This window comes from Streptomyces sp. SID14515 (assembly GCF_010548505.1).
GTDB classification, from domain to species: domain Bacteria; phylum Actinomycetota; class Actinomycetes; order Streptomycetales; family Streptomycetaceae; genus Streptomyces; species Streptomyces caviscabies.
Genome location: NZ_JAAGMH010000101.1, coordinates 55916 through 107232 on the forward strand (window position 1 = coordinate 55916; position 51317 = coordinate 107232).

Genomic DNA, 51317 nt, shown 5'->3' on the forward strand with positions numbered 1-51317 from the left:
CTCCGACGCGGTCAGCAGCCGCATCCGGTCCGGGTGCTCCGCCGCGTCATGGCGGCGCACCTGGTCCGCGTAGACCCGCAGCAGCCCTTCGAACGGCACCCCGGTCCCCGACGACGGCTCGAACAGGGAGGACTGCGCGCCCGGTTCGGCGGACCGGGCGGGCGGGTCCGGGGGCACCGGGCCGTTGTCCAGCCGGGCCAGCGCGGCGGCCGCCGACCGGGGCTCGCCCAGCCGCCCGGCGTGCCCGAGCAGCAGCAGTTCGGCGCACTCGATGTCGTAGCACCGCTCGACCCGGACCCCGGCGGCCAGCAGCCGAGGGTAGATCCCGGCGGTCGACCGCCACACCCAGCGCACCACATCGGGGCGGGAGCGGACCGCCTCGACGAGATCGGGCTCGGCGACGACCGGACCGGCGGGCGTGCCGTCCCGCCCCAGCGGCGCGAGCAGCGCCCCGCCCCCGTCCGCGGCCGCCACCGCCCACCGTTCGGTCATGGACGCGAGTCTGGCACCCGCCACTGACAGTGCCCCGGAAGCGGGCCGCCGACTGGCCGCCCGCCCACGCAGCCGTGAGGATCACCCCATGGAAGCGATCGTGTACGAGGAGTTCGGCGGCCCCGACGTCCTGCATCTGGCCCGGCTCGACCGGCCGCGCCCCGGCCCCGGCCAGGTCCGGGTCGCGGTGCGGGCGGCCGGGGTGAACCCGCTCGACCACAAGATCCGGAACGGCTGGATGGAGGGCGCCTTCCCCACCCCGCTGCCCGCCACGCCGGGCGCCGAGTTCGCCGGGGTGGTCCAGGAGGCGGGGGAGGGCGTCACCGCGTTCGCCCCCGGCGACGAGGTCCTCGGCTGGAGCGCCACCGGCTCCTACGCCACCGAGGCGCTGGCCGAGGCCGTCTCCCTCGCCCGTAAGCCCGAGGGGCTGTCCTGGGAACAGGCCGCGGCGCTGCCCGTCGCCACCGACACCGCCTCCCGGGTCCTGGACGAACTGGCGCTGGCCGAGGGCGAGACGCTGCTCCTGCACGGCGCGGGCGGCGGCGTCGGCTCCGCCGCCGTACAGCTCGCGACGGCCCGCGGCGCGACCGTCATCGGCACCGCCTCGCCGGCCAACCACGACTATCTGCGGGTGCTGGGCGCGATTCCGGTGGCGTACGGGGACGGGCTGGTCGAGCGGGTGCGGGAGCTGGCCCCGGAGGGCGTGGACGCGGTGTTCGACGCGTCGGGGCGCGGCGCGCTGCCCGCCTCCATCGAGCTGCGCGGCGGCACGACCGACCGGATCGTCACCATCGCCGACGGGGACGCCGCCGAGCTGGGCGTCGCCTTCTCCGCCGGCGGCGGGCCCTCGGCCGAACGCCTCGCGGAGAACGCCCGGCTGGCGGAGGCCGGCGAGCTGCGGGTGGAGATCGCCCAGGTCTTCCCGCTCGCCGACGCCGCGAGCGCCCACGCCCTGAGCGAGGGCGGCCACGTCCGGGGCAAGCTGGTGCTGCTGCCGTAGACGGTGGCGCCGGGCGGTGCGCCTACCCTTGGCCGGATGGAATCGGTGATCGACCGGGCGTGCGCGGCGGCCCTCTATACGGAGGGCGACGCCGCCCTGGACACCGGCGCGTCCCTGCTCGCCGCCGCCCCGGACGCCGACGACCAGGCGCACCTGCGCGGCGAGGAGTTCGTACGCCGGGCGTGGGACCGGGGCTGGCATCCGGCCGACCTGCTCCGGTTCGTGCGCCGGGAGCTGGACGAGCGGCGGGCGGCGCTGGCCGCGACCCTGATCGCCGCCGAGACCGCCCGGTACGCGGAGCTGCCGCCCCGCTGGCGGCAGCAGCTCGCCGAGCTTCCGCCGCCCGTGCCCCGGAACCGCCCCGACCGGTTCTCCTACGCCGCCGATCTGCTGGAGCTGTACCGGCTGCTGCTGCGGCTGCCCGCCATCGAGCCCGTAGGACCGCCGCCCGGCACGGTCGCCGACGACCTGCACCGGCCGCCCGCCGCCGACGAGCCCCGCATGCTCACCCGGATCCGGGCGCTGCTGGCGAAGGCCGAGGCGACCGGATTCCCGGAGGAGGCCGAGGCGCTGACCACCAAGGCGCAGGAGCTGATGGCCCGGCACAGCATCGACGAGGCCCTGCTCGCCGCCCGGACGGGGAGCAGCGGGAGCCCGGGCGCCTGCCGGATCGGGGTGGAGCCCCCGTACGAGAGCGCCAAGGCGATCCTGCTCGACGCCGTCGCCTCCGCGAACCGCTGCCAGGCCGTGTGGAACGACGATCTCGGCTTCACCACGGTCGTCGGCTTCGAGCCGGACCTGGAGGCCGTGGAGCTGCTGTTCACCTCGCTGCTCGTCCAGGGGACGGCCGCGATGACCCGGGCGGAGGCCGGACAGCGGGCCGGCGGGCGCAAGCGGACCAAGACCTTCCGGCAGGCGTTCCTGATGGGGTACGCGCAGCGGCTCGGCCGCCGGCTCGCCGACGGGGCCGAGCGGGTCACGGCAGCGGCCGAATCCGACACGGACCAGGGCGGCGGGCTGCTTCCCGTCCTCGCCGCCCGGGACGTCGCGGTCACCGACACCGCCGGGCGGATGTTCCCGAGGACCACGACCGCCCGGGTCCGCGGCGTGAGCGACCTGGACGGCTGGACGCACGGCACCGAGGCCGCCGACCGGGCCCGCGTGGGCGGCTCGCGGGGCGGCGCACCTCACCGACCCGAAGGCGAAATCAGGGCATAAGTCGAGCTTGTCCGAGATTGCACGGTTAGGCTCGGCCCATGAGCTGGCTCCGGGCGCTGAAGGAGACCGCCCGCTCGGGGCTGGAGATCGAGCGGCAGAGGCTGGAACCCCTCATCGCCTTCCGCGGTGCGGCCGGCCTCGCCCTCGTCGTCGGCACCAGCCTCGTGCTGTTCGGGCCGGAGATCGCGGCGAGTTCCGCGTTCGGCGCGTTCCAGGCGGCCATCGCCACCTTCCAGCGCAGCTGGCGCCCGCGCCCGGTCCTCGCCCTGGTCTCCGGCGCCAGCCTCGCCGTCTCGACGTTCGTCGGCTATGTCAGCGGCGCGCACGTCGTGCTCTTCCTCTGCCTGCTCGGCGCCTGGACCTTCCTCGCCGGACTCGCCTGGGCGGCGGGGCCCACGGGCGGCATCATCGCCTCGTCCAACGTCGCGATCATGCTGGTGACGATCACCCTGCCCACCTCGGTCGTGGACGCCGCCGCCCACGCCGGGATGATCGCCGTCGGCGGCTTCGTACAGGCGGCGCTGATCGTCCTCTTCCCGGTCCGCAGATGGGGCGCCCAGCGCGACGCGCTCGCCGACGCGCTCGCCGCCGAGGCCGACTACGCCCGGCGGCTGCGCCACGACCCGGTCGCCCCGTTCGATCCGCTGCCCCTGATGACCGCCCGCAGCGCCGCCGCCGTCACCCCGCGCCAGGCCCGCCGCCGCCCCGCCGAACTGCACGGGGCGCGCGGTGTCGCCGAGCGGCTGCGCCCGGTGCTCGCCTCGCTCGCGGATCCGGCGATGGGAGTGCCCGGCGACGGTCTGGAGCGGCTCTGGGTGAACGAGCTGCTGGGCGCGGCGGGCTCGGTGCTGGACGCCGCCGCGCGGGCCGTCCGGCACGGCGAACCCGTCCATCTCTCCGCCACCGACCTGGGCGTCCTGAAGACTCCTGACAACGACGTGATCCTCGTCGGGCCCGCCCGCCGCGCCGCCGACCGGCTCGCGGCCCTGCTCGACGACGTCCTGGAGATCGCGGAGGGCACCGGCACCGACAGCGGGATCCCCACGGACCTCGCCCCGGACACCCGGCACCGGCCCACGCTGCTGAAGCTGGTCCCGGTGGTGCTGGCCTCGATGCGCCGCGAGCTGCACCACGGCTCGCCGATCATGCGGCACGCCATCCGGGTCGCGGTGGTCGCCGTCTCCGGGTACTTCGTGGGCGAGGCGGTGCCGCTCGGGCACGGCTACTGGGCGCCGATGACCGCGGTCATGGTGATGCGGCCCGAGTTCTCGCAGACGTACGCCCGTTCCGTGGCCCGCTTCGGCGGCACCCTGGTCGGCGTCGGGCTTGCCACCGCCGTCGTGCAGACCGCCCATCCCGACGCGCGGCTCTCCGCGCTCCTCGCGGTGATCTGCGCCGGGCTGATGTACCTGCTGATGCGCACCGGCTACGCGGTCGGCCAGGTCTGCGTCGCCGCGTACGTCGTCTTCCTGCTCGGCATGGCCGGCGACGACTGGTCCCAGACCGTCACGGAGCGCATCGTGCTGACGCTCGTCGGCGGGCTCCTCGCGATGATCTCGTACGCCGTCTACCCGGCCTGGGAGACCCCGAGGCTGCGCAACCGGCTGGCCGAGTGGCTGGTCGCGGACGGGCGGTACGCGGCCGCGGTCGTCGACCGGTACGCGGACCCCGCCGACCGCGACGACGAGGAGGTCCGGGACGCCCTGATCGCCACCCGCGAGGCCCGTGTGGCGTGGCAGGAGGCGCTGGCGACCGCCCAGCACGAACCCGTACGCCACCGGGGCATCTCCCGGGCCGCCGCCACCGACGCCCAGCACGCGCTGGCCCAGCTGGGCCGGTCCGCGATGGTCCTGGAGGCCCATCTGCCGGCCCGGTCGGCCGATCCGGTGCCCGGCGCCGCCCAGTTGGCCGAGGCGTTGCGCCGGGCCACCGAGAAGGGCGCCAAGGCGGTACGGGAGCGGCGGCTGCCCGACTGGCAGCCGGTGGTGGACGCGGTGGCCCACTGGGACATGCCCACACCGACGGAGGACGGCACGAGTCCGGCCGGCGACCCGGTCGTGCGCCGGGGCGCGGCGCTGCTGCTGGACGCGCTGGAGGAGTTCACCCGCGCCCTGGACGAGCGGGGCGGCTCCACCCGGGTCAGCAGCACGCTCGCCGAGAACTGAGCGCGCGGCCCCCGGCGGCCACGGTCCTTACGGCGCGGGCAGGTCCGGGATGCTGGGGAGCGAGGGCATACCGCTCGGCAGCTTGCCCGGGTCGGCCTTGGTGAGGGTGTCCTTGGTGCCGCCGTCCCACGAGACGACCAGCTTCGAGCCGTCGACGGAGTCGATCGCGCCCATCGTGCGGTCGGTGGAGCCGCCGGTGCACTTCAGCGCCAGCATCGGCTCGCCGCCCATGTCCTTCACATCGCCCTGGCACACGGACTGGTCGGCGACGAGGGCGACCTTGCGGGCGGCGACGGACACGGTGACGTTCTTGCCGTCCGTGAGCCCGACCCAGGTGCCCTCCAGCGCCGCGGCGTCCGTGCCGCCGCTCCCGGACTCCCCGGCGCTGTCGTCACCGCCGCCGCCGCCGGGCGTCGCGCTCGCCGCGGAGTCCGCGCCGGAATCCTTGCCCGCGTCGTCGTCGCTGCCGCAGGCGGTGAGCGCCAGTGAGGCGGCCAGAGCGGCGACCACGACGGCGCCGGTGCGTAGAGAGCTGGTCACGTGGAGTTCCCCCTTGCTGTTTTCCGGTCGAAAGACCGCGCCACGTTACCAAGGTCCGCAACGATCAACTCCGGTAAGCGGGAGCGAAATAGGCGTGCCGTTCGTCTCTCTTCCGGGAGGGCGCGGCCGGGTGCGGAAAGCCTGTAATCAAAGGAACACCCCGCGTGCACGTGCATCTGCTCATGCATTGGCATATGAACACAGCTATGATCCGAGCTAGTTGACACTTGCACCTTGCAACTCGGGGAGCGTCCTGTGCACCACGTGTACAACGGCATGGCGGCCACAGAGCTTCGCGGAGTCGTCTGGCAGAAGAGCAGGCACAGCAACTCCCAGGGATCCTGCGTGGAGTTCGCCCGGCTGCCCGGAGGGAATGTGGCGATGCGGAACTCCCGTCACCCCGACGGGCCCGCCCTCGTCTATACGCCCGCGGAGATCGAGGCGCTGCTGCTGGGCGTCAAGGACGGCGAGTTCGACCACCTCGCCACCGGCGCCTGACGCCGGGCCCGGCCCGTGACGGGCCGGACCGGGGTTCCTACGAACCCGACTTCGTGTTTTCCGGGAGCCGGAAAAGGGCCCAGACCACCTTGCCGTACAGCGGTCCCGAAGGCAGTTCCCCGAGCGGTACGGGGGAGGGGTGCCAGCCCCAGCTGTCGCTGACGCATTCCACCAGGAACAGACCGCGGCCCGATTCGGCGGAATCCGCCGCCTCGCCGGCCACCGGGCTCTCCCGGCTGGGATCGCGCACCGCGCACACCAGTCGTGAGGTCCAGCGCATCAGATGCAGGCGCACCGGCGGGTCCTGGAATTCCCGCGGCGGATCGCCGGGCAGCGCGTGGCGCAGGGCGTTGGTGACGAGTTCGGACACCACCAGGGCGACATCGTCGAAACGGTCGCCCAGCTCCCATCGCTCCAGCGTGGCCCGGGTGAACTTCCGTGCGCCGCCGACCGCTTCGTAGCGTGCGGGCAGAGCGCAGGACGCCGATCCGGCAACCCCTGAGGGGTCGGTGGGGGGAAGCCCCTGCCGTAACGGCTCGAGCATCGTCGATCCATTCGTCCCCATACGAGGCACTCCCGGGATTCGCGGCTGTAGCGGCACTGCCTGTAGCGGTACTGCGGGGGGTACAGCGGCACAACACGAGCACGCAGGTGCGCGAGGACCATGGTTCCGAATGCGCAGAGCAGATGCAAGGGCAGATGCACGTGCACGCGCCGGACCTGCCCGATACCGTGGTGGTTCTGGGGCATTTCTTCCCGGGGTCAGTTTCGGAGCTTTCTGGACGTCTTCTCATTTCCGTAATCGAATGAGTACGGGCTGAAGCGTTTTGGTGGCAGAATCCGGCACTCGGGGTTCCGGGGGGCTCCGGTGCCAGGTAGGCGATGGGGAGGGTCGGGCCAGTGTCGGCAGGCGAGTCGAGTGGATCGGTGGTGCGGCGCATCCTCCTGGGCTCACAGCTCAGGAGACTGCGGGAGTCGCGCGGTATCACCCGTGAGGCGGCCGGCTACTCGATCCGGGCCTCCGAATCGAAGATCAGCCGCATGGAGTTGGGACGGGTGAGCTTCAAGGCCAGGGACGTCGAGGACCTGCTCACGCTCTACGGAGTCGCGGACGAGGCGGAGCGGGACTCGCTTCTCGGGCTGGCCCGCGAGGCCAACGTGGCGGGCTGGTGGCACAGTTACGGAGATGTGCTGCCCGGCTGGTTCCAGACGTACATCGGCCTGGAAGGTGCGGCCTCCCTCATCCGTATCTACGAAGTCCAGTTCGTGCACGGCCTGTTGCAGACCGAGGCGTACGCCCACGCCGTCGTCTCGCGCGGGATGCGCGGCGCCTCGCCCGCCGAGATCGACCGCCGGGTGGCCCTGCGGCTGGAGCGCCAGAAGGCCCTCGTCTCGGAGCGCGCCCCGACGTTCCACGCCGTGCTCGACGAGGCGGCGCTGCGCCGCCCGTACGGCGAACGCGACGTCATGCGCGCCCAATTGCGGCATCTGATCGATATGTCGGAGCAGCCGAACATCACGCTTCAGGTCATGCCCTTCAGTCATGGCGGTCATGCGGGCGAGAGTGGCTCATTCACGATGCTGCGATTCCCGGAATCCGATCTGTCGGACATTGTCTATTTGGAGCAGCTGACGAGTGCGCTCTATCTGGACAAGCCCGAGGAAGTCGCGCAGTACGAAAAGGCCATGGCGGGCCTCGCCCAGGAGAGTCCCGCACCGGAAGAGAGCCGGGATCTTCTGCGCGGTCTACTCCAACTGACGTGAATTCTCAGTACGATGACGTCGCATCAGGAGTCTGCGAACGCCTGCAGTAAGGGATTGCATGTCCTTCTTCCATGAACTGGCCCACCAGTACATCGACGGCGAGTGGCTGACCGGCAGCGGCTCATGGGACATCATCGATTTCAATCCCTACAACGGTGAGAAACTCGCCGCCGTCACCGTGGCCACCGCACTGGAGGTCGACCGGGCCTACCGGGCGGCCGAGCGGGCGCAGCGGGAATGGGCAGGCGTCAACCCGTACGAGCGGCGCGCCGTCATCGAACGCGCGCTCCGGATCACCGAGGAGCGCGCCGAGGAGATCGCCGAGGCGATCATCGACGAACTGGGCGGCACCCGGCTGCGCGCGCGGTACGAGGTCCGCAGCGCCACCGAGTTCCTGCGCGAGGCGATCCGCCAGGCGCTGCGGCCCACCGGACGGCTGTTGCCCGCCGTGGGCGACGGCCGGGAGAACCGGCTCTACCGGCTGCCCGTCGGCGTCGTGGGCGTCATCAGCGCCTTCAACTTCCCGTTCCTGGTGACGATGAAGTCCGTCGCGCCCGCCCTGGCGCTCGGCAACGCGGTCGTCGTGAAACCCCATCAGAACGCGCCCGTCGTCGGCGGCGGACTGATAGCGAAGATATTCGAGGACGCGGGGCTGCCCGCCGGACTGCTCAACGTCGTCATCACCGACAGCGCCGAGATCGGCGACGCGTTCATCGAGCACCCCGTGCCCAAGGTGATCTCGTTCACCGGATCCGACCGGGTCGGCCGGCACATCGCCGCCACCGCGGCCGGCGCGTTCAAGCGGACCATCCTCGAACTGAGCGGCAACAGCGCCCTGGTGGTCCTGGAGGACGCCGACGTCGACTACGCGGTCCAGGCGGCCGTCTTCAGCCGCTTCCTGCACCAGGGCCAGGTCAGCATGGCGGCCAACCGGATCCTGGTGGACCGGTCGGTGGCGGCGGAGTTCACCGAGCGGTTCACCGCCGAGGTGGCCGCCCTCAGGACCGGCGACCCGAAGGATCCGGAGACCAGGATCGGGCCGGTCATCAACGCCTTCCAGGCCGACGCGCTGGACGCCCTCGTCGACCGCGCGGTCGCGGACGGCGCGACGGCCCTCGTCCGGGGCCGGACCGTCGGCAACGTCGTCGGCCCGACCGTCCTCACCGGCCTCGCGGAGGACTCCCCGCTGCTTCACCAGGAGATCCTCGGCCCGGTGGCCCTGCTGATGACGTTCGACGGCGAGGAGGAGGCCGCGCGGATCGTCAACGAGGGCCCGTACGGCCTCAGCGGCGCGGTGCACACGCGGGACGCGGAGCGCGGGGTGAAGTTCGCCGAGCGCATCGTCAGCGGGATGTTCCACGTCAACGACTCCACCGTGCAGGACGATCCGCTGGTCGCGTTCGGCGGCGAGAAGACGTCCGGGGTGGGGCGGCTGAACGGCGAGGCCGTGGTGGAGGCGTTCACCACCCAGAGGTGGATGTCGATCCAGCACGGCCGCTCGGTCTTCCCGTTCTGACGGGGGCTGCCGCTTTCCTCAGCCCCCCGGCCCCCGGAACGTGGTGCGGTAGGCGCTCGGCGAGACGCCCAGCGCCGCGTGGAAGTGCCGGCGCAGATTGGCCGCCGTACCGAGCCCGGCGCGGGCGGCCACCTGCTCGACGGGCACGTCCGACTCCTCCAGCAACTCCCGGGCCAGTTCAATACGTTGCCGGGTCAGCCAGTCCATCGGCGTCATGCCGACCTCGTCCCGGAACCGCCGGGTGAAGTGCCGTACGCTCAGCGCCTCCCGGGCCGCCAACTGCCCCAGCGTGATCGGGTCCTGGAGCCGACGCAGCGCCCAGTCCCGGGCGGCCGAGGTCCCCGGCGCCGACCGTTCGGGCACCGGCCGCCGGATGAACTGCGCCTGGCCGCCCTCGCGATGGGGCGGCACCACCGTGCGCCGGGCCACGTCGCCCGCGACGGCCGTCCCGTGGTCGCGCCGGATCATGTGCAGGCACAGGTCGATCCCGGAGGCGCAGCCCGCCGAGGTCAGCACCGGCCCGCCGTCGGTGTAGAGCACGTCCGGGTCCAGGGTCACCTGCGGGAAGAGCCGGGCGAACAGCTCGGTGTACCGCCAGTGGGTGGTCGCCGTGTGCCCGTCGAGCAGCCCGGCCGAGGCCAGCACGAACGCGCCGGTGCAGATCGAGGCCACCCGCGCGCCGGGCCGGATCAGCGCGAAGGCCTCCGCCAGCGGGGCCGGGAGGCGCGGCGTCTCCTGGACGTAGTCCTCGTACGACGACAGGACGATCACCGTGTCGGCCTCGGCCAGCGCCTCGGGCCCGTGCCGGACGGCCACGGTGAAGTCGCCGTCCGTGCGGACGTCCCCGGGGCTCGGGGCGCAGGTGACGACCTCGTACAGCGGCTCGCCGTCCGCCGAGGCCCCGTGTCGGGCCTGGCCGAAGAGCTGGTGCACGATGCCCAGCTCGATGGGGAGCAGGACCTCGCGGGCGAGCACGGCGACGCGGTGCCGCCCGGGGTGGGTGAAAACCGTCATGGCCATATCCTTGCGCACCTGGTCCATCAGGACACTCGTGGCGGCGGCCCCCGCTCGCGACGCTGACTTCATGGCCACCTCGACCTCGACGTACACCCGGTCCACCCGTATCCACCGCGCCTGGCTGATGGCCGCCGTCGCGGGCGCGGCCATCGTCACGGCCGGGGCGTTCACCACCGTGCCGGGCCTGCTGGTGACGCCCCTGCACGAGGAGTACGCCTGGGAGCGCGGGCAGATCGCGCTCGCCGCCTCGGTGAACATGGTGCTCTTCGGCCTCACCGCCCCGTTCGCGGCGGCGCTGATGGACCGGATCGGGGCCCGCCGGGTCGTCATGGGCGCGCTGCTGCTGGTCTCGGCGGGGGCGCTGCTCACCGGGGTGATGACGCGGCCGTGGCAGCTGGTCGCGTACTGGGGGGTGCTGATCGGCCTCGGCAGCGGCTGTCTGACCATGACCTTCGCCGCCGGGGTGACCGCCCGCTGGTTCGACCGGCGGCGCGGTCTGGTGACCGGGGCGCTCAGCTCCTCCAGCCATCTGGGCCAGTTGCTCTTCCTGCCGCCGCTGGCCTGGTCCGTCGGCCGCTTCGGCTGGCGTCCGCCGGTGGTGACGCTGGCGCTGGTGGCCCTGGCGGTCGCCGCCCTGGTGTTCCTGCTGCTGCGCGACCACCCGGCCGACCTGGGCGCGAAGCCGTACGGGGCGCCGGAGTTCGTGCCTCGCCCGCCCCCGGCCCCCGGAGCGGCGGCGCGCACGCTGAAGGTCCTGCTGAGCGCGGCGCGCACCGGACCGTTCTGGCTGCTGGCCGGGATGTTCGCGCTCTGCGGGGCGTCCACCAACGGCATCATGTGGTCCAACTGGGCGCCCGCCGCGCACGATCACGGCATGCGGGCCACGGCGGCGGCCTCGCTGCTGTCGCTCGTCGGGATCTTCTCCGCCCTCGGCGCGCTCCTGGCCGGCTGGCTGACCGACCGCTTCGACCCGCGCCGCCTGCTGACCGTCTGCTTCGCCGTCCGCGCGCTCACCCTCCTCGCGCTGCCGCTGGTGTTCACCTCCGTGGTCACGGCCCCGATGCTCCTGTTCGTGGCGGTCTACGGCCTCGTCGACGTCGCGACCGTGCCGCCCGTCATCGAGCTGGCCCGCCGGGTGTACGGGGCGGACGGCCCGGTCGTCTTCGGCTGGACGAACGCGGCCCACCAACTGGGCGCGGGCGCCTCGGCCTTCCTCGGCGCCACCGCCCGCGACGCGTTCGGCACGTACGACGTGGTGTGGGCGGCGCTGGCGGCCGGATGCCTGGTCGCGGCGCTGCTGGCCCCGGCCGTACGCGCCGGGGCACACCGGCCCGCCGTGCGCAAGCCCGGCGGGCTACCCTAGTCAAAGTTGAATAGGAAAGATGGGTGTCATGTCCGCGATCCGGCTGCTGGTCCTCGGCGCCGTGCGTATGCACGGCCGCGCACACGGCTATCAGGTCCGCAACGACCTGGAGTACTGGGGCGCGCACGAGTGGTCCAACGCCAAGCCCGGGTCGATCTACCACGCCCTGAAGCAGATGGCGAAGCAGGGACTGCTCCTCGCGCACGAGACGGCCCCCTCCACGGCCGGCGGTCCGCCGCGCACGGAGTACGAGGTCACGGAGGCGGGGCTGGCGGAGTACCGCACCCTGCTGCGTGACGCCATCCGCTCCTACGACCAGGACATGGACGTCCTCTCGGCGGCGATCGGGTTCATCGTGGACCTGCCTCGCGAGGAGGCGGTCGCGCTGCTCAAGGAGCGGATCGAGGCCATGAAGGGGTGGCGGGACTCGGTCACCGAGTACTACACGCCCGAGGAGGGCCCCGAGTCCCTCGGCCACATCGGCGAGATCATGAACCTGTGGGTGCACTCCGCCGACACCGGCGCGGAGTGGACCCGGGGCCTGATCGCCCGTATCGAGGGCGGCGCGTACACCTTCGCGGGCGAGGGTGACCCGTTCGTCGGGGTGCTCGCCGAGGGCGAGGAGAACCCGTACGCCACGGGTGTTCCCGACCCTGGGGACCAAGGCTAGTCAAGCTTGACGAATGCTGGGTCGGGGCTTACCTTCGAGCTGCTAGTCAAGTTTGACTAGGGAGCTGTGGAAGGGTGGCGGGGAACGTGACCGACGCGATCGTCATGGACGGCGTGCACAAGCGGTACGGGGAGAAGCGCGCCCTGGACGGACTGGACCTGGCCGTCGGCGGCGGCACCGTGCACGGAGTGCTCGGACCCAACGGGGCGGGCAAGACCACCGCCGTACGGATCATGTCGACGCTGCTGCGCCACGACGCGGGCCGGGTCACCGTGGCCGGCCTCGACGTCCGGGAGCGGGCGGGCGAGGTGCGGCGCAGGATCGGGCTGCTCGGGCAGCACGCGGCGGTGGACGAGCAGCTCGGCGGGCGGCAGAACCTGGAGATGTTCGGGCGGCTGTACCACCTGGGCGCACGCCGGGCGGGCAGCCGGGCGGACGAGCTGCTGGAGCGGTTCGGCCTCGCGGACACCGGGCGCAAGGCCGTCAAGCAGTACAGCGGCGGCATGCGCAGGCGGCTGGACCTGGCGGCGTCGCTGATCACCGATCCGGACGTGCTGTTCCTGGACGAGCCGACGACCGGCCTCGACCCGCGCGGCCGGACCGAGGTGTGGGACGCGGTGCGGTCCCTGGTCGGCGGCGGCACCACGGTGCTGCTGACCACGCAGTATCTGGACGAGGCGGACCAGCTGGCCGACCGGATCTCGCTGATCGACGGCGGCCGGGCGGTCGCCGAGGGCACCCCCGACGAGCTGAAGGCCCTCGTCGGCGGCGACCGGATCGACATCGTCCTGCGCGACGCCTCCCGGCTGGTGGAGGCGACAGCGCTGCTCGGCGGCGAGGACCTGACGCTCGACCCCGACCGGCGGCGGATCGGCGCGCCCGCCCCGGACCGGATGGCGGCCCTGACCCGGACGGTGCGGCTGCTGGAGGAGGCGGGCATCGAGGCGGAGGACATCGCGGTGCGCCGCCCGACCCTGGACGAGGTGTTCCTGTCCCTCACCGGACAGCCCGACGGCGACCGGGCCGCACCGAACACGGAGCAGAGGACGGCGACTACGGAGAAGACGACGACGGAGAAGACGACGACGGAGAAGACGGAGGTGTCGGCATGAGCGCGGCGAGCACGACGGCGGTTCCCGTACCGGGCGGCGGCGAACGCGGCGGCCCCGGACCGGACGGCGCCGGGGCGTCCTCCCGGCTCGGCTGGGCGCTGGCCGATTCCTGGACGATGACCCGCCGCGAACTGGCGCACTGGGCCCGGCAGCCCGTTGAGGTGCTCGTGGGCCTGGTCTTCCCGGTGATGCTGCTCCTGATGTTCACGTACCTGGTCGGCGGCGGCCGGGGCGTGGAGGGCGACCCCACCGAGTTCCTGGTCCCCGGAATGCTCGCGCTGACCATGGCCTTCGGCCTGGAGAGCACGATGCTCGCGGTCACCCAGGACCTCGGCAAGGGCGTCATCGACCGCTTCCGCTCGATGCCGATGGTCCCGGGGGCCGTTCTGGTCGGCCGCAGCGCCGCGGACATGCTCCAGTCGACGGTCGCGCTCGCGGTGATGACCGGGACCGGGTACGCGGTCGGCTGGCGCTGGCACAACGGGGCGGCCGCCGCCCTGGGCGCGGTGGGGCTGCTGCTCCTGCTGCGGTTCGCGATGCTCTGGGTCGGCATCCAGCTGGCCATGGTGGCGGGGCGGCCGGAGATGGTCACGGCGGTCCAGATCCTGGTCTGGCCGGTCGGCTTCCTCTCCAACGTGTTCGCCACCCCGGAGTCGATGCCGGGGTGGCTGGGCGCGGTGGTCGAGTGGAACCCGATGTCGGCGACGGCCACCGCCGTACGGGAGTTGTTCGGCAACCCGGGCGGCGCGACCGGATCCTGGGCCGCCGAACACGCTCAACTGCTGGCGGTCCTCTGGCCGGTGGCCATCATCGCGGTGTTCTTCCCGCTGGCGGTGGGGAAGTTCGCGCGGCTGAGCCGGTAGCGGACTCGCGGGCGGGGACGGTAACGGCCGGACCGGGCCTAGGGGGTGTCTTGTCGATCACGGCCGGGTCCACGACGCCTGGCACGGCACCCCCTAGTACTTGCCCTTGCCGGTCTTGGAGGCCACGATCCAGCCCTTGCGGTCGTAGATCGCGTCCTTGCCGTAGTACCAGACGTTCCCGGCGGCGCTCTTGGCCTGGCACACGGCCCAGAAGTGGCCGGCGAAGTCGAGGCCGTACCGCTTCTTGTACTTCTGGCCGGGGCCGGTGCGGACCGCGGCCCCGGCCAGATCGTCCACGGTGCGCCACTGGTTGGTGATGTTCTTGGTGCAGGACCGGCTGTCCAGGGCCGATGCCGTGGGCGCGGTGGCGAGCGTGGTGCCGAGCACGGCGACGGCGACCGCGGCCGAGGTGGCGGCGGTACGGCCGAGGCGGCGCGTGGTGCGACGGGCCTTGAGGTGCATGGACAAAGAAGCCTCCCGGGCAAGCGTGGTGGGGGGACCCCTGGAGCGTGGGCGCAGGGGTTCATGCTGCGAGGGAGAGCTTAGTTGTCCCGCACCGACGCCTTTCGATCACCCTCCACGGGCGCCGCCCGGCCGCGGGCCCTAGTGGTGGAAGGCCGTCGCGGCCTTCCGGTCGTGGCTCAACGGATGCTTCTGAGACCGCAGTTCGGGCAGCAGCAGCTTCAGGTCCTCGACCAGCAGCTCGGCCAGGTCGGAGGAGAACCCGTTGCGGCACACCACCCGCAGCACCGACAGGTCCTGCCGGTTGGCGGGGAAGGTGTACGCGGGCACCAGCCAGCCGTGCTCGCGCAGCCGGCGCGACACGTCGAACACGTCGTACGCGTGGACGTCACCGGTCGTCGTGAAGGCGAACACCGGCAGCTCGTCGCCCCGGGTGAGCAGCCGGAAGTCGCCCAACTCCTCGATCGAGCGGGCCAGTCCGCAGGCCACGTCCCGGGAGGCCTGCTGGACGGCCCGGTAGCCGTCGTGCCCGAGGCGCAGGAACGTGTAGTACTGCGCGACCACCTGCGCCCCGGGCCGGGAGAAGTTCAGCGCGAACGTCGGCATGTCGCCGCCCAGGTAGTTCACCCGGAAGACCAGCTCCTCCGGCAGCTCGTCCGCCGTACGCCACAGCGCCCAGCCGACGCCCGGGTAGACCAGGCCGTACTTGTGGCCCGAGGTGTTGATCGACGACACCCTCGGCAGCCGGAAGTCCCACACCAGGTCCGGGTCGAGGAAGGGCGCCACCATCGCGCCGGACGCCCCGTCCACATGGACCGGGATGTCGAGGCCGGTGCGCTCCTGGAGGGCGTCCAGGGCCGCGCAGAGATCGGCGATCGGCTCGTAGGAACCGTCGAAGGTGGAGCCGAGGACGCCGACGACCCCGATGGTGTTCTCGTCGCAGAGCTCGGCGGCGGCCTGCGGGTCCAGATGGAAGCGCTCGCCGTCCATCGGGACCTGCCGGGCCTCCACCTCCCAGAACGTGCAGAACTTCTCCCAGCAGACCTGCACGTTGACGCCCATCACCAGGTTGGGCCGTGCCGTCGCCGGATAGCGGTCCGCGTTCCGCTTCGCCCAGCGCCGCTTCAGGGCCAGCCCCGCGAGCATGCACGCCTCGCTCGACCCGGTGGTCGAACACCCCACGGTGGACACCGGATCGGGCGCGTTCCACAGGTCGGCGAGCATCGCCACACAGCGCCGCTCCAGCTCGGCGGTGCGCGGATACTCATCCTTGTCGATCATGTTCTTGTCCCGGCACTCGCCCATCAGGACGCCGGCCTGCGGCTCCATCCAGGTGGTGACGAACGTGGCCAGGTTGAGCCGGGAGTTGCCGTCGAGCATCAGCTCGTCGTGGACCAGCCGGTACGCGGTCAGCGGCGGCAGCGGCCCGTCGGGCAGCCGGTGCCGGGGCGGCGCGGTGTTCATCGCGGCCGTCGGGTCCGCCTCGCCGAAGAACGGGTTCAGGGCGAGCCTGCGCCGCTCGTCGGAGGGTTCGTCCTGGTCAGGGTGGGCACCGCGGTGGAGCGGCATGGGGGAAGCCCTTCTCTCGGCCGAAGCGGTCCGGGTACGGGTCAGCTCTCCGCCGCCAGGCCCGCCTTGATCGCCCGGGTGAACTTCACGACCCGCTCGGCCTGCACCCGCGCGGCGGTCAGGGTCTGCTCGCCGACCGGGATGTCGCCCTGCCCGGCGACGTGCGAGGTGCCGTACGGGTTGCCGTCCACGAACTTCGTCGGGTCGGTGTACCCGGGCGTGACGAGGATGCCGCCGAAGTGATGGATCGTGTTGTAGAGCGCGAGCAGCGTGGACTCCTGGCCGCCGTGGGCGGTGGCGCTGGAGGTGAAGCCGCTGTAGACCTTGTCGGCGAGCTGACCGGCCTGCCACATGCCGCCGAGCGTGTCGATGAACTGCTTCAGCTGGGCGGTGACGTTCCCGTACCGGGTCGGCGAACCGAAGATCACCGCGTCCGCCCACGCCATGTCGTCCGGCGTGACCTCGGGGATGTCCGCGGTCTTCGTCACGTTCTCGGCCCAGGCCGGGTTGGAGTCGATGGCCGCCTGCGGGGCGAGCTCCGCCGCCCGGCGCAGCCGCACCCGCGCACCGGCCCGCTCCGCGTCCTCGGCCATCGCCTTCGCGATCGTGGCGACGGTGCCGGTGGAGGAGTAGTAGATGACGGCGACGTTGACGGGCGTGGGCATGCGGGGGACCTCCGTCGGAGCAGCGGTACGGAACCGAACCGTATCGGGACGTAGCTGCGCAAAGCGCATGAACCAGACGATACGGAGGTTCGGCGGGTCCGGCGCGCCGGACGGGTCCTTCTCCGTGACCGCGTACGCCGTGACGGGTCCTTCCTCCACAACCGCGACCGCGTACGCCGTGACAGGCCCTTTCCCCCATGACCGCGTACGCCGCCGGCCTAGCGCAGCGACTTCCCGTCGCCGTCCAGCTGCATCTGGGCCCGCCCGGTGACCAGCAGCCAGGCGGGCAGGGTGGCCGCGCACAGCAGCGGCAGCACCGACGCGTCGCCGACCATCACCGCCGCGGTGAACAGGCTCACCCAGCCCTGCCGGGTGACGGCGAGGAGCACGCCCAGCACCGCGCAGGACACCGCGAGCGCCGGCGGGACCGCGTCGACGAGCGCGTGGGCGCAGAGCCCGAGCGACACCCCGGCGAAGACCGCGGGGAAGATCCGGCCGCCCCGGAAGCCGCAGGTGGCCGCGATCACGAGGGCGGCCATCTTCACCACCGCCATCCCCGCGAACTCCCCGGCCGACCAGCCGTCCGGGTCCCCGGCGAGCGCCTTCACCTCGTCGAGCCCCTTGAAGAGGGTGAGATGGCCGCCCAGCGCGCCGAGCAGCCCCAGCACCAGACCGCCCACCGTCAGGGCGAGCACCGGATGCCGCAGCGCCATGAAGACCCGGTGGGCCAACGGGAAGGCGTACACCGCGAGCAGGCCGAGGAGCGCGCCCGCCGAGGCGATCAGCAGGGCGGAGAGCAGATCGCCCCAGTGCGGTCCGGTGTACGCCGGGAGCGACAGGTCGAAGCTGGGCTGCGCGATCAGCGACATGGTCAGCGCGCCCGCCGTGCCGGCCGCGAGCGGGGCGAACAGCCGGTCCCAGAACGCCCCGGGGCCCGGCTGCGAGGCCAGCGTCTCGGAGAGGATCAGCGCGGCGGCGATCGGCGTGCCGAAGAGCGCCCCGATCGTCCCGGCCGCGGCGAGCGCCACCCACAGCTCGCCCGGCGCGCCGGGCGCGAACCGCCGGCCGAGCCAGAAGGCCAGCGCGATGTTGGCCGCCGTGATCGGGTTCTCCGGCCCGAGGCTCACCCCGCCCGCCAGCGCCAGGACCGTCACCAGAAGCAGCCCGGGCACGATGCCGGGCCGCATCGGCGCGTCGACCAGCCCGGTGGTGGCCGGGTCGGGGCCGCCGTGACCGGGCACGGCCCGCAGGGCGAGACCCACCGCGAGGCCGGTCGCGGTGAGCATCACGCCCATCCACAGCGAGGAGAACCGCCCCACCCCGAGCGTGTCGGGCAGGGTCTCCCAGAGCACGTCCTGGAGCTGTTCCGCCAGCAGGCTCACGCCGAGCAGGATCAGCGCGCAGACGACGCCGACGGCGGTCGCGGGCAGCACGAGCGGCAGCAGCCGCCGGGCCGGGGCGGCCGGGGGGTGCGGGAGAGCCGGCGGCGGAGCGGGGGATTCGGGGGCCACCGGCTCACCCTAGGGTGACGAAGCAGACAAAACGCCTCAATGGCGGCCCCGGTGGTCCCGCGTCACGCCCACGCGGCAGCCGCACCCGCCCGGGGCCGCGCCCGCGTCACACCTTGCTGATCACCGCCGCCGTCCCGTACGCGCAGACCTCCGTGCCGACGTCCGCCGCCTCGGTGACGTCGAAGCGCATCATCAGGACCGCGTTCGCGCCCCGGGCCCGCGCCTGCTCCACCAGCCGCTCCATCGCCTGGTTGCGGGTCTCGACCAGCGTCTTCGTCAGCCCCTTCAGCTCGCCGCCGATCATCGACTTCAGCCCGGCGCCGATCTGGCTGCCGAGATGGCGCGACCTCACGGTCAGCCCGAAGACCTCGCCGATGACCTGGGTCACCTGGTAGCCGGGTACGTCGTTCGTGGTGACGACCAGCACGTCCGCCTGGGCCGCCTGGCCGCCGCCGAATTCCTCAATGCCCATGTTTGTGGCACCTCCTGTGATCAGCTTCGGGCCGCTTTCCAGGCTGCGCATTCCCGCTGTGCGCCACTGGAACCACGGGCGTCCATCGGGCGTTGATAGCTTGGGGCAGCCACAGAGCCGCCATCGCACACATCATCCTGGAGCCCGGACCCTTGAATACGCTTGCGCTCGGACCGAGCTGGCTGGACCCGGACTATCTGCTCAACACGTTCGGGCTCCCCGGCCTCCTCCTCATCGTCTTCGCCGAGTCCGGCCTCCTGATCGGGTTCTTCCTGCCCGGCGACTCGCTGCTGTTCACCACGGGTCTGCTGGTGACCACGGGGCAGCTGAAATACCCGCTGTGGCTGGTCTGCACGCTGATCGCCGTCGCCGCGATCGTCGGCGACCAGGTGGGCTATCTCTTCGGCCGCAAGGTCGGCCCGGCCCTCTTCAAGCGCCCCGACTCCCGCCTCTTCAAGCAGGAGAACGTCGAGAAGGCCCACGAGTTCTTCGAGAAGCACGGCCCGAAGTCCCTGGTCCTGGCGCGCTTCGTGCCCATCGTGCGCACCTTCACGCCGATCATCGCGGGCGTCAGCCGGATGAACTACCGCTCCTTCATCACGTACAACGTCGTCGGCGCGATCCTCTGGGGCGTCGGCGTCACCGTGCTCGGGGCGCTGCTCGGCAAGATCGACTTCGTGCACGAGCACATCGAGATGATCCTCATCCTGATCGTGCTCATCTCCGTGGTGCCGATCGTGATCGAGGTGCTGCGGGCCCGCAGCCAGAACAAGAAGGCGGCCGCCGCCGAGGCGCCGGGCGGCGACGGCTCCGGCCGCCCCCCGGCGGGCGGCAACGGCCCCTCCTCCGGCCAGCGCGGCCGCCACGCCAAGCGCTGACCCCGCGTACGTACACGGCGAAGCGCCCCTCCCCCGCAGCTCCGGGGGAGGGGCGCTTCTGCGCATACGGCATGCGTACGGCGTGCGTACGGCGCTCGTACGGCGTACGTACGGCGTACGTACGGCCACGAGGCCCGCGGGCTCAGAACCCCCGGGTCCGCTTCGCCGCCCGCCGGCTCGCCCCGCCGACCGCGCCCGGCACCCCCATGAACAGCCGCGAGATCTCGCTCCCCAGGTTCACCCCGATCGCGATGGCCAGCGCCGTCGCGACCGCTGTCGACAGCGAGGCGAGCCCGGTGTCCAGCTCGTTCTGCGCCACGCCCAGCAGACCGAAGTACGTCGCCGAACCGGGCAGCAGCGGCCCGATCGCCGCCGTGATGTACGGCAGCGAGGAGTGGAAGCGGTAGCGCGAGAACAGCTGGCCGAACAGGCCGACCAGCCCGGCCGCCACCGCCGTCGCCGCGACCGGCGAGATGTTCCCGGTCCGGGCCATCGCCCCGAAGATGATCCAGGCCACGCCGCCGTTCAGGGTGACCGCCAGCACGGTCGACCGCTCCTGCTGGAGCAGCACGGCGAAGGCCAGGCTCAGCGCCATCGACGCCAGGATCTGGACCACCGGCTCGTTGTACGGCGTGAACCGGGCCTCGGGGTTGAGCTGCGCCCCCAGCTGGAGCCCCAGGTACAGGACGATCAGCACGCCCGCGACGATCCCGATGAAGAAGTACATGACCTCCAGCAGCCGGGCCGACGCGGTGATGTAGTAACCGGTCAGCCCGTCCTGCACGCCCGCCACCAGCGCCCGCCCCGGCAGCAGCGCGAACAGCCCACCGGTGATCACCGCGGACGGGCGGATGTCCGTCGAATGGGTCAGCGTCAGCGCCACCCCCATCGCGGCGGGCGGCATCGCGGCCACCGTGAACTGGTAGAACTCCGGCAGCCCGCGCCCGGCGCACAGCCACGCGAGCCGGTCGCCGAGCATCGCGCCCGCCGCCGCCACCAGGAACACCAGCACCCCACCGCCGACGAGCACGGAAGCCGAACCGGCCAGCAGCCCGGCCGCCGCCGTCAGCACCCAGCCCGGGTAGGGGTGGCGGTTACGGCGGATCTCCGCGAGCCGCCGGTAGGCCTCCTCCAGCGACACCTCGGCGTCCGTGTTCGTGATGTCGTCGACCAGCCGGAACACGGCCGCCAGCCGGGTGTAGTCGGTGCCCCGGCGGCGTACCGTACGGCTCGCCGTCACCGGGTCGTCGACCAGCGACGGCTGGTGCGAGATGGACAGCAGCGTGAACGTGACGGTCGGCTCGCTGCGGTCGAGACCGTAGGACCGGGTCACCGCGAACATCGCCGCCTCGACGTCCTCGGCGCCCTCACCGCCCGCCAGCAGCAGCTCCCCGATACGCAGCGTCAGGTCGAGCACGCGCGGCACCGCGGGGCCCGTCTCGTCGTCGGTGCGCTGGATCGCCTCCGTGGCCGGACGCTCGGTCACCGGCATCCGCAGCATCGTGCGCATCCGGTCCTGCCAGGGAGCCTCCTTGGTCAGCTTGACCATCGGAATGCCCTGCGCCGGAGTGAACGCGGGCGGCGCCTGCTGGGCGTTGTACGTGCTCGGCGGCGTGAAAGCGGAACTCAGCGTGTCGGAGTTGGAACCGCCCCCGGAACCGCCGCCCGACGCGGCCGGACCGCCCGGCTCCTGCTGCACACCGGTCGGGATGGCGAACTCCGACGTCGGATGGTCCTCCTCGGGTGGCGACACCGGATGCATCGTCCCCGCGGGCGGAGCGAAAGCGCTCCGCGCCTCGTCGGACTGGGGCTTCTGGTCCTCTGGACCGCCCGATTCCGCCACCACTCGACCTCGTTCCTGCTCGACTGCACGTCACTGGGGGTCGCCCCGCCGCACGTGTGCCCAGTATGGCCACCGGCATGGGCCCCGCACGCGCGGAAGGGCGGACAGCGAAACGGGCGGCACACCCGCGAAGGTGTACCGCCCGTTCGAAGACGGCCGTCCGGCTCACAAACGGAACCGGAAGGGGGACGTCAGTGCTTGCCGCCCTGGGCCTCAAGACGCTTGTACGAGGCCTCGATCTCGGCCTCCGCCTCGGTACGGCCGACCCAGTCGGCGCCCTCGACGGACTTGCCCGGCTCCAGGTCCTTGTAGACCTCGAAGAAGTGCTGGATCTCCAGGCGGTCGAACTCCGACACGTGGTGGATGTCGCGCAGGTGCTCCACCCGCGGGTCGGACGCCGGGACGCAGAGCAGCTTGTCGTCGCCGCCCGCCTCGTCGGTCATCCGGAACATGCCGATGGCGCGGCACTTGATGAGGCAACCGGGGAAGGTCGGCTCGTCCAGAATGACCAGCGCGTCCAGCGGGTCGCCGTCCTCGCCGAGGGTGTTCTCGACGAAGCCGTAGTCGGCCGGGTAGCTGGTCGAGGTGAAGAGTCGACGGTCCAGGCGGATCCGACCGGTCTCGTGGTCCACCTCGTACTTGTTCCGCGAACCCTTCGGGATCTCGATGGTGACGTCGAACTCCACGGGTGGCTCCTCCATGATCAACACATACGACTGGTGATTAAGTGTCCCCCACGCAGAAGAGTGCTCGCGAAAGGGGCTGGTCAACGGTGGCCGAGCCGGTGGAAAGACCGTCGATGCGCCCGTCGGACCCGTGGGGCAGGCTGAAGGTCCTGAAGAACAGACGCAACGGGTCGTACACCTGGCAGGTCATCGCAGGCTCCGCCACGCTCGGCCTGGTCGTCGCCACCGGCGCCGTCCTCGCCGCCGGCCCCTGGGACAACGGTCAGCGTAAGGCCGAGCGGGCACTGGCAGTCACCGCGGACCGAACAGGTGGCGCACATCACGGCCGCCCGACGCCCGACGGCCCCCGCCCGGCCCCCAGCGCCCCGGCCGTCCTCCCGGCCCTCGGCACCACCACCCACGACGCCCCCCAGGACCCCGCCGGGCTCCGCGACGCCCTCGCCCCGCTCATCGGCGTACCCGAACTGGGCACCGAGGTCGCCGCGTCCGTCATCGACACCGCCACCGGCGAAGAGCTGTACGGACGCGGTGCCACCACGCCGATGACGCCGGCCTCCACCATCAAGATCGCCACCGCCACCGCCGCGCTCTCCGTCCTGGGCCCCGACCACCGCATCGCCACCACGGCCGCGCTCTCCCCGGACTCCCGCACCCTCACCCTCGTCGGCGGCGGCGACCCCACGCTCAGCGAGACGGCTCTGCGCTCGATGGCAGGCAAGGCCGCCGAGGCGCTCCGCGAGGACGACAAGGCCGCCGTACGGCTCACGTACGACACCTCCCGCTACACCGGCCCCGTGCTCCACCCGATCAGCCCCAACGAGAACATCGCGCCCGTCACCGCGCTGATGGTCAACGAGGGCCGCCTCGACGACACGGACCGCGGCATCGCCGACCGCAGCGAGGACCCCGCGGGCGACGCCGCCCGCACCTTCGCCGCACAGCTGAGGAAGGCCGGCGTAGAGGTCACCGGCGAGCCCCGCGCGGCCCGCGCGGACGAGAAGGCCCGCACCGTCGCCACCCACCGCTCCGCCCCGCTCTCCGCCCTCGTCGAGCGCACCCTCACCAACAGCGACAACGACATCGCCGAGGCCCTCGCCCGGCAGACCGCCATCGCCAAGGGCGAGAGCGCCTCGTTCGCCGGGGCCGGCCGCGCCGTCACCAACGAACTGAAGAAGCTCAAGATCCCGGTGGCCGGCGCCCACCTCGCCGACGGCAGCGGCCTGGACCGCAAGGACCGGGTCACCCCCGCCCTCCTCACCGCCCTCCTCACCCGCGCCGCCGACCCCGACCGCCCCGGACTGCGCCCCGTCCTCACCGGCCTCCCGATCGCCGGCTTCAGCGGCACCCTCGACAGCCGCTACGAGAAGGACGCCGGAGGCACCGGCCTGATCCGCGCCAAGACCGGCACCCTCAACGGCGTCAACTCCCTCGCCGGAACCGTCGTCGACGCCCGGGGCCGGCTCCTCGCCTTCGCCTTCCTCGCCTCCGGCAGCCTCTCCGCGACCCAGGCCGAACCCGCCCTCGACGCCCTCGCCACCGCACTCGCCGGAACCGGCGGCTGACGGCGGGCCCCGGGGCCCGCCGTCAGCCGAAGAGCCCTGCAAGACCCCACCAAGGGGCGACGGGCTCACGTACGGTTGACGCATGACGAGCATCGGTGGTGCCGAGATGGTCGACTGGAATCTCGCGGTGGCGACCGCGACCCGGCTCGTGCGGCCCGGGCCCGACATCAGCCGCGAGGAGGCCCGTGCCGTCGTCGCGGAGCTCCGGCGGCACGCCAAGGCCTCGGAGGAACACGTCCGGCTCTTCACCCGGATGATCCCCGACGGGACCGAACCCGAGGACACCCCCGTCCTCGTCGTCGACCGGGCCGGCTGGATCAAGGCCAATGTCGCCGGCTTCCGCGAACTGCTGCGCCCCCTGCTCACCAAGATGGAGAGCCGCCGCTCCGGCGGACCCGGCGGCGCCGTCCTCGGCGCGGTCGGCGGCAAGGTCACCGGCGTCGAGCTGGGCATGCTGCTCTCGTTCCTCGCCTCCCGGGTGCTCGGCCAGTACGAGACGTTCGCCCCCGCCGCCAGAGACCTGCCCGCCTCCGAGAACGGCGGCGGCCGACTGCTCCTCGTCGCCCCGAACATCGTCCACGTCGAACGCGAGCTGGACGTCGACCCGCACGACTTCCGGCTCTGGGTCGCCCTCCACGAGGAGACCCACCGCACCCAGTTCACCGGCGTGCCCTGGCTCCGCGACCACCTCCAGGGCGAGATCCAGACGTTCCTCGACGAGACCGACGTCGACCCGATGACCTTCGTGGAGCGCCTCCGCGAGGCCGCCCAGTCGCTCTCCGGCGGCCGCCCCGAGGGCGAACAGGGCGAGAGCGACAGCCGCAGCCTCGTCGACATCGTCCAGACCCCCGCCCAGCGCGAGGTGCTCGGCCGCCTCACCGCCGTCATGTCCCTCCTGGAGGGCCACGCGGACTACGTGATGGACGGCGTGGGCCCCGAGGTCGTCGGCTCCGTCTCCGAGATCCGGGAGAAGTTCCAGCAGCGCCGCGCCCAGGGCGCCGGCCGCCTCGACCAGGCCCTGCGCAAGCTCCTCGGCCTGGACGCCAAGCTCCGGCAGTACAAGGACGGCGAGAAGTTCGTACGATCGGTCGTCGAAGAGGTCGGCATGGACGGCTTCAACCGCGTCTGGACCTCACCGAACACGCTGCCGACCAAGGCCGAGATCGCCAAGCCCGCCGACTGGGTCGCGCGGGTGCACCGTAAGGCCGAATCCTGACCATCAGGCGGTCCGCGGAGCCAAATTGGCCCTCCAATCACCCATCCGAGGGACCATAGGGGCATGGGAAGGCGTGCAATGCTCGATGAACAGCTTGCCTCTGTCACCATCGACGCACTCTGAGTGACGGGACTCACGCGTTCCGGCGCTCGACGCTCCTCCCGAACTCCACGAAGGGCACCGGACATGGGTCCCCATCCTGCGGTCGCGGCGATACGCCTGGCGGTCCGCCGCGTACTCCACGACGTACTCACCGAATTCCACCGGCACGCCGACCACGAACGGCCCGCCGAAGCGGCGAGGCGCCCCGCGCACGCCGCCCGCTCCCACTACGCCGAGGCCGGCACCGCGGGCGCCCCCCGCGCCGCCCTCCCCGAACGGCCCGACAGCCCGCTCGTCCTCGTCGCCTGCTCCGGCGGCGCCGACTCCATGGCGCTCGCCTCCGCCCTCGCGTTCGAGGCCCGCAAACTCGACGTCCGGGCCGGCGGCATCACCGTCGACCACAACCTCCAGCCGGGATCCGATCTCCGCGCCGCCGAGGTCGTCACCCGGCTCACCGCCATGGACCTCGACCCCGTCGAGGCCGTCGCCGTGCACGTCGGACGCGAGGGCGGCCCCGAGGCCGCCGCCCGCGACGCCCGCTACGCCGCGCTGGACGCCGCCGCCGAACGCCACGGCGCCGCCGCCGTCCTGCTCGGCCACACCCGCGACGACCAGGCCGAGACCGTCCTCCTCGGCCTCGCCCGCGGCTCCGGCATCCGCTCGCTCTCCGGCATGGCCGCCGCCTCCGGACCGGCCGGCCGCTACCGCCGCCCCTTCCTCCAGCTCGACCGGCAGACCGCCCGCAAGGCCTGCCTGGTCCAGTCGCTGCCCGTCTGGGACGACCCGCACAACATCGACCCCGCCTACACCCGCTCCCGGCTCCGCCACGAAGGCCTGCCCGCCCTGGAGAAGGCGCTCGGCAAAGGCGTCGTCGAAGCCCTCGCCCGCACCGCCCAGCTCTCCCGCGACGACGCCGACGCCCTGGACACCTGGGCCGCCGAGGCCGAGCTCTCCGTACGCGACGACACCGGCCGGCTGGAGTGCGCCAAGCTCTACGTCCTGCCTCCCGCGGTACGCCGTCGGGTGCTGCGCCGCGCACTGATCGAGGCCGGGGCGCCCGCCGGCTCGCTCTTCGCCCGGCACCTCGAAGAAGTCGACCGCCTGATCACCGGCTGGCGCGGCCAGCGCGCCATCAACCTGCCCGGCCGCGTCGAGGCGATGCGGCAGGGTGGCAGACTGGTCATTCGGCAGAGCTGACGCGCAAGCGGCTGAAGTGCAGGCGAACAGCCGGCCCGGCCCGGGGCGCTTTCCCGGGCCGGCAGGCAGAGAAAGAGACGTGGGTGAACGAGAAGGACATGGGTACCGACCTTCAGTCGGTGCTCCTCACCAAGGAAGAGATCGACGCGAAGCTCGTCGAGCTGGCCGCGAAGATCGACGCGGAGTACGCGGGCAAGGACCTGCTCATCGTCGGCGTGCTCAAGGGCGCGGTGATGGTCATGGCGGACCTGGCGCGCGCGCTGTCCACCCCCGTCACGATGGACTGGATGGCCGTCTCCTCGTACGGAGCGGGCACCCAGTCCTCCGGCGTCGTCCGGATCCTCAAGGACCTCGACACCGACATCAAGGGCAAGCACGTCCTGATCGTCGAGGACATCATCGACTCCGGTCTGACGCTGTCCTGGCTGCTGTCCAACCTGGGCTCCCGGGAGCCGGCCTCGCTGGAGGTCTGCACCCTGCTGCGCAAGCCGGATGCCGCAAAGGTCGCGATCGATGTGAAGTGGATCGGTTTCGACATCCCCAACGAGTTCGTCGTCGGCTACGGGCTGGACTACGCGGAGAAGTACCGCAACCTGCCCTTCGTCGGCACGCTCGCCCCGCACGTCTACGGCGGCTGACCCCGGCAGACCCGCCGGGGAACCCTCACTGCCCTCGGGCCGTTGGAGCTTCGAAAGCAGGTTTCTCCGCCGTACCCGGCAGTCGCGGGTGACGATGCTGGGGTACCGTCCGAAGAACAGTCTTTTCAAACAGCAGCATTTACCTACGGGCAGGAGGGACGGGGCGTCTTCGCTCCGTATGGATGGACGTGAAGCGATACTTCCGTGGGCCGGTCATGTGGATCGTGCTGGCCGTCCTCGCCGTGGTCGTGTTGATGCAGGTCGTCGGCTCGTCGGGCGGCCACAAGACGGTGGACACCGGCAAGGTGATCCAGGCGATCAGCAAGGACCAGGTGGAGCAGGCCAAGCTGACCACCGGTGACGAACAAATGGTCAAGATCGAGCTGAAGAAGGGCCAGAAGCTCGAAGGCGAGTCCGGCAGCAAGTTCCAGGCGAGCTACATCGGCAACCAGGGCGTCGAGCTCGCCGACACGCTGCAGACGAAGTTCGAGGCGGGTGACATCGAGAAGGGTTACACCGTCTCGCCGTCGAAGCAGTCCCCGTTCGTCTCGATCCTCCTCTCGCTGCTGCCCTTCGTCCTCATCGTGGTCGTCTTCCTGTTTCTGATGAATCAGATGCAGGGCGGCGGTTCCAAGGTCATGCAGTTCGGCAAGTCCAAGGCCAAGCTGATCACCAAGGACACCCCCAAGACGACGTTCGCCGATGTGGCGGGATCCGACGAGGCCGTCGAAGAACTCCACGAGATCAAGGAGTTCCTCCAGGAGCCGGCGAAGTTCCAGGCCGTCGGCGCCAAGATTCCCAAGGGCGTCCTGCTCTACGGGCCGCCCGGTACGGGCAAGACGCTGCTCGCACGCGCCGTCGCCGGCGAAGCGGGCGTGCCGTTCTACTCGATCTCCGGTTCCGACTTCGTCGAGATGTTCGTCGGCGTCGGCGCCTCCCGGGTGCGCGACCTCTTCGAGCAGGCCAAGGCGAACGCCCCGGCGATCGTCTTCGTCGACGAGATCGACGCCGTCGGCCGCCACCGCGGCGCCGGCATGGGCGGCGGTCACGACGAGCGCGAGCAGACGCTCAACCAGCTGCTCGTCGAGATGGACGGGTTCGACGTGAAGGGCGGCGTCATCCTGATCGCCGCCACGAACCGCCCGGACATCCTCGACCCGGCGCTGCTGCGCCCGGGACGCTTCGACCGGCAGATCGCGGTCGACCGCCCGGACATGCAGGGCCGCCTGGAGATCCTCAAGGTGCACCAGAAGGGCAAGCCCGTGGCGGAGGGCGTCGATCTCGGCGCCGTCGCCCGACGCACGCCCGGCTTCACCGGTGCCGACCTGTCGAACGTGCTGAACGAGGCCGCGCTCCTGACGGCGCGCAGCAACAAGAAGCTCATCGACAACGAGAGCCTCGACGAGGCGATCGACCGTGTCGTGGCGGGCCCGCAGAAGCGGACCCGGATCATGTCCGAGAAGGAAAAGAAGATCACCGCGTACCACGAGGGCGGACACGCCCTGGTCGCGGCGGCCTCTCCCCAGTCGGACCCGGTCCACAAGATCACGATCCTCTCCCGCGGCCGCGCCCTCGGTTACACGATGGTGCTCCCGGAGGAGGACAAGTACTCCACGACCCGCAACGAGATGCTCGACCAGCTGGCGTACATGCTGGGCGGGCGTGCGGCCGAGGAGCTGGTCTTCCACGACCCGACCACCGGCGCCGCGAACGACATCGAGAAGGCCACGGCAACGGCCCGCGCGATGGTCACGCAGTACGGCATGACGGAGCGCCTCGGCGCGATCAAGTTCGGCGGCGACAACTCGGAGCCCTTCCTGGGCCGCGAGATGGGCCACCAGCGCGACTACTCGGAAGAGGTCGCGGCTCTGGTCGACGAGGAGGTCAAGAAGCTCATCGAGACCGCCCACAACGACGCGTGGGAGATCCTCGTCGAGAACCGCGACATCCTCGACGCCCTGGTGCTCGAACTCCTGGAGAAGGAGACGCTGGGCAAGGACGAGATCGCGGAGATCTTCGCCCCGCTCGTCCGGCGCCCCGCCCGCCCCGCATGGACCGGATCCGCCCGACGCACCCCGTCGACGCGGCCCCCGGTGCTCTCTCCCAAGGAGCTGGCCCTCACCAACGGCGCTTCGGTCGCCAACGGTTCGGCCACCCCGCCGGAGATCGCCCCGACGGACCTGACGAAGGACATCGCCCCGTCCACCGAGGCGATCCCCGAGGACCGTCCCGAGAGCTAGCCCCGGACCGACTCCGGTGAGACCCCCGTCACGGGGGCCGAACCGGTCCCGGAATGGATGCCGCGCCCCCCAGGTTTTAGCCTGTGGGGGCGCGGCTTTTCCGTATGCCTGCGAGGTCCGAGCGCGAACCCGCGCATCGGACAGCACAGAGGAACGAGGCACAGATGACCGACCCGGTGACGCTGGACGGCCAGGGTTCGATCGGCGAATTCGACGAGAAGCGGGCCGAGGCGGCCGTACGCGAACTGCTGATCGCCGTCGGAGAGGACCCGGACCGCGAGGGCCTGCGGGAGACGCCGGGGCGGGTGGCGCGGGCGTACAAGGAGATATTCGCGGGCCTGTACCAGCAGCCCGAGGACGTCCTGACGACCACCTTCGACCTGGGGCACGACGAGATGGTGCTGGTCAAGGACATCGAGGTGTTCTCGACCTGTGAACATCATCTGGTGCCGTTCAGGGGCGTGGCGCACGTCGGCTACATCCCGGCCTCCACCGGCAAGATCACCGGCCTGTCCAAGCTGGCCCGGCTGGTCGACGTCTACGCCCGCCGTCCGCAGGTCCAGGAGCGGCTGACGACGCAGATCGCCGAGTCCCTCATGTCGATCCTGGAGCCGCGCGGAGTCATCGTCGTCGTCGAGTGCGAGCACATGTGCATGTCCATGCGAGGCATCCGCAAGCCCGGTGCGAAGACGCTCACCTCCGCGGTGCGCGGCCAGCTCCGCGACCCCGCGACCCGCGCCGAGGCGATGAGCCTCATCATGGCGCGCTGACGCCCCGGAACACGGAGACGGGCCCGGCCCGCCGCGCGAGCGCGGCTGCCGGGCCCGTCTCCTGCGTTACGCGGCTGCCGTGCCCGTGCCGTCGTGGTGGTTGCCGTCGTCCGGGAGGCGGCAGACGCGCTCCAGGAAGAGGGCGGCCGCGACGACCGCGATGCCGGCGATCACCGCCGCGCCCGCGTAGATCGCCTGGTCGCGGCGGGGCGGGATGTCGAGGTAGCTCAGGAGGAAGACGCCGGTGCCGCCGTACATGCCGGCGACCAGGGCGGCGACCAGGGCGCTCGCCTGGCCGAAGACGACCGCGCGGGCCGCGAAGAGGGGCTCCACGCCCTTGGCGCCGGGGCGGCGTTCGCGTTGGGCGCGGAGGCGGGTGCGGGTGGAGAGGGCGGTTGCGAGGAGGATCACCGCGATCACGGCGAGCACGATCGACGCGGCCAGCGGGACGCTGGGCAGGGTGCCGAAGGAGTCCCAGAGGCGGGCCCCGCCCCAGGAGAGGACACCGGCGGCGGCGAAGAGGCCCGCCAGTACCCCGAGCCGTAGTTGCTTCACCGAGTGAGCCGCCCTTCGCGCCGCCTGTGTCCGGTCCGGCCGTGCGCCGGACCACCGTCCGTCGAGCCTAACGATTACTCCGGCAGGCGCAGTTCCAGGTCGGCGCGGGGCAGCACGCTGTCGCGGCCGACCGCCGCGAGCAGCTGGGCCACCGGGCCGGCGCCGGGCAGCTGGGCCTCGGGGTCCACGTCGTGCCAGGGGGCGAGGACGAAGGCCCGTTCGTGGGCGCGCGGGTGGGGGAGCGTGAGCACCGGGTCGTCGGAGAGGACGTCGGCGTACGACACGATGTCGACGTCGATGGTGCGCGGGCCCCAGCGCTCCTCGCGGACCCGGTCGAAGGCCTCCTCGACGGCCTGGCCGCGCTCCAGCAGGGAGGCGGGCGGCAGGGTCGTCTTCACGAGGATGACCGCGTTGAAGTAGGAGGGCTGGGAGTTCGCCTCGACGCCCCAGGGCTCCGTCTCGTACACCGGGGAGACGGCCTTGACCCGCAGGCCCGGGGTGTCCTCCAGGGCGTCGACGGCCCCCTGGAGGGTCTCCAGCCGGTTGCCCAGGTTGGAGCCGAGGGAGATCACGGCCATCTTGGGGTTGGAGAGCGTGACGTCCGCGGCGTCCACCTGCCGGACGACGGCGGTCGGGACCGGCTGTACGGTCGGGTCGCTCTGCCCTTCGGTGGAAAATGCAGTCATGCTCGGCTCCGGGTGATGGTGATGGTCACGTCGTCGAAGGGGACGGTGATCGGCGCGTCCGGCTTGTGCACCACCACCTCGACCTCCTGGACGCCTTCGTGCTTCAGGCACTGCTGGGCGATGCGCTCGGCGAGCGTCTCGATCAGATCGACCGGCTCGCCCGTCACCACGTCGACGACCTCCTCGGCCACCACGCCGTAGTGCACGGTGCGGGCCAGGTCGTCGGTGGCTGCCGCGGGGCGGGTGTCGAGGCCGAGCACCAGGTCGACGATGAAGGTCTGGCCCTCTTCCCGCTCCCGGGGGAAGACACCGTGGTGCCCACGGGCCTTGAGGCCGCGCAGCGCGACACGATCCACGCGAATCACTCCTGCTGTCGTTGGTCGAGAGGCACCCGGCCGCGTGCGGGCGGCGAGGTGCCTTCTTTCGAATCTACCTGCGAGCACCGACAGTGCTCGCCCGTGGGGGCCATGGACAGCACCTCACCTGGCTGATAGCCGCCCATACCCGGCGGTCGGCGGTTCCAATCCCTATCGGTCCCGTACCCACTCGGGAGGGTGTTTCCTCCTCAGGAGGGCGTCTCCTCGTCGTCGTCCTCGTCGGATTCCGTCAGCACGGGCGACCCGTGGTGGGACCAGAGCTTCCAGCCGTCGGCGGTGCGCCGGAACACGTTCGTGGCAACGACCAGCTGGCCCACGAGCGGACCCAGCGCGTTGCCGTCCTCGGCGGGGCCGCCGCTGAGGATGTTCTCGGTGCAGGTGACCAGGGCCATGTCGCCGGTCATCGAGACGTTGACGTCGGTGAGGAAGAACTGGATGTACTCGGTGTTCGCCATGATCAGGGCGTAGCTGCGCAGCACCTCGCCCCGGCCCGTGAGCACCGGCCAGCCGGGGTGGACGCAGGAGACGGTGAGGTCCTCGCCCGGCAGCCAGCGGTCGGAGAGGTCCTCGTAGTCGCCGCGTTCCAGCGCCTCGTAGAAGCCGGTGTTGGCGGCCTTGACCTCCGCGATGTCGGCGGCGGCCTGTGCGTGTTCCTCGTTCACGCGGCTCCCTCGACCGCGCGGGCGACGCGGACGGCGTCGGCGGTGGCCCGTACCTCGTGGACCCGTACGGCCCAGGCGCCGGCCTGCGCGGACAGCGCGGAGACGGCCGCGGTCGCCGCGTCGCGTTCGCGGGCGGGCGGCGGGGCCGAGTCCGTACCGGCCAGGACGTGGCCGAGGAAACGTTTGCGGGAGGCGGCCACCAGCAGCGGGCGGCCCAGCGTGCGCAGCTCGGCCAGGTGTGCGACGAGCGACAGATCGTGGGCGGCGTCCTTCGCGAAGCCGAGGCCCGGATCGATCACCACGCGCTCCGGGGCGACCCCGCCCGCGATCACCGCGTCCATCCGCTGCCGCAGCTCGTCGAGGACCTCGGCGACCACGTCCTCGTACACCGCGCGGCTGTTCATCGACTCGCTGAAGCCGCGCCAGTGCATCACGACGAACGGGACCTCGGCGGCGGCGACGGCCGGGATCATGTCCGGGTCGGCGAGGCCGCCGCTGACGTCGTTGACCAGGACGGCCCCGGCGGCGACGGCCTGCTCGGCGACGCGGGCGCGCATGGTGTCCACGGAGACGGTGACGCCCTCGGAGGCCAGCCCCTTCACGACCGGGACGACCCGCCGCAGCTCCTCGGCCTCGTCCACCCGGCTGGCGCCGGGGCGGGTCGACTCACCGCCCACGTCCACCAGGTCCGCGCCCTCGGAGACCAGGTGCAGACCGTGTTTGACCGCGGCCGTGGTGTCGAACCAGCGGCCGCCGTCGGAGAAGGAGTCGGGCGTCACGTTGACGACCCCCATGACCGCACAGCGGTCCCACTCCGGCAGTCCTCGGACCGTGCCCCGCGCGCGTGACGTACTCATACGACCAGACTAGGGGGTGTCTTGCCGATCACGGCCGGGTCCACGACGCCTGGCACGGCACCTCGCCGCGTTGCCGAAACGCCCGAATCGCTCCGCGATGAGGACGTTCCAGCGCCTTGCGATGCACCGCACCAGGCGCCGCGGCCTGACCGACCCTGATCGGCAAGACACCCCCTAGCCGTGTCCGCCCCGTCTATACCGCGCTCACCTCGTGCTGCTCCGGGGCCGTGTGCCGCGTGTGGCCGCACGGGCGGCGTCTGCGGGGGCGGAACGGGCGGGGCAGCGAGAAGTTCACGAAGCCCTCGGCCTGCATCGCGGCGATCCCGATGCGGGGCAGGTCGCGGCTGGTGCGGAAGACCACGAAGCGGGGCTCCCAGCGGGGCTTGAACTTGGCGTTGAACTTGTACAGCGACTCGATCTGGAACCAGCGCGAGAGGAAGATCAGCAGCCCTCGCCAGCAGCGCAGCACCGGTCCCGCGCCGAGCCGCTCGCCGCGGGCCAGCGCGGAGCGGAACATCGCGAAGTTCAGCGAGACCCGGGCGACGCCGAGCTTCTCGGCGGCCTGGAGGGATGCGACGATCAGCAGCTCGTTCATGCCGGGGTCGGCCGAGCGGTCGCGGCGCATCAGCTCCAGGGACATGCCGTCGCGCCCCCAGGGGACGAAGTGGAGGACGGCCTTCAGGTCGCCGTGCGGGGAGTCCTGCGCGTCGGAGCCGGGCAGATGGGCGGTAGCGATCACGCAGTCGCCGTCGGCCGGGTCGCCGATCCGGCCCAGTGCCATGGAGAAGCCGCGTTCGGTGTCGGTGCCGCGCCAGTCGGCGGCGGCCCGGCGGATCCGGTCCAGTTCGGTTTCGCCGATGTCGTGTGCCCGCCGGACCCGGGTCTCGTAGCCATTGCGTTCGATGCGCTTGACCATCTGCCGCACGTTACGCATGGCGCGTCCGGCGAGGGAGAAATCCGCCACGTCCACCACCGCCTCGTCGCCCAGCTCCAGGGCGGTGAGCCCGGTCTCGCGGGTCCAGACCTGGCCGCCGGTCTCGCTGCAGCCCATCACGGCGGGCGTCCAGGAGTGCGCCTGCGCCTCGTCCATGAACCGCTCGATCGCGCCCGGCCAGGCCTCCACGTCGCCGATGGGGTCCCCGCCGGCCAGCATCACCCCGGAGACGACCCGGTAGCAGACGGCCGCCTTGCCGCTGGGGGAGAAGACGACGCCCTTGTCGCGGCGGAGCGCGAAGTGGCCGAGCGAGTCCCGGCCGCCGTGCTGCTCCAGCAGGGCCCGCAGCCGGCTCTCGTCGTCCTCGGTGAGGCGGGCGGCCGGGTGCTCGGGGCGGAAGGCGAGGTAGATGGTGGTGACGGCGGTCAGCAGGCCGAGCGCGCCCAGTGAGTAGGCCACCGTCCAGCTGGTCCGCCCGGCGTAGTCGACGGGCCCCTCGACGCCGAACAGGCCGTACAGCACGTGCTGGAGGCGGTCGGCGATGGACGGGTCGCCGACGACCCGGCCGGGGTGGACGCTGACGATGATCAGCCCGAGCCCCAGCGAACCGGCCCCCAGCAGCACGAAGTTGGCGAGCGCGCGCCAGCGGCTGCGCGGGTCGGGCAGCGCCCGGAACTGGTCCCGGTGGCGCACCAGCAGAGCGCAGAGCGTCAGCGAGACGAGCACCCCGATGATCGAGTGGCGGTACGCGAACTGAGCCACGGCCCCCGCCGGCAGCAGGGCCACCGCCGCCCGCCAGGCCCGCCGTTTGTGCCGCTTCAGCCCGTGCGCGAGGAGCAGCAGAAGCACACCGGCGCTCAGCGAGAGCGCGGCGGCGAACGGGCCGAGCGCCCCGGGGAGCACTTCGGCGAGGGTGTGCATCCGGCTGTGCCGGAAGCGGGGGAAGACCCCGGCGGCGACGTCGATCAGCCCGACGACGGTGCAGGCGGTACCGACGAGAGCCGGTACGGATTCGGGGCGCGGCCCGTGGAACAACCGGCGGACGCGCTGCGGAACCGACACCGAATTATCCCCATCTAGCGTGACAGACATCGTTTCCCGTGGCTTCGCGAGAGATTCGTTGAGTCCGCCGGCCGGAGCCCCACGGACGATGTGCGCCCTTTAGGACGTGGGTTGTGGAGCGAGGGTTCACCCACATTCCGGAAATTTCCCGCTCCCGTCCCTTCCCGTCCCTTGCCATCCCTCGTACCGAATCGCCTGTACGGAATCGCAGAGAAAGCTCACTCATGGGTCTCACCAGCACAGCAGTCCTCGCCGTCGTGGCGGTGCTGGCCGTCGCGCTCTTCGCCGCCACGGTCCGGTTCTGGCCGCGCCTGGCCCGGCCCGGCGCCGCCGCGGTGTCGGGCCGGATCGGGCTGCTCCTGGCGACCCAGCTGACGCTGTTCGCGGCGGTGGGTCTGGCGGCCAACAACGCCTTCCTCTTCTACGGTTCCTGGGCCGACCTCTTCGGCCGGCAGCAGGAGCTCGGCGTGGTCTCCGACCATGCGGGGAACGGGCCCGGCTCGCGGCACATGACGCGGATCGACACCCAGCACCCGGATGTGCCGGGCGGCCGGGTGCCGGCGGTCGGCGGGCGGATCGACAAGGTGGTCGTCTCGGGGCGGACCTCGGGCATCGAGTCACCGGCGTACGTCTATCTGCCGCCGGAGTACTTCCAGGCGGCCTACGCCACGCGGAAGTTCCCGGCGGTCGTGGTCCTCACCGGCTATCCGGGCACGGCGGAGAACCTGCTGAAGGGGCTGCGCTACCCGCAGACCGCGCACGAGCGGGTGAAGGCGGGCAAGGCGCAGCCGATGATCCTGGTGATGCTGCGGCCGACGGTCGCGCCGCCCCGGGACACCGAGTGCGTGGACATTCCGAAGGGCCCGCAGACCGAGACGTTCTTCGCGAAGGACCTTCCCGAGGCCATCGCCGGGTCCTACCGGGTCGGGAAGAAGGCCCGTAACTGGGGCATCATCGGCAACTCCACCGGCGGCTACTGCGCGTTGAAGATCGGGATGCACCACCCGGACCGGTACGCGGCGAGCGCCGGCCTCTCCGCGTACTACAAGGCCGCCGAGGACCCGACGACGGGCGACCTGTTCCACGGGCGGCAGGAGCTCCGTGACCGCGCCGACCTGCTGTGGACCCTGGAGAACCGGCCGCCGTCGGGCGGTTCGTTCCTGGTGACGACGTCCCGCGAGGGCGAGGACAACCTCGGCGAGACGATGAAGTTCATCGAGAAGGTGAAGGCGCCCGCGAAGGTGTCGTCCATCGTGCTGGACAGCGGCGGGCACAACTTCACGACCTGGCGGCGGGAGATCCCGCCGGCCCTGGAGTGGCTGAGCGCCCGCCTCGGCGAGAACTGAGCCCGCCGTTCAGGTGGCCGTGGCGATCGTCGCCACCGTCTCCACGGCGACCTCGGCGCGCGGTACGTCCTGGGCGTCCGCGTCGATGGAGCGGCGCAGGGCCTCGTGCAGCCGGGCGGGGGTCAGCACGCCGAGGAAGCGGCCCTCGCTCTCCTTGTCGATGACCGCGATCCAGCCCGCGTCGTGCTGGAGCATGGTGGCGAAGGCCTGTTTGAGGGGCGCGCCGAGCGGGAGCCAGGCCTCCATCCGGCGGGCGTGTTCGCGGACGGTGCCCTTGGCCGTGGCGTCGGCGGTCGCGTCGGCGGGGATCCAGCCGTGGAGGTTGTCGCGGCCGTCCAGGACGACCGCCCAGCGCGCGCCCTCGGACCTGAGCCGTTCGGTGGCGGTGGCCAGCGGGTCGTCGAGGTGGACAACCGGCGGCTGGTCGAGGTCGCTCTCCTCGATGGGCGTCACCGAGAGCCGCTTGAGCCCGCGGTCCGCGCCGACGAAGTCGGCCACGTACGGGGTCGCGGGGGCTCCGAGCACGGTGGCGGGGGAGTCGAACTGCTCGATGCGGCCCTGCCCGTAGACGGCGATCCGGTCGCCGAGGCGGACGGCCTCCTCGATGTCGTGGGTGACGAACAGCACGGTCTTACGGACCTGGGCCTGGAGTTTCAGGAATTCGTTCTGGAGGCGTTCGCGGACGACCGGGTCGACCGCGCCGAAAGGCTCGTCCATCAGGAGAACGGGCGGATCGGCGGCCAATGCGCGGGCCACGCCCACGCGTTGGCGCTGGCCACCGGAAAGCTGTTCCGGATAGCGGTCGCCATAAACGGACGGGTCCAGTCCGACGAGGTCGAGGAGTTCGGCGGCGCGTTCGCGTCCTTTTCCGCGCTTCCAGCCGAGCAGGTGGGGAACGGTCGCGGTGTTCTCCAGCACGGTCTTGTGCGGGAAGAGTCCCACCTGCTGGATCACATAGCCGATTCGGCGGCGCAGTTGCACGGGGTCGATGGTGGATATGTCGTCCCCGTCGAGGAATATCCCGCCCTCGGTCGGTTCGATCAGCCGGTTCACCATCTTCATGGTGGTCGTCTTGCCGCAACCGGAAGGTCCGACGAGCGTGACCAGTTCACCCTCGGCGACCTCGAAGGAAAGGTCGTCGACGGCGGTGGTGCCGTCGGCGTACCGCTTGGTGACGTGCTCGAAACGGATCATGGTTCCCCATTGTGGAGGGCGTTCTGTGAAGGGCATGTTGCCGGAATGCGACAGCCTCCGCGATTGTCAGTGGTCGAGGATAGGCTCGCCAGTCATCAGTTCGATCCGGGGCGATCCGGGGGAGATCCGGGCCCGGTCCCGGGCGACGAGGGAACGCAGGAGGTGAGGGGCGGATGGCCGAGCAGAGCTGCCTGGTGACGAACGACTGGATCTGCGGGGAGTATCTCCGCTCCCGCAGCCAGGAGTTGACCGATGCGACCGTGCAGCACATCGGGATCACGGTGGTCTCGGTGCTGATCGGGCTCGCGGTGGCCTTTCCGCTGGCGCTGCTCGCCCGTCGGGGCCGGCGGTTCGCCGGACCGGTGCTCGGGCTGACGACCGTGCTCTACACCGTGCCCTCGCTGGCGATGTTCTCGCTGCTGCTGCCCCTGTTCGGGCTCTCGGCCGCGCTCGTCGTCACGGGCCTGGTGCTCTATTCGCTGACCATCCTCGTACGCAACATCCTGGCGGGGCTCGAAGCGGTGCCGCAGGAGGCGAGGGAAGCCGCCCGCGGCATGGGGTACGGGCCGGCCCGGCTGCTGTGGGAGGTGGAGCTTCCGCTGGCGCTGCCCGCGGTGATGGCGGGGCTGCGGATAGCCACCGTGTCGACGGTCGCGCTGACCACGGTCGGCTCGCTCGTCGGCAAGGGGGGCCTCGGCAATCTCATCGAGGACGCGCTGCCCAGCTTCTTCAAGGCCCAGGTGCTCACCGCCTCGGTGCTGTGCGTGCTGCTCGCGGTGGCGGCGGACCTGCTGCTGCTCGGCCTCCAGCGGCTGCTGACGCCCTGGACCCGGATATCCGGGGCGGTCGTCCCGCCGTCCGGCCCGGTGAAGGCGGAGGCGTCCGCGTCCGCCCCGGCGAAGGTGGAGGTGGGCTGACCCGTGGGAGTCATCGGCGACGCCTGGACCTGGCTGACCACCGGGGCCAACTGGTCGGGGGACGGCGGGGCCGCGCACCGGCTCGGCGAGCATCTGTACGTGAGCGGGGTCGCCCTCGCGGTGGCCTGCGCGATAGCCCTGCCGCTCGCCCTGTATCTGGGGCATATCGGCAAGGGGGGCGCGCTCGCGGTCAACATCTCCAACGTGGGGCGGGCGGTGCCGGTCTTCGCGGTGCTGGCCCTGTTCATGGTGACGCCCCTGCGCAACTCGGGGTACTGGCCCACGATCATCGCGCTGGTGCTGTTCGCGGTGCCGCCGCTGCTGACCAACGCCTATGTCGGGATGCGGGAGGTGGACCGGGCCGTGGTGGAGGCCGCGCGGGGCATGGGGATGTCGGGCGGGCAGCTCTTCGTCCGGGTCGAGCTGCCGCTCGCCTACCCGATGATCATGACCGGGCTGCGGTCCGCCGCGGTCCAGGTCGTCGCCACCGCGTCGATCGCCGCGATGGTCGGCCTCGGCGGTCTGGGCCGGATCATCACCGCCGGGTTCAACACCTACGACACCGCCCAGGTCTTCGCGGGCGCCGTCCTGGTCGCCGGTCTCGCCCTGCTGGTGGAGGGCGTGCTGGTGGTGCTGGACCGGGCGCTGTCCCCGCTGCGCCGCCGCAGGCCCGCGTGAGCGCGCCTCTTTCCACTGGTCGCCAGCGCCCTTCTTCTCGTCATCATCATCTTTCTTCTGGTCACTTTTCTTCTGTTCGGACGGAGAACAACACTTATGAGCAGGACCTCGCGGATAGCCGGAGCGGTCATCGGCATGGTGGCGCTGGCCGGGTCGCTCGCGGCCTGCGGCGGCGACAGCCTGGAGAAGGAGAAGGGCGGCTCGGGCTCCTCGGCCGGTGACGGGAAGAAGGGCTCCCTGGTCGTCGGCTCGGCCTCCTTCACCGAGTCCAAGGTGCTCGCCGAGCTGTACGCGCAGATCCTGGGCGACGCCGGATACAGCACCTCGATCACCACGGTGAAGAACCGTGAGCTGTACGAGCCCTCGCTGGAGAAGGGCGAGATCGACGTCGTACCGGAGTACGCCGCGACGATCGCCGAATTCCTCAACGCCAAGGTCAACGGGGCCGATGAGGCCCAGGCGAAGCCGGTGGCCTCCGGGGACGCCGACGCCACGGTCGCCGCGCTGAAGCAGCTCGCCGAACCGCTGGGACTCAAGGTTCTCCCGGCCGGGAAGGCCGTCGACCAGAACGCCTTCGCGGTCTCGAAGGAATTCGCCGAGAAGAACAGCCTGAAGACGCTTTCCGATCTGGGGAAGTCGAAGATCAAGGTCAAGATCGCGGCGGGCGACGAGTGCGAGGTGCGGCCGTTCTGCGCACCCGGGCTGAAGAAGACGTACGGCATCGACGTCACGGGTATCGACCCCAAGGGCGTCGGCACCCCGCAGTCCAAGCAGGCCGTGCGTGACGGCAAGGTCCAGCTGGTCCTGACGACCACCACGGACGCGGTGCTGGACGGGCTGGTGTTCCTGGAGGACGACAAGAAGCTCCAGAACGCGGACAACGTCCTTCCCGTACTGAATGCCAAGGACGCGGGTGCGCCGGAGATCGCCGACGCGCTGGGCAAGCTCACCGCCGCGCTCACCACGGAGGATCTCGCCGAGCTGAACCGGAAGGTCGACGCCGAGCGGGCCAAGCCGGCCGATGTGGCCAAGGAGTATCTGGAGTCGAAGGATCTGATCAAGAAGTAGTTCTCGATCAATAGGTAAAGGGCTGTGGAGAGGGCTTCCGGGGGGCCGCGAGGTAACCGGCGGGGAACAGATTGCCGGGCGGCCCCCCAAGTGGCGCGTACACACGGTAAATTTCAGGCCATGCCACGTGGACGCCACCGCCATTCGCCGCCCCTCCACAGAATCCTGCCGCCTTCCGTGGTGGCGGGAGTGTCGGTCGTCGGTGCCGCCGGCGCCTGGCTGCTGACCGAACCCCTGGTCCTGCGCGGCCTGGTGGCCGCCGTGGCGGCCGCCGCCGTGACCGGCGCGTATCTGATGCGCAGCTGGGACCGGGCGGCGGGGCTGCGGGTCGCCGAGCTGACCCGGGCCCGCGCCAGTGACGAATGGCGGGCCGAGGAGCGGATAGCCGAGCTGGAGCAGGATCTGGAGGAGTCGCGCGAGCTGCGCACCCGTCTGGAGACCAAGCTCCGCCGCAAGCGCGTGGAGCTCGCGGGGCTGCGCGGCGAGCACGCCGGACTGCTGCGCCGCTACGCCAACGCCGAGACCGAGCGGGCCAGCGCGCTGGAGGGCCGCAGGCAGCTCGCCATCGAGGCCGCGGCCCCCAAGGAGCTGCTGCCCGCGCGGTCCACGCCGACCCCCGAGTCGTACCGTCGCGCGGGCGAGGCCCTGAAGAACCTCACGCGCAACGCGGCGCTCCAGGAGACCCGTCGGACGGTGGAGGCGGTCCGGCAGCGTCAGCTGGCCGTCCAGGACCGGAACCGGAACACGGAGGCGGAGGGCCCGAAGGGGAAGCACGCGGCGGCCACCGGGGCGGGCGAGCACCTGGACCACCAGCACCGCCGCCCCGCGACCACCCCGCCCGCCCCGGCCCCGGACACCCGTAACGCGGCTCCTCGGGACGCGACCACTTCGGCCGCACCGACCACTTCGGCCGCACCGACCACCCCGGCCGCATCGGCACCGACCCCGCCGACTCCGCCGGCCCCGGAGCTTCCGAGCGCGAAGACCCCGGCCTCCATCGCGCCGGTGCGCGTACCGCGCGCGATCCCGGCCGCCTCGGCCGTCGTCCCGTACGCCGCGCGCCGCCAGCCTGCCCCCCAGGGCAACTTCGACTTCTTCGGCGCCCAGAACGCCCAGAACTCCCAGAACTCCCAGAAGGCGAACGCCGCGATCGAGTCCGTGCAGAACGAGGACCTCGCGGACGTCGTCGGCGAGGAGGCGCTCGCCGCCCACCGCACGGGAGCGGTGCCGAACCAGGCCGTCGGCAAGGTCATCGACCTCACCGCGCACGACGAGACCGAGCAGATCGACGTGGCGCAACTGCGCGGCGCGGTCTCCTGAGCCCCAAGGGGCCCGGGGCCGCCGCTACTTGTCGATGTCCCCGACGACGAAGAACAGCGAGCCCAGGATCGCCACCATGTCGGCGACCAGGGTGCCCGGCAACAGCTCGGTGAGCGCCTGGATGTTGTTGAACGAGGCGGAGCGCAGCTTCAGCCGGTAGGGCGTCTTCTCGCCCTTGGACACCAGGTAGTAGCCGTTGACGCCGAGCGGGTTCTCCGTCCAGGCGTAGGTGTGGCCCTCCGGGGCCTTGAGCACCTTGGGCAGCCGCTGGTTGATCGGCCCGGGCGCCAGGTGGGCCATCCGGTCCAGGCAGGCGTCGGCCAGGTCCAGGGCGTTGAGGGTCTGCTCCAGCAGGCACTCGAAGCGGGCCAGGCAGTCGCCCTCGGTCCGGGTGACGACCTTCAGGGTGTCCTGGAGCTCCCCGTACGCGAGATACGGCTCGTCGCGCCGCAGATCGAAGTCGACGCCCGAGGCGCGGGCGATCGGCCCCGACACCCCGTACGCGTGCACCGCCGCGGCGGACAGCACGCCCACGTCGCGCGTACGGCCCCGGAAGATCTCGTTGCCGAGGACGAGGTTCTCGTACACGTCCATGCGGGAGCGGACGGAGGCGACGGCGTCGCGGACCCGGCCGGTCCAGCCCGCCGGGATGTCCTCCTTGAGCCCCCCGACCCGGTTGAACATGTAGTGCATCCGCCCGCCGGAGACCTCCTCCATCACCGCCTGGAGCTCCTCGCGCTCCCGGAAGGCGTGGAAGACCGGGGTGATGCCGCCGAGTTCGAGAGGGTAGGAGCCGAGGAACATCAGGTGGTTGAGGACCCGGTTCAGCTCGGCGAGCAGCGTCCGCGTCCAGACCGCGCGCTCGGGGACCTCCATGCCGAGCATCCGCTCGACGGCCATCACGACGCCCAGCTCGTTCGAGAACGCGGAGAGCCAGTCGTGGCGGTTGGCGAGCATGACGATCTGCCGGTAGTCGCGCGCCTCGAAGAGCTTCTCCGCGCCCCGGTGCATATAGCCGATGACCGGCTCCGCGTGCTGGACGCGCTCGCCGTCCAGCACGATCCGCAGCCGGAGGACCCCGTGCGTCGAGGGGTGCTGGGGACCGATGTTCAGCACCATGTCGGTGCTCTCCGCCGCTCCGCCGATGCCGATCGTCGTCTCCGTCATGCGGGACAGTATTCCCTGCGGCCGCCGTAACTCCCTGCGGCCGCCGTACGAGGGCGGTCACCCGGGTTCCGGCAGCCCCACCCGGTGCAGCAGCCAGCCGAAGTCGCCGAGGCCGCCGCGCGCGGTCAGCTCCGCCGCCTCGCCCGCCGCCGACAGCGCCCGTACATAGCCCGCCGGATCGGTGGCGGCCAGGCTCAGCGGCGGCCGGTCGCCGCCGACGCCCAGGCGGTGCAGTGCCGCCCGCTGGTCGGTCAGCTCGGTGCTCGCGTGCGGCACGGCCGAGGACACCGCCGCCGCGCAGGCGTCCAGCGCCACATGCGCGGTCAGATCGCAGGAGCCGTCCGGCACCGGACGCACCTCGCGCCCGTCCCGGAAGCCGGTCAGCGTCCCGAAGGGCGGCCGGGCGCCCCGTACATGCGCGTAGTCCACCGCCACCGCGAGACCGGCGGCGAGCGAACCGACCGCGCCCGCCCACGCCTCGTCCCTGGAGCGCCCGATCTCCGCCCGCTCGCCCGGCGCGGACAGCGGCCACCAGCGCTCCAGCCACTCCGCGTCCGCCCCGGTCACCGCATCGCCGAGCCGCTCCGCGCCGTCCGAGGTCCGCACCTGGACGTACCGGGGGACGCCGTCCGCGTCCGCCTCCGCCACCTCCGCCGGAACGTTGTCCAGCCACTCGTTGGCGAACAGCAGCCCGGTGACCCCCGAGGGCGGCTCGGCGCACCACTCGATCCGGGGATCCAGGCCCGGCGGCCGGCCGGCGACCTCGACGGCGTACGCGGTCACCTCCAGCCCCTCCAGCTCCTCCGGCAGCGCGGCCAGCACCCCGGCCATCAGCTCGCCCCGCCCCGCCCCGACGTCGACCAGCGCGACCGTGGCGGTGTCCAGCTCCCGCGCGATTCCGCTCAGCAGCCGGGCCACCGCCGCCGCGAAAAGGGGCGAGGCGTGGACCGACGTACGGAAGTGGCCCGCCGGGCCGTCCGGGCTCCGCAGAGGGCTGCGATAAAAGCCGTCATATCCGTACAGGGCGGACTGCGCCGCCTCTCGCCACCCGCGCCACTCGTCCATCACGTAGGCAAGTCTCCACCTTGGGGAGTACGGTCCCAGGACCTGGATCGACCCTCCGGTTGACCCGGGCACCGATCCGCTGTCCCTACGCTGGGTTACGTGCAGCGCCTCTACGATTTCATCCGCAGACACCCGACGGGCGTCGACGTCTTCTGGGCCGTCTTCCTCCTCGGGCTCTCCGGCGTGTCGATGGTGTCGGGCATGTACGACGCGGGGCGCGAGGGGATCGTCGCCGTTCCGGTGGTGCTGGGGCTCTCCACGGTGGTGGCGCTGCGCCGCAAGGCCCCGGAGAAGATGCTGCTGCTCGCCATCCTGGTGGGCGTCGTGCAGCTGGTGTTCGACGTCCGGCCGGGCATCGGGAATTTCGCGATGCTGGTGATCACGTACACCGTGGCCACGGTCGGCGAGCGCTGGGCGTCCCGGCTCGCGCTGATCTGCAGCCTGAGCGCGGCGGCCCTGTCCCAGCTGCGGTGGGAGGCCGAGCCCGGCGGGTCCTGGGCCCAGATGATCTTCGTGGCGGTCATCATGACCGTGCCGTTCGTGCTGGCCTGGGTGCTCGGGGACTCGCTGCGGACCCGGCGCGCCTACTTCGACCAGCTGGAGGAGCGTGCCGCCCGGCTGGAGCGGGAACGCGAGGCGCAGTCCAAGGTCGCGGTCGCCGCCGAACGGGCCCGGATCGCCCGCGAGCTGCACGACGTCGTCGCGCACAACGTGTCCGTGATGGTCGTCCAGGCCGACGGCGCCGCCTATGTGATGGACGCCGCCCCCGACCAGGCCAAGCAGGCCCTGGAGACCATCTCCAGCACCGGCCGCCAGGCGCTCGCCGAGATGCGCCGGCTGCTCGGGGTGCTGCGCACCGGCGATGCCCCGGAGAGCGGCGAGTACGTTCCCCAGCCCGACGTCGAGCAGATCGAGGACCTGGTCGCCCAGGTGCGGCAGACCGGCCTGGAGGTCGACTTCAAGGTCGAGGGCACCCCCCGCCCGCTGCCCAGCGGCGTGGAGCTGACCGCGTACCGCGTCGTGCAGGAAGCCCTGACGAACACCCGCAAGCACGGCGGGCCCGACGCCGGGGCCAGCGTCCGGCTGGTCTACTTCGACGACGGCCTCGGGCTGCTGATCGAGGACGACGGCCGGGGCGCGGCGCACGAGCTGTACGAGGACGGCGGCGCGGACGGCGCCGGGCACGGGATGATCGGGATGCGGGAGCGGGTCGGCATGGTCGGAGGCACCCTGGACGCGGGGCCCCGGCCCGGCGGCGGCTTCCGGATCAGCGCCCTGCTGCCGCTCAAGCCCCCGGGCGGGTGACGGGACCGGGCCCGGCCTTCGACGACCGCCAAAGCCACCGGGGCCACCATGGCCACCACGACCGACCGACCGATCGACCGACCTCAGGACAGGACACGTTCCCATGACCATGGCCATCCGCGTGATGCTCGTCGACGACCAGGTGCTGCTGCGGACCGGCTTCCGGATGGTGCTCGCCGCCCAGCCCGACATGGAAGTCGTGGCCGAGGCCGGGGACGGGGCCGAGGCGATCGAGCTGCTGCGGTCCACCGCCGTCGACGTGGTCCTGATGGACGTCCGCATGCCCCGGCTGGACGGCGTCGAGGCGACCAGCCGCATCTGCGCGCAGCAGAACCCGCCGAAGGTGCTCATCCTGACCACCTTCGACCTCGACGAGTACGCCTTCTCCGGGCTGAAGGCCGGGGCCAGCGGCTTCATGCTCAAGGACGTACCGCCCGCCGAACTGCTCGCCGCGATCCGCTCGGTGCACAGCGGCGACGCGGTCGTCGCCCCGTCCACCACCCGCCGGCTGCTCGACCGCTTCTCGCCGATGCTGCCCAGCGACAAGGAGCCGAAGAACAAGCACATCGGCAAGCTCACCGAACGCGAACGGGAAGTCATGCTCCTGGTCGCCCAGGGCCTGTCGAACGGGGAGATCGCGGCCCGGCTGGTGCTCTCCGAGGCGACGGTCAAGACGCACGTCGGCCGCATCCTCACCAAGCTGAACCTCCGCGACCGGGTCCAGATCGTCGTCCTCGCCTACGAGACCGGGCTGGTCCGGGCCGGCGGCGGCGCGGGCTGAAGGGGACGGGAGGCCGGCCGTGGGCACGCTGCTGTGGATCAACGGGCCGTTCGGCGGCGGTAAGACGCAGACGGCGTACGAGCTGCACCGGCGGCTCCCCGGCAGTGTGGTCTGCGATCCCGAGCACATCGGCTTCGGGCTGCACCGGACCCTGCCGCCCCGCCTGCGCGGCGACTTCCAGGATCTGGCGTCCTGGCGTTCCGGGGTCCGTGAGGTGCTCGCCCTCGCTCTGGAGGGGCACCCGGGGCCGGTGATCGTGCCGATGACGCTGGTCGACCCGGGGTATTTCGCCGAGATCGTCGGGCGGCTGCGCGAGGACGGCCACACCGTCCACCACAGCGCCCTCCTCGCCGACCGCGCCACCGTTCTGCGGCGGCTGCGCGAACGCGGTCTCGGGCGCGGGCTGAAGGGGGAGAGCTTCGCCGTGAGCCGGCTGGACGACTGCCTGGAGCGGCTCGCGCGCCCGGAGTTCGCCCGCCATATCCGTACGGACCGGGTGACGGTTCCTCAGGTGGCGGACCTGGTGGCCGGGGCCGCCGGTCTGACACCCGTACCGGATACGGACGGCCGGCTGCGGCACCGGCTGCGGCGGACCTGGACGAGCGTGCGGCACATCCGCTTCGACTGAGGTCGTGCCCGTCCCGCTGTGCCTCGTCGGCAGCCGGCCGGCTCAGCGCAGGACGCCCTCCAGGAAGTCGCTGCCGAGCCGGGCCACGATCGTCAGGTCCAGCTGGTGCAGGACATAGCGGCCCCGGCGGCGCGTCGTGACCAGGCCCGCCTTCTTGAGCACCGAGAGGTGGCGGGAGACCTCGGGTGGGGTGATGCCGTTGGATTCGGCCAGCTCACCGGTGGTGTAGGGGGAGCGGGCCAGGTTGCGGCAGAGCCGCATCCGCATCGGGTGGGCCAGGGCTTCCATCCGGCGCTGGAGCTGTTCCACGGAGGCGGGCGACGGCAGTTCGGGCAGGTGGACCGGGTAGTGGATCACCGGCCGCCAGCCCGGGGCGTGCAGCACCATCAGATGCGGCCAGCCGAAGCTCGTCGGGACGAACGTCAGGCCGTGGCCGACGCCCGGGTCGACGGCGGTGGTCCGGCCCTCGGACAGCTTGTCGATGCTGATCCGGCCCGCGTCCTCGTCCAGCGTCACGGCGGAGGACACCGCCCCGACCGCTTCGGCCAGCCCCTTGCGCCGCAGCAGCTCCGTCTTGTGCCGGGCGTCCGCCACCAGCTGCACGGAGACCCGGCGCCAGGTGTCGGCGAAGAACGCCTCGTCGCAGTCCTCGAAGAGCCGCCGGATCCAGCCGCGTACGGAGGCGGGGTCGGCCAGCAGCCGCCGCGTGAACTCCACCTGCTGCGGGCCGCGCGCCGCTGCCAGCTCCAGGGAGCGGTCCCGCATCGCCGCGTCGCTCAGCGGCGACGGCGCCCCGGCCCCGTAATGGGTGGCGCAGGTGAACTCCAGGGCCGCGGCGACGAACCGCTCGTCGTCCATCTTGTCCAGCAGGTCCAGGTCCTCGGCGAGCGTCGCCCCGGTCCTGCCGTCGCCGCCCCGGAGCCCGGAGAACGGCATGAACACGTCGGAGAAGGTGTTCCGCCAGAGGAACTCCGCCTCCAGCATCCGGTCCGCGAGGTCGGGCTCCAGCCCTGCCGCGGTCGCGGTCGCCCAGCCGTGCAGCCCCGGGTGGTGGCCGGGCTCGGAGAGCGCGTGCAGGGCGAGGCCCAGTTCGGCCAGGGGCGACGTCGCGAAAACGACGCGGTCGGCGGGCAGTCCCGCGATGTCTATGTGCACGCTCACCCCTCCATAGTGCGGGTACGCGCACGGGTCGTCGTGCCATTTGACGGGGGCCGTCAATCCACGCGCGGCCCCGCCGTGACCTGCGCAGGCTGTCCGCATGAACGCTCTCCAGCAGCACATGCTCGACACCTACCGCGCGGCCCGCCTGTCCCAGCCCGCACCCCCGCCACCGGGCCGCCACGACGTCACGGCCCTGCGCAACCTGTACCGGCACCTCCGGCCCGCCGCCACACCCAGCCCGTCCGACGCTTGAGGACGGACCCCTGAGGCGGGCGGGCCGCCGAATCCAGCCTGTCCGGCGCTTGAGGACGGAACCCCTCACGCGGAGGGCCGGCGAATCCAGCCCGTCCGGCGCTTGAGGACGGACCCCCGAGATGGGCGGGCCGGCGAATCCAGCCTGTCCGGCGTTTGAGGACGGACCCCTCACGCCGGAGGGCCGACACCGGACAAGGGCCTCCGGGCCCGGGGGCCGCCCTAGGGCAAGGCCCCCCGCCCCACGTACCCCACGAACCCCGCCACCGCGTCCCGCACATCCTCGGCCGACCACTCGAGCCCCGCCCCGGCCACCGTCACCTCCGTGACCGAGACCCCGGGCGGCAGCCCCGTCCCGGCCGCCCCCGCGAACCACCGCCGGAACAGCGTCACGCCGGTCTCCTCGGCCTGCCGCACCGACGCCTCGTCCAGCACCTCGGTCCCGTACGGCAGCCACACCTGGAACTGATGCGTGTGCGGCGGCTCCGGACGCACCCGGAACCACGGCACCCCCGACGCCGCGAACCCCTCCGCCAACGCCCCGGCCACCACCTTCGCGTGCGCCACGAACGCAGGGAGCCTCGGCAGCTCCCGCTCCAGGCCCAGCAGCGCGGACAGCGCCGCCGGGTACTGCTGGAAGACCTGGCCCCCGTACCGGTGGCGCCACACCCGGGCCTCCTCCACCAGCATCGAAGGGCCCGCCAGCACCGCCCCCGACAGCCCGTCCAGGGACTTGTAGAACGACACGTACACGCTGTCCGCGAGCGCCGCGATCTCGGAGAGCTCCCGCCCGAAGTGCGGGCCGCACTCCCACAGCCGCGCCCCGTCGAAGTGGACCACCGCGTCCCGCTCCCGGGCCGCCTCCACCACCGCCGTCAGCTCCTCCCAGGACGGCAGCACGAAACCGGCGTCCCGCAGCGGCAGCTCCAGCATCAGCGTGCCGAACGGCTCCGGGAACTCCCGGACCTCCGCCGCGCTCGGCAGCCTCGGCTCGGACGTCGGATGCACCGTGCGCAGCCCGCTCACCGCGCCCAGCGCACCGCCCTCGTGCAGCTCCGGATGGGACAGCGGATGCAGCGCCACCGTCGCGTCGCCCGTACGCCCCGCCCAGCACCGCAGCGCGACCTGCTGCGCCATCGTCCCGGTCGGGAAGAACGCCGCCGCCTCCATCCCGAGCAGCCCGGCCACCCGCCGCTCCAGATCGGCGACGACCCCGCCCCCGTACACATCGGTCCAGTCCTCCGGATCGTGTACGGAAGCGGCGCCGGCCGCGAGCGCCGCCAGCCGCTCGCCCAGCGTGCCGTCCGCGCCCACCCGGGCCAGCACCCGTCGCGACCCCCGCCACGCGGTCAGCCTGCGCCGCCGCTGCTCCTGCTCATCCATCGTCGCCATGGGACGATCATCACCCGGACCTCTGACAGCGCGCCCACGGGTTTTCCTCGGCCTCCGAAGTTATCCACAGGCTGTGGGCGGCGGGGGAGCTCCGCCGAAACGCTGGCGTAGCATGCAGAGAAATCGTCCGGTACCCCCCGCGGACTGGAACGGAAGGCCATCGCCGCGTGAACGCATCAGTTTCCAAGGAACCCCTCGACGCGAGGGACCGCCCCGCCCGGCTCACGGTCGGCGTCGTCGGTGCGGGCCGGGTCGGACCCGCCCTCGCCGCAGCCCTCCAGCTCGCCGGACACCGCCCGGTCGCCGTGTCCGGCGTCTCCGACGCCTCCCGCCGCCGCGCCGCCGAGCTGCTCCCCGACGTGCCGCTGGTGGAGCCCGCCGAAGTGCTGGCCCGCGCCGAGCTGGTGCTGCTGACCGTCCCCGACGACGTGCTGCCCACGCTGGTCGAGGGCCTCGCCGAGACCGGTGCCGTACGGCCCGGCCAGCTGCTCGTCCACACCTCCGGGCGGTACGGGGCGAAGGTGCTGGACCCCGCGCTGCGGGCCGGTGCGCTGCCGCTCGCGCTGCACCCCGCGATGACGTTCACCGGCACCGCCGTCGACGTCCAGCGGCTCGCGGGCTGCTCCTTCGGCGTCACCGCCCCCGAGGAGCTGCGGCTGGCCGCCGAGGCCCTCGTCATCGAGATGGGCGGCGAGCCCGAGTGGATCGCCGAGGAGTCCCGCCCGCTCTACCACGCGGCCCTCGCGCTCGGCGCGAACCACCTGGTCACCCTGGTCGCCCAGTCGATGGAGCTGCTGACCAAGGCCGGGGTCACCGCCCCCGACCGGATGCTCGGCCCGCTGCTCGGCGCGGCCCTGGACAACGCCCTGCGCTCCGGCGACGCCGCGCTGACCGGCCCGGTCGCCCGGGGGGACGCGGGCACGGTCGCCGCCCACATCGGCGAACTGCGCGCGCACGCCCCGCAGGCGGTGGCCGGATATCTCGCGATGGCCCGGGCCACGGCCGACCGGGCCCTCGCCCACGGCCTGCTCAAGGCCGAGCTGGCCGAGGACCTGCTCGTCGTCCTGGCCGACCAGGAGCGCCGCCCCGGCGGCCCCGGACCGGGGGAGACCCGATGACGCGCACGATGCGGACCGCCCTCCTGCGCACCGCCGCCGAGCTCGAAGCGCTGCCCCGCCCCGCCGGGGCCGAGCGGGCCGTCGTCATGACGATGGGCGCGCTCCACGACGGCCACGCCGCCCTGATCCGCGCCGCCCGCGAAGCCGCGGGTGCGGACGGCCAGGTCGTGGTCACCGTCTTCGTGAACCCGCTGCAGTTCGGCGAGGCCGCCGACCTGGACCGCTATCCGCGCACCCTGGACGCCGACCTGGAGATCGCCGCGGCGGCGGGGGCCGACGCGGTCTTCGCCCCCGGTGTGGACGAGGTCTACCCCGGCGGCGAGCCCCAGGTCCGGATCACCGCCGGCCCCATGGGCGAGCGCCTCGAAGGCGCGGCCCGGCCGGGGCACTTCGACGGGATGCTCACCGTCGTCGCCAAGCTCCTCCACCTCACCCGCCCCGACGAGGCGTTCTACGGGCAGAAGGACGCCCAGCAGCTCGCCCTGATCCGCCGGATGGTCCGCGACCTGAATTTCGGCGTCCGGATCACCGGCGTCCCCACCGTCCGCGACCCCGACGGCCTGGCGCTCTCCAGCCGTAACCGTTTCCTCTCCGCCGAGGAGCGGCACACCGCGCTCGCCCTGTCCCGCGCCCTGTTCGCGGCCCGCGACCGGCTCGCCGCCCAGCAGGCCCTGCACGAGCGGGCCCGGGCCACCGCACCCGGCGGCGACCGGGCCGCCGGGCTCAACAAGCTGGGCGAGGCCCGGGCCGCCGCCGACGCCCA

Annotated in this window: 49 protein-coding genes and 1 pseudogene (1 of these 50 cut by a window edge); 28 read left to right on the forward strand and 22 right to left on the reverse strand. The window is 72.1% G+C overall.

The annotated features are described in order from the left end of the window. On the reverse strand, positions 1-492 hold the 5' end (the start) of the coding sequence (locus G3I54_RS22835) for a bifunctional 3'-5' exonuclease/DNA polymerase (protein ID WP_164616735.1). The gene continues 1200 nt to the left of window position 1, outside the view; 492 of the gene's 1692 nt are visible here — the first part of the coding sequence; its start codon is at positions 490-492; its stop codon lies beyond the left edge, outside the window. 88 nt (positions 493-580) lie between these two features. Between G3I54_RS22835 and G3I54_RS22840 the strand changes: the two genes are divergently transcribed. From G3I54_RS22840 to G3I54_RS22850, 3 genes are read left to right on the forward strand one after another with little or no spacing between them, the layout of a single operon-like run. Continuing rightward, on the forward strand, positions 581-1492 hold the full coding sequence (locus tag G3I54_RS22840; RefSeq protein ID WP_164616736.1) for an NADP-dependent oxidoreductase: 912 nt from the start codon (positions 581-583) through the stop codon (positions 1490-1492). Between the two features lie 36 nt (positions 1493-1528). After that, the gene (locus G3I54_RS22845) at positions 1529-2710 is read left to right on the forward strand and encodes a DUF2786 domain-containing protein (protein ID WP_164616737.1); all 1182 of its coding nucleotides are present in this window, start codon (positions 1529-1531) and stop codon (positions 2708-2710) included. A 38-nt stretch (positions 2711-2748) separates the two neighbouring features. Further along, positions 2749-4875, forward strand: coding sequence for an FUSC family protein (locus G3I54_RS22850; RefSeq protein ID WP_164616738.1), 2127 nt, complete (start codon positions 2749-2751; stop codon positions 4873-4875). A 27-nt stretch (positions 4876-4902) separates the two neighbouring features. On the opposite strand, the gene G3I54_RS22855 is transcribed toward G3I54_RS22850, so the two are convergent. Further along, positions 4903-5415 carry a hypothetical protein gene (locus G3I54_RS22855; RefSeq protein ID WP_164616739.1) on the reverse strand — a complete coding sequence of 171 codons (513 nt, stop codon included), beginning with the start codon at positions 5413-5415 and terminating at the stop codon, positions 4903-4905. A 255-nt stretch (positions 5416-5670) separates the two neighbouring features. On the opposite strand from G3I54_RS22855, the gene G3I54_RS22860 reads away from it, so the two are divergent. Then, positions 5671-5913, forward strand: coding sequence for a DUF397 domain-containing protein (locus tag G3I54_RS22860; protein ID WP_073225869.1), 243 nt, complete (start codon positions 5671-5673; stop codon positions 5911-5913). A gap of 37 nt (positions 5914-5950) precedes the next feature. Here the strand turns inward: G3I54_RS22860 and G3I54_RS22865 are convergent, their stop codons facing one another. Next, complete coding sequence (locus G3I54_RS22865; RefSeq protein WP_164616740.1) at positions 5951-6457, reverse strand: ATP-binding protein; 507 nt, start codon at positions 6455-6457, stop codon at positions 5951-5953. Positions 6458-6813: 356 nt separating this feature from the next. Here G3I54_RS22865 and G3I54_RS22870 point away from each other — a divergent pair, with 356 nt between their 5' ends. After that, positions 6814-7677, forward strand: coding sequence for a helix-turn-helix transcriptional regulator (locus tag G3I54_RS22870; protein WP_164616741.1), 864 nt, complete (start codon positions 6814-6816; stop codon positions 7675-7677). A 58-nt stretch (positions 7678-7735) separates the two neighbouring features. Further along, a complete protein-coding gene (locus tag G3I54_RS22875; protein WP_164616742.1) occupies positions 7736-9193 on the forward strand; it encodes an aldehyde dehydrogenase family protein in 1458 nt (485 codons plus the stop codon). 18 nt (positions 9194-9211) lie between these two features. Here the strand turns inward: G3I54_RS22875 and G3I54_RS22880 are convergent, their stop codons facing one another. Beyond that, positions 9212-10213, reverse strand: a complete 1002-nt coding sequence (locus tag G3I54_RS22880) for a helix-turn-helix domain-containing protein (RefSeq protein WP_239144513.1) — start codon at positions 10211-10213, stop codon at positions 9212-9214. A 64-nt stretch (positions 10214-10277) separates the two neighbouring features. On the opposite strand from G3I54_RS22880, the gene G3I54_RS22885 reads away from it, so the two are divergent. The 4 genes from G3I54_RS22885 (at position 10278) to G3I54_RS22900 (ending at position 14218) form a co-directional block, all read left to right on the forward strand. Next, positions 10278-11573 (forward strand): MFS transporter, encoded by a 1296-nt coding sequence (locus G3I54_RS22885; RefSeq protein ID WP_164616743.1) that lies wholly within the window; start codon positions 10278-10280, stop codon positions 11571-11573. A gap of 28 nt (positions 11574-11601) precedes the next feature. After that, positions 11602-12243, forward strand: coding sequence for a PadR family transcriptional regulator (locus tag G3I54_RS22890; RefSeq protein WP_164616773.1), 642 nt, complete (start codon positions 11602-11604; stop codon positions 12241-12243). A gap of 86 nt (positions 12244-12329) precedes the next feature. After that, the gene (locus tag G3I54_RS22895) at positions 12330-13355 is read left to right on the forward strand and encodes an ATP-binding cassette domain-containing protein (protein ID WP_343240397.1); all 1026 of its coding nucleotides are present in this window, start codon (positions 12330-12332) and stop codon (positions 13353-13355) included. Between the two features lie 116 nt (positions 13356-13471). After that, positions 13472-14218 (forward strand): ABC transporter permease, encoded by a 747-nt coding sequence (locus G3I54_RS22900; protein WP_164616774.1) that lies wholly within the window; start codon positions 13472-13474, stop codon positions 14216-14218. 93 nt (positions 14219-14311) lie between these two features. Here G3I54_RS22900 and G3I54_RS22905 read toward each other — a convergent pair whose 3' ends face one another. From G3I54_RS22905 to G3I54_RS22925, 5 genes are all read right to left on the reverse strand, one after another. After that, complete coding sequence (locus G3I54_RS22905; RefSeq protein WP_164616744.1) at positions 14312-14686, reverse strand: hypothetical protein; 375 nt, start codon at positions 14684-14686, stop codon at positions 14312-14314. 135 nt (positions 14687-14821) lie between these two features. Further along, positions 14822-16249 carry a glutamate decarboxylase gene (locus G3I54_RS22910; RefSeq protein WP_164616745.1) on the reverse strand — a complete coding sequence of 476 codons (1428 nt, stop codon included), beginning with the start codon at positions 16247-16249 and terminating at the stop codon, positions 14822-14824. A gap of 41 nt (positions 16250-16290) precedes the next feature. Further along, positions 16291-16914 carry an NAD(P)H:quinone oxidoreductase gene (wrbA, locus tag G3I54_RS22915; protein ID WP_164616746.1) on the reverse strand — a complete coding sequence of 208 codons (624 nt, stop codon included), beginning with the start codon at positions 16912-16914 and terminating at the stop codon, positions 16291-16293. Between the two features lie 218 nt (positions 16915-17132). Continuing rightward, positions 17133-18425, reverse strand: coding sequence for an ion channel protein (locus G3I54_RS22920; RefSeq protein WP_164616747.1), 1293 nt, complete (start codon positions 18423-18425; stop codon positions 17133-17135). Between the two features lie 106 nt (positions 18426-18531). Further along, entirely contained in the window at positions 18532-18897 is a 366-nt protein-coding gene (locus G3I54_RS22925) for a YbjQ family protein (protein ID WP_012380348.1), read from the reverse strand. 152 nt (positions 18898-19049) lie between these two features. Between G3I54_RS22925 and G3I54_RS22930 the strand changes: the two genes are divergently transcribed. Then, the gene (locus G3I54_RS22930) at positions 19050-19775 is read left to right on the forward strand and encodes a VTT domain-containing protein (RefSeq protein ID WP_103508305.1); all 726 of its coding nucleotides are present in this window, start codon (positions 19050-19052) and stop codon (positions 19773-19775) included. A gap of 142 nt (positions 19776-19917) precedes the next feature. Here the strand turns inward: G3I54_RS22930 and G3I54_RS22935 are convergent, their stop codons facing one another. After that, positions 19918-21621, reverse strand: a complete 1704-nt coding sequence (locus G3I54_RS22935) for a threonine/serine exporter family protein (protein ID WP_164616748.1) — start codon at positions 21619-21621, stop codon at positions 19918-19920. A gap of 188 nt (positions 21622-21809) precedes the next feature. Then, positions 21810-22304: an inorganic diphosphatase gene (locus G3I54_RS22940; RefSeq protein WP_018514302.1), complete on the reverse strand. Its 495-nt coding sequence runs from the start codon at positions 22302-22304 to the stop codon at positions 21810-21812. A gap of 113 nt (positions 22305-22417) precedes the next feature. On the opposite strand from G3I54_RS22940, the gene dacB reads away from it, so the two are divergent. The 6 genes from dacB (at position 22418) to folE (ending at position 30029) form a co-directional block, all read left to right on the forward strand. Beyond that, positions 22418-23866, forward strand: a complete 1449-nt coding sequence (dacB, locus tag G3I54_RS22945) for a D-alanyl-D-alanine carboxypeptidase/D-alanyl-D-alanine-endopeptidase (protein WP_164616775.1) — start codon at positions 22418-22420, stop codon at positions 23864-23866. 82 nt (positions 23867-23948) lie between these two features. After that, entirely contained in the window at positions 23949-25082 is a 1134-nt protein-coding gene (locus tag G3I54_RS22950; protein WP_164616749.1) for a zinc-dependent metalloprotease, read from the forward strand. Positions 25083-25268: 186 nt separating this feature from the next. Further along, the gene (gene tilS / locus G3I54_RS22955) at positions 25269-26381 is read left to right on the forward strand and encodes a tRNA lysidine(34) synthetase TilS (protein WP_164616750.1); all 1113 of its coding nucleotides are present in this window, start codon (positions 25269-25271) and stop codon (positions 26379-26381) included. 98 nt (positions 26382-26479) lie between these two features. Continuing rightward, positions 26480-27019, forward strand: coding sequence for a hypoxanthine phosphoribosyltransferase (gene hpt / locus G3I54_RS22960; protein WP_003968263.1), 540 nt, complete (start codon positions 26480-26482; stop codon positions 27017-27019). Between the two features lie 182 nt (positions 27020-27201). Beyond that, on the forward strand, positions 27202-29259 hold the full coding sequence (gene ftsH / locus G3I54_RS22965; protein ID WP_164616751.1) for an ATP-dependent zinc metalloprotease FtsH: 2058 nt from the start codon (positions 27202-27204) through the stop codon (positions 29257-29259). A 164-nt stretch (positions 29260-29423) separates the two neighbouring features. Next, entirely contained in the window at positions 29424-30029 is a 606-nt protein-coding gene (folE, locus tag G3I54_RS22970; protein WP_093690367.1) for a GTP cyclohydrolase I FolE, read from the forward strand. Positions 30030-30095: 66 nt separating this feature from the next. Here folE and G3I54_RS22975 read toward each other — a convergent pair whose 3' ends face one another. From G3I54_RS22975 to G3I54_RS23000, 6 genes are all read right to left on the reverse strand, one after another. Next, positions 30096-30584: a DUF3180 domain-containing protein gene (locus G3I54_RS22975; protein ID WP_164616752.1), complete on the reverse strand. Its 489-nt coding sequence runs from the start codon at positions 30582-30584 to the stop codon at positions 30096-30098. A 74-nt stretch (positions 30585-30658) separates the two neighbouring features. Next, entirely contained in the window at positions 30659-31270 is a 612-nt protein-coding gene (gene folK / locus G3I54_RS22980; RefSeq protein ID WP_164616753.1) for a 2-amino-4-hydroxy-6-hydroxymethyldihydropteridine diphosphokinase, read from the reverse strand. After that, the gene (gene folB, locus G3I54_RS22985) at positions 31267-31626 is read right to left on the reverse strand and encodes a dihydroneopterin aldolase (protein ID WP_003968268.1); all 360 of its coding nucleotides are present in this window, start codon (positions 31624-31626) and stop codon (positions 31267-31269) included. The genes folK and folB overlap by 4 nt, the downstream gene beginning before the upstream one ends. 209 nt (positions 31627-31835) lie before the next feature. Then, positions 31836-32309 carry a nuclear transport factor 2 family protein gene (locus G3I54_RS22990; protein WP_164616754.1) on the reverse strand — a complete coding sequence of 158 codons (474 nt, stop codon included), beginning with the start codon at positions 32307-32309 and terminating at the stop codon, positions 31836-31838. Then, the gene (folP, locus tag G3I54_RS22995) at positions 32306-33103 is read right to left on the reverse strand and encodes a dihydropteroate synthase (protein ID WP_164616776.1); all 798 of its coding nucleotides are present in this window, start codon (positions 33101-33103) and stop codon (positions 32306-32308) included. Before folP ends, G3I54_RS22990 begins: the two co-directional genes overlap by 4 nt. Before the next feature lie 256 nt (positions 33104-33359). Further along, positions 33360-35192 carry a phosphatidylglycerol lysyltransferase domain-containing protein gene (locus G3I54_RS23000; RefSeq protein WP_164616755.1) on the reverse strand — a complete coding sequence of 611 codons (1833 nt, stop codon included), beginning with the start codon at positions 35190-35192 and terminating at the stop codon, positions 33360-33362. A gap of 194 nt (positions 35193-35386) precedes the next feature. Between G3I54_RS23000 and G3I54_RS23005 the strand changes: the two genes are divergently transcribed. Continuing rightward, a complete protein-coding gene (locus G3I54_RS23005; RefSeq protein ID WP_164616756.1) occupies positions 35387-36508 on the forward strand; it encodes an alpha/beta hydrolase-fold protein in 1122 nt (373 codons plus the stop codon). Positions 36509-36517: 9 nt separating this feature from the next. On the opposite strand, the gene G3I54_RS23010 is transcribed toward G3I54_RS23005, so the two are convergent. Further along, positions 36518-37702 (reverse strand): betaine/proline/choline family ABC transporter ATP-binding protein, encoded by a 1185-nt coding sequence (locus tag G3I54_RS23010; RefSeq protein ID WP_164616757.1) that lies wholly within the window; start codon positions 37700-37702, stop codon positions 36518-36520. 173 nt (positions 37703-37875) lie between these two features. Here G3I54_RS23010 and G3I54_RS23015 point away from each other — a divergent pair, with 173 nt between their 5' ends. The 4 genes from G3I54_RS23015 (at position 37876) to G3I54_RS23030 (ending at position 41685) form a co-directional block, all read left to right on the forward strand. Then, positions 37876-38619: an ABC transporter permease gene (locus G3I54_RS23015; protein WP_030087923.1), complete on the forward strand. Its 744-nt coding sequence runs from the start codon at positions 37876-37878 to the stop codon at positions 38617-38619. 3 nt (positions 38620-38622) lie between these two features. Further along, positions 38623-39297, forward strand: coding sequence for an ABC transporter permease (locus G3I54_RS23020; RefSeq protein ID WP_164616758.1), 675 nt, complete (start codon positions 38623-38625; stop codon positions 39295-39297). 96 nt (positions 39298-39393) lie between these two features. Continuing rightward, positions 39394-40365, forward strand: coding sequence for an ABC transporter substrate-binding protein (locus G3I54_RS23025; RefSeq protein ID WP_164616759.1), 972 nt, complete (start codon positions 39394-39396; stop codon positions 40363-40365). Positions 40366-40485: 120 nt separating this feature from the next. Next, positions 40486-41685, forward strand: a complete 1200-nt coding sequence (locus G3I54_RS23030) for a hypothetical protein (RefSeq protein WP_203687000.1) — start codon at positions 40486-40488, stop codon at positions 41683-41685. 24 nt (positions 41686-41709) lie between these two features. On the opposite strand, the gene G3I54_RS23035 is transcribed toward G3I54_RS23030, so the two are convergent. Next, positions 41710-42852 carry an NADH-quinone oxidoreductase subunit D gene (locus G3I54_RS23035; protein WP_164616760.1) on the reverse strand — a complete coding sequence of 381 codons (1143 nt, stop codon included), beginning with the start codon at positions 42850-42852 and terminating at the stop codon, positions 41710-41712. A gap of 57 nt (positions 42853-42909) precedes the next feature. Then, positions 42910-43920: an SAM-dependent methyltransferase gene (locus G3I54_RS23040; protein WP_164616761.1), complete on the reverse strand. Its 1011-nt coding sequence runs from the start codon at positions 43918-43920 to the stop codon at positions 42910-42912. A 96-nt stretch (positions 43921-44016) separates the two neighbouring features. Between G3I54_RS23040 and G3I54_RS23045 the strand changes: the two genes are divergently transcribed. The 3 genes from G3I54_RS23045 to G3I54_RS23055 all read left to right on the forward strand — a co-directional run bounded on the left by G3I54_RS23045 (position 44017) and on the right by G3I54_RS23055 (position 46631). Then, a complete protein-coding gene (locus tag G3I54_RS23045; RefSeq protein ID WP_164616762.1) occupies positions 44017-45222 on the forward strand; it encodes a sensor histidine kinase in 1206 nt (401 codons plus the stop codon). A 109-nt stretch (positions 45223-45331) separates the two neighbouring features. Next, positions 45332-46003, forward strand: coding sequence for a response regulator transcription factor (locus G3I54_RS23050; protein WP_164616778.1), 672 nt, complete (start codon positions 45332-45334; stop codon positions 46001-46003). 19 nt (positions 46004-46022) lie between these two features. After that, positions 46023-46631, forward strand: a complete 609-nt coding sequence (locus G3I54_RS23055) for an AAA family ATPase (RefSeq protein ID WP_343240398.1) — start codon at positions 46023-46025, stop codon at positions 46629-46631. Between the two features lie 42 nt (positions 46632-46673). On the opposite strand, the gene G3I54_RS23060 is transcribed toward G3I54_RS23055, so the two are convergent. Continuing rightward, positions 46674-47786, reverse strand: a complete 1113-nt coding sequence (locus G3I54_RS23060) for a DUF5937 family protein (RefSeq protein WP_164616780.1) — start codon at positions 47784-47786, stop codon at positions 46674-46676. A gap of 103 nt (positions 47787-47889) precedes the next feature. Between G3I54_RS23060 and G3I54_RS40170 the strand changes: the two are divergent. Beyond that, positions 47890-48151: pseudogene (locus G3I54_RS40170) on the forward strand (hypothetical protein). A gap of 115 nt (positions 48152-48266) precedes the next feature. Here G3I54_RS40170 and G3I54_RS23065 read toward each other — a convergent pair. Beyond that, a complete protein-coding gene (locus tag G3I54_RS23065) occupies positions 48267-49436 on the reverse strand; it encodes a beta-eliminating lyase-related protein (RefSeq protein WP_164616763.1) in 1170 nt (389 codons plus the stop codon). 167 nt (positions 49437-49603) lie between these two features. Here G3I54_RS23065 and G3I54_RS23070 point away from each other — a divergent pair, with 167 nt between their 5' ends. Both G3I54_RS23070 and panC read left to right on the forward strand, forming a co-directional pair. After that, positions 49604-50554: a DUF2520 domain-containing protein gene (locus G3I54_RS23070; protein WP_164616764.1), complete on the forward strand. Its 951-nt coding sequence runs from the start codon at positions 49604-49606 to the stop codon at positions 50552-50554. Further along, the coding region (gene panC, locus G3I54_RS23075; protein ID WP_164616765.1) for a pantoate--beta-alanine ligase at positions 50551-51317 on the forward strand (767 nt) is incomplete at its 3' end. The genes G3I54_RS23070 and panC, both read left to right, overlap by 4 nt.

Excerpts from the sequence above, each read along its gene's own strand:
- G3I54_RS23025 (WP_164616759.1), top strand. The coding sequence starts at position 39,394 with ATGAGCAGGACCTCGCGGATAGCCGGAGCGGTCATCGGCATGGTGGCG.
- G3I54_RS22890 (WP_164616773.1), top strand. The coding sequence starts at position 11,602 with ATGTCCGCGATCCGGCTGCTGGTCCTCGGCGCCGTGCGTATGCACGGC.
- G3I54_RS22900 (WP_164616774.1), top strand. The coding sequence starts at position 13,472 with ATGACCCGCCGCGAACTGGCGCACTGGGCCCGGCAGCCCGTTGAGGTG.
- G3I54_RS23010 (WP_164616757.1), bottom strand. The coding sequence starts at position 37,702 with ATGATCCGTTTCGAGCACGTCACCAAGCGGTACGCCGACGGCACCACC.
- folP (WP_164616776.1), bottom strand. The coding sequence starts at position 33,103 with ATGGGGGTCGTCAACGTGACGCCCGACTCCTTCTCCGACGGCGGCCGC.
- G3I54_RS22910 (WP_164616745.1), bottom strand. The coding sequence starts at position 16,249 with ATGCCGCTCCACCGCGGTGCCCACCCTGACCAGGACGAACCCTCCGAC.
- G3I54_RS23065 (WP_164616763.1), bottom strand. The coding sequence starts at position 49,436 with ATGGCGACGATGGATGAGCAGGAGCAGCGGCGGCGCAGGCTGACCGCG.
- G3I54_RS22880 (WP_239144513.1), bottom strand. The coding sequence starts at position 10,213 with ATGGCCATGACGGTTTTCACCCACCCCGGGCGGCACCGCGTCGCCGTG.
- G3I54_RS22875 (WP_164616742.1), top strand. The coding sequence starts at position 7,736 with ATGTCCTTCTTCCATGAACTGGCCCACCAGTACATCGACGGCGAGTGG.
- G3I54_RS22950 (WP_164616749.1), top strand. The coding sequence starts at position 23,949 with ATGACGAGCATCGGTGGTGCCGAGATGGTCGACTGGAATCTCGCGGTG.
- wrbA (WP_164616746.1), bottom strand. The coding sequence starts at position 16,914 with ATGCCCACGCCCGTCAACGTCGCCGTCATCTACTACTCCTCCACCGGC.
- G3I54_RS23015 (WP_030087923.1), top strand. The coding sequence starts at position 37,876 with ATGGCCGAGCAGAGCTGCCTGGTGACGAACGACTGGATCTGCGGGGAG.
- G3I54_RS22850 (WP_164616738.1), top strand. The coding sequence starts at position 2,749 with ATGAGCTGGCTCCGGGCGCTGAAGGAGACCGCCCGCTCGGGGCTGGAG.
- G3I54_RS23035 (WP_164616760.1), bottom strand. The coding sequence starts at position 42,852 with ATGACGGAGACGACGATCGGCATCGGCGGAGCGGCGGAGAGCACCGAC.
- dacB (WP_164616775.1), top strand. The coding sequence starts at position 22,418 with ATGCGCCCGTCGGACCCGTGGGGCAGGCTGAAGGTCCTGAAGAACAGA.
- G3I54_RS22840 (WP_164616736.1), top strand. The coding sequence starts at position 581 with ATGGAAGCGATCGTGTACGAGGAGTTCGGCGGCCCCGACGTCCTGCAT.
- tilS (WP_164616750.1), top strand. The coding sequence starts at position 25,269 with ATGGGTCCCCATCCTGCGGTCGCGGCGATACGCCTGGCGGTCCGCCGC.
- G3I54_RS22925 (WP_012380348.1), bottom strand. The coding sequence starts at position 18,897 with ATGGGCATTGAGGAATTCGGCGGCGGCCAGGCGGCCCAGGCGGACGTG.
- G3I54_RS22885 (WP_164616743.1), top strand. The coding sequence starts at position 10,278 with ATGGCCACCTCGACCTCGACGTACACCCGGTCCACCCGTATCCACCGC.
- ftsH (WP_164616751.1), top strand. The coding sequence starts at position 27,202 with ATGGACGTGAAGCGATACTTCCGTGGGCCGGTCATGTGGATCGTGCTG.
- G3I54_RS23005 (WP_164616756.1), top strand. The coding sequence starts at position 35,387 with ATGGGTCTCACCAGCACAGCAGTCCTCGCCGTCGTGGCGGTGCTGGCC.
- folK (WP_164616753.1), bottom strand. The coding sequence starts at position 31,270 with ATGACTGCATTTTCCACCGAAGGGCAGAGCGACCCGACCGTACAGCCG.
- G3I54_RS22845 (WP_164616737.1), top strand. The coding sequence starts at position 1,529 with ATGGAATCGGTGATCGACCGGGCGTGCGCGGCGGCCCTCTATACGGAG.
- G3I54_RS23050 (WP_164616778.1), top strand. The coding sequence starts at position 45,332 with ATGGCCATCCGCGTGATGCTCGTCGACGACCAGGTGCTGCTGCGGACC.
- folE (WP_093690367.1), top strand. The coding sequence starts at position 29,424 with ATGACCGACCCGGTGACGCTGGACGGCCAGGGTTCGATCGGCGAATTC.
- G3I54_RS22865 (WP_164616740.1), bottom strand. The coding sequence starts at position 6,457 with ATGCTCGAGCCGTTACGGCAGGGGCTTCCCCCCACCGACCCCTCAGGG.
- G3I54_RS23000 (WP_164616755.1), bottom strand. The coding sequence starts at position 35,192 with ATGTCTGTCACGCTAGATGGGGATAATTCGGTGTCGGTTCCGCAGCGC.
- hpt (WP_003968263.1), top strand. The coding sequence starts at position 26,480 with ATGGGTACCGACCTTCAGTCGGTGCTCCTCACCAAGGAAGAGATCGAC.
- G3I54_RS23030 (WP_203687000.1), top strand. The coding sequence starts at position 40,486 with ATGCCACGTGGACGCCACCGCCATTCGCCGCCCCTCCACAGAATCCTG.